Origin of the sequence: Salinivibrio sp. MA427 (assembly GCF_001996115.1) — a bacterium.
Lineage (GTDB): Bacteria > Pseudomonadota > Gammaproteobacteria > Enterobacterales > Vibrionaceae > Salinivibrio > Salinivibrio costicola.
Window position 1 is genome coordinate 1 of record NZ_MUFH01000003.1, and the last position, 45,291, is coordinate 45,291.

Annotated in this window: 46 protein-coding genes and 1 pseudogene; 26 read left to right on the forward strand and 21 right to left on the reverse strand. The window is 50.8% G+C overall.

Annotated features, from left to right (window positions below; translation table 11 throughout):
• Positions 1 to 31: 31 nt before the first annotated feature.
• A complete protein-coding gene (locus tag BZG79_RS00550; protein WP_077459909.1) occupies positions 32 to 919 on the reverse strand; it encodes a LysR family transcriptional regulator in 888 nt (295 codons plus the stop codon).
• Positions 920 to 1,038: 119 nt separating this feature from the next.
• Between BZG79_RS00550 and csrD the strand changes: the two genes are divergently transcribed.
• The 10 genes from csrD (at position 1,039) to tldD (ending at position 14,474) form a co-directional block, all read left to right on the forward strand.
• A complete protein-coding gene (gene csrD / locus BZG79_RS00555; protein ID WP_077773524.1) occupies positions 1,039 to 3,018 on the forward strand; it encodes an RNase E specificity factor CsrD in 1,980 nt (659 codons plus the stop codon).
• On the forward strand, positions 3,015 to 3,524 hold the full coding sequence (locus tag BZG79_RS00560; protein WP_021022701.1) for a hypothetical protein: 510 nt from the start codon (positions 3,015 to 3,017) through the stop codon (positions 3,522 to 3,524). Before csrD ends, BZG79_RS00560 begins: the two co-directional genes overlap by 4 nt.
• A gap of 158 nt (positions 3,525 to 3,682) precedes the next feature.
• Positions 3,683 to 4,726, forward strand: coding sequence for a rod shape-determining protein (locus BZG79_RS00565; RefSeq protein ID WP_077459908.1), 1,044 nt, complete (start codon positions 3,683 to 3,685; stop codon positions 4,724 to 4,726).
• Between the two features lie 33 nt (positions 4,727 to 4,759).
• The gene (gene mreC / locus BZG79_RS00570) at positions 4,760 to 5,692 is read left to right on the forward strand and encodes a rod shape-determining protein MreC (RefSeq protein WP_021022699.1); all 933 of its coding nucleotides are present in this window, start codon (positions 4,760 to 4,762) and stop codon (positions 5,690 to 5,692) included.
• Positions 5,692 to 6,180, forward strand: coding sequence for a rod shape-determining protein MreD (gene mreD, locus BZG79_RS00575; protein WP_021022698.1), 489 nt, complete (start codon positions 5,692 to 5,694; stop codon positions 6,178 to 6,180). The genes mreC and mreD overlap by 1 nt, the downstream gene beginning before the upstream one ends.
• Before the next feature lie 9 nt (positions 6,181 to 6,189).
• On the forward strand, positions 6,190 to 6,756 hold the full coding sequence (locus BZG79_RS00580; RefSeq protein WP_077773525.1) for a Maf family protein: 567 nt from the start codon (positions 6,190 to 6,192) through the stop codon (positions 6,754 to 6,756).
• A 50-nt stretch (positions 6,757 to 6,806) separates the two neighbouring features.
• Complete coding sequence (rng, locus tag BZG79_RS00585; protein WP_077773526.1) at positions 6,807 to 8,276, forward strand: ribonuclease G; 1,470 nt, start codon at positions 6,807 to 6,809, stop codon at positions 8,274 to 8,276.
• 3 nt (positions 8,277 to 8,279) lie between these two features.
• Positions 8,280 to 12,137, forward strand: a complete 3,858-nt coding sequence (locus BZG79_RS00590; RefSeq protein WP_077773527.1) for a YhdP family protein — start codon at positions 8,280 to 8,282, stop codon at positions 12,135 to 12,137.
• A 2-nt stretch (positions 12,138 to 12,139) separates the two neighbouring features.
• Positions 12,140 to 12,958 carry a carbon-nitrogen hydrolase family protein gene (locus BZG79_RS00595; RefSeq protein ID WP_021022694.1) on the forward strand — a complete coding sequence of 273 codons (819 nt, stop codon included), beginning with the start codon at positions 12,140 to 12,142 and terminating at the stop codon, positions 12,956 to 12,958.
• Positions 12,959 to 13,025: 67 nt separating this feature from the next.
• On the forward strand, positions 13,026 to 14,474 hold the full coding sequence (gene tldD, locus BZG79_RS00600; protein WP_021022693.1) for a metalloprotease TldD: 1,449 nt from the start codon (positions 13,026 to 13,028) through the stop codon (positions 14,472 to 14,474).
• A 36-nt stretch (positions 14,475 to 14,510) separates the two neighbouring features.
• Here tldD and yjgA read toward each other — a convergent pair whose 3' ends face one another.
• Positions 14,511 to 15,038: a ribosome biogenesis factor YjgA gene (gene yjgA, locus BZG79_RS00605; RefSeq protein WP_021022692.1), complete on the reverse strand. Its 528-nt coding sequence runs from the start codon at positions 15,036 to 15,038 to the stop codon at positions 14,511 to 14,513.
• Positions 15,039 to 15,166: 128 nt separating this feature from the next.
• Here yjgA and pmbA point away from each other — a divergent pair, with 128 nt between their 5' ends.
• Entirely contained in the window at positions 15,167 to 16,507 is a 1,341-nt protein-coding gene (gene pmbA / locus BZG79_RS00610) for a metalloprotease PmbA (protein ID WP_077773528.1), read from the forward strand.
• Positions 16,508 to 16,670: 163 nt separating this feature from the next.
• On the opposite strand, the gene BZG79_RS00615 is transcribed toward pmbA, so the two are convergent.
• Genes BZG79_RS00615 through folB form a run of 3 tightly spaced genes read right to left on the reverse strand, consistent with a single transcriptional unit; the run spans position 16,671 to position 18,321 of the window.
• Entirely contained in the window at positions 16,671 to 17,468 is a 798-nt protein-coding gene (locus tag BZG79_RS00615) for an undecaprenyl-diphosphate phosphatase (RefSeq protein ID WP_021022690.1), read from the reverse strand.
• Positions 17,465 to 17,971, reverse strand: a complete 507-nt coding sequence (gene folK / locus BZG79_RS00620) for a 2-amino-4-hydroxy-6-hydroxymethyldihydropteridine diphosphokinase (RefSeq protein WP_021022689.1) — start codon at positions 17,969 to 17,971, stop codon at positions 17,465 to 17,467. The genes BZG79_RS00615 and folK overlap by 4 nt, the downstream gene beginning before the upstream one ends.
• Complete coding sequence (gene folB, locus BZG79_RS00625) at positions 17,968 to 18,321, reverse strand: dihydroneopterin aldolase (protein WP_077773529.1); 354 nt, start codon at positions 18,319 to 18,321, stop codon at positions 17,968 to 17,970. The genes folK and folB overlap by 4 nt, the downstream gene beginning before the upstream one ends.
• A 170-nt stretch (positions 18,322 to 18,491) precedes the next feature.
• Between folB and plsY the strand changes: the two genes are divergently transcribed.
• Positions 18,492 to 19,097, forward strand: a complete 606-nt coding sequence (plsY, locus tag BZG79_RS00630; protein WP_021022687.1) for a glycerol-3-phosphate 1-O-acyltransferase PlsY — start codon at positions 18,492 to 18,494, stop codon at positions 19,095 to 19,097.
• A gap of 157 nt (positions 19,098 to 19,254) precedes the next feature.
• On the opposite strand, the gene tsaD is transcribed toward plsY, so the two are convergent.
• Positions 19,255 to 20,289 (reverse strand): tRNA (adenosine(37)-N6)-threonylcarbamoyltransferase complex transferase subunit TsaD, encoded by a 1,035-nt coding sequence (gene tsaD / locus BZG79_RS00635; protein WP_077773530.1) that lies wholly within the window; start codon positions 20,287 to 20,289, stop codon positions 19,255 to 19,257.
• 253 nt (positions 20,290 to 20,542) lie between these two features.
• Between tsaD and rpsU the strand changes: the two genes are divergently transcribed.
• The 4 genes and pseudogenes from rpsU to rpoD all read left to right on the forward strand — a co-directional run.
• A complete protein-coding gene (rpsU, locus tag BZG79_RS00640; RefSeq protein WP_021022685.1) occupies positions 20,543 to 20,758 on the forward strand; it encodes a 30S ribosomal protein S21 in 216 nt (71 codons plus the stop codon).
• Between the two features lie 24 nt (positions 20,759 to 20,782).
• Positions 20,783 to 21,226 carry a GatB/YqeY domain-containing protein gene (locus BZG79_RS00645; RefSeq protein WP_021022684.1) on the forward strand — a complete coding sequence of 148 codons (444 nt, stop codon included), beginning with the start codon at positions 20,783 to 20,785 and terminating at the stop codon, positions 21,224 to 21,226.
• A gap of 82 nt (positions 21,227 to 21,308) precedes the next feature.
• Positions 21,309 to 23,060 carry a DNA primase gene (gene dnaG, locus BZG79_RS00650; RefSeq protein ID WP_021022683.1) on the forward strand — a complete coding sequence of 584 codons (1,752 nt, stop codon included), beginning with the start codon at positions 21,309 to 21,311 and terminating at the stop codon, positions 23,058 to 23,060.
• Between the two features lie 81 nt (positions 23,061 to 23,141).
• A pseudogene (gene rpoD / locus BZG79_RS00655) lies at positions 23,142 to 24,998 on the forward strand (RNA polymerase sigma factor RpoD); the annotation flags it as partial.
• Between the two features lie 170 nt (positions 24,999 to 25,168).
• Here rpoD and mgtE read toward each other — a convergent pair.
• From mgtE to BZG79_RS00715, 12 genes are all read right to left on the reverse strand, one after another.
• Entirely contained in the window at positions 25,169 to 26,536 is a 1,368-nt protein-coding gene (mgtE, locus tag BZG79_RS00660) for a magnesium transporter (RefSeq protein WP_077773531.1), read from the reverse strand.
• A 106-nt stretch (positions 26,537 to 26,642) separates the two neighbouring features.
• Positions 26,643 to 26,939, reverse strand: coding sequence for an HPr family phosphocarrier protein (locus BZG79_RS00665; protein WP_077459902.1), 297 nt, complete (start codon positions 26,937 to 26,939; stop codon positions 26,643 to 26,645).
• Positions 26,936 to 27,787 (reverse strand): RNase adapter RapZ, encoded by an 852-nt coding sequence (rapZ, locus tag BZG79_RS00670; RefSeq protein ID WP_077459901.1) that lies wholly within the window; start codon positions 27,785 to 27,787, stop codon positions 26,936 to 26,938. The genes BZG79_RS00665 and rapZ overlap by 4 nt, the downstream gene beginning before the upstream one ends.
• A gap of 24 nt (positions 27,788 to 27,811) precedes the next feature.
• Positions 27,812 to 28,255 carry a PTS IIA-like nitrogen regulatory protein PtsN gene (gene ptsN, locus BZG79_RS00675; RefSeq protein ID WP_077773532.1) on the reverse strand — a complete coding sequence of 148 codons (444 nt, stop codon included), beginning with the start codon at positions 28,253 to 28,255 and terminating at the stop codon, positions 27,812 to 27,814.
• A gap of 3 nt (positions 28,256 to 28,258) precedes the next feature.
• Complete coding sequence (gene hpf, locus BZG79_RS00680; RefSeq protein WP_021022677.1) at positions 28,259 to 28,546, reverse strand: ribosome hibernation promoting factor; 288 nt, start codon at positions 28,544 to 28,546, stop codon at positions 28,259 to 28,261.
• A 25-nt stretch (positions 28,547 to 28,571) separates the two neighbouring features.
• On the reverse strand, positions 28,572 to 30,041 hold the full coding sequence (locus tag BZG79_RS00685) for an RNA polymerase factor sigma-54 (RefSeq protein WP_077773533.1): 1,470 nt from the start codon (positions 30,039 to 30,041) through the stop codon (positions 28,572 to 28,574).
• Positions 30,042 to 30,162: 121 nt separating this feature from the next.
• Positions 30,163 to 30,888 carry an LPS export ABC transporter ATP-binding protein gene (gene lptB / locus BZG79_RS00690; RefSeq protein WP_021022675.1) on the reverse strand — a complete coding sequence of 242 codons (726 nt, stop codon included), beginning with the start codon at positions 30,886 to 30,888 and terminating at the stop codon, positions 30,163 to 30,165.
• 8 nt (positions 30,889 to 30,896) lie between these two features.
• Positions 30,897 to 31,433 carry a lipopolysaccharide transport periplasmic protein LptA gene (gene lptA, locus BZG79_RS00695; protein WP_077460037.1) on the reverse strand — a complete coding sequence of 179 codons (537 nt, stop codon included), beginning with the start codon at positions 31,431 to 31,433 and terminating at the stop codon, positions 30,897 to 30,899.
• The gene (gene lptC, locus BZG79_RS00700) at positions 31,414 to 31,977 is read right to left on the reverse strand and encodes an LPS export ABC transporter periplasmic protein LptC (RefSeq protein ID WP_077459898.1); all 564 of its coding nucleotides are present in this window, start codon (positions 31,975 to 31,977) and stop codon (positions 31,414 to 31,416) included. Before lptC ends, lptA begins: the two co-directional genes overlap by 20 nt.
• Complete coding sequence (gene kdsC, locus BZG79_RS00705; protein WP_077660146.1) at positions 31,974 to 32,534, reverse strand: 3-deoxy-manno-octulosonate-8-phosphatase KdsC; 561 nt, start codon at positions 32,532 to 32,534, stop codon at positions 31,974 to 31,976. Before kdsC ends, lptC begins: the two co-directional genes overlap by 4 nt.
• Complete coding sequence (locus BZG79_RS00710; protein WP_077459896.1) at positions 32,534 to 33,508, reverse strand: KpsF/GutQ family sugar-phosphate isomerase; 975 nt, start codon at positions 33,506 to 33,508, stop codon at positions 32,534 to 32,536. Before BZG79_RS00710 ends, kdsC begins: the two co-directional genes overlap by 1 nt.
• 14 nt (positions 33,509 to 33,522) lie before the next feature.
• Complete coding sequence (locus BZG79_RS00715; RefSeq protein WP_021022670.1) at positions 33,523 to 34,485, reverse strand: calcium/sodium antiporter; 963 nt, start codon at positions 34,483 to 34,485, stop codon at positions 33,523 to 33,525.
• 492 nt (positions 34,486 to 34,977) lie between these two features.
• On the opposite strand from BZG79_RS00715, the gene mlaF reads away from it, so the two are divergent.
• The 7 genes from mlaF to murA are packed head-to-tail and all read left to right on the forward strand — an operon-like array spanning position 34,978 to position 39,597.
• Positions 34,978 to 35,778: a phospholipid ABC transporter ATP-binding protein MlaF gene (gene mlaF / locus BZG79_RS00720; RefSeq protein WP_021022669.1), complete on the forward strand. Its 801-nt coding sequence runs from the start codon at positions 34,978 to 34,980 to the stop codon at positions 35,776 to 35,778.
• Positions 35,774 to 36,553, forward strand: coding sequence for a lipid asymmetry maintenance ABC transporter permease subunit MlaE (mlaE, locus tag BZG79_RS00725; RefSeq protein WP_269087438.1), 780 nt, complete (start codon positions 35,774 to 35,776; stop codon positions 36,551 to 36,553). Before mlaF ends, mlaE begins: the two co-directional genes overlap by 5 nt.
• A 2-nt stretch (positions 36,554 to 36,555) precedes the next feature.
• Entirely contained in the window at positions 36,556 to 37,035 is a 480-nt protein-coding gene (mlaD, locus tag BZG79_RS00730) for an outer membrane lipid asymmetry maintenance protein MlaD (protein WP_077773534.1), read from the forward strand.
• Between the two features lie 5 nt (positions 37,036 to 37,040).
• Positions 37,041 to 37,715, forward strand: a complete 675-nt coding sequence (mlaC, locus tag BZG79_RS00735) for a phospholipid-binding protein MlaC (RefSeq protein WP_077645744.1) — start codon at positions 37,041 to 37,043, stop codon at positions 37,713 to 37,715.
• A complete protein-coding gene (locus BZG79_RS00740) occupies positions 37,712 to 38,026 on the forward strand; it encodes an STAS domain-containing protein (protein WP_021022665.1) in 315 nt (104 codons plus the stop codon). The genes mlaC and BZG79_RS00740 overlap by 4 nt, the downstream gene beginning before the upstream one ends.
• 2 nt (positions 38,027 to 38,028) lie before the next feature.
• Positions 38,029 to 38,298 (forward strand): BolA family iron metabolism protein IbaG, encoded by a 270-nt coding sequence (gene ibaG, locus BZG79_RS00745; protein ID WP_077773535.1) that lies wholly within the window; start codon positions 38,029 to 38,031, stop codon positions 38,296 to 38,298.
• A gap of 9 nt (positions 38,299 to 38,307) precedes the next feature.
• A complete protein-coding gene (gene murA, locus BZG79_RS00750; protein WP_077660142.1) occupies positions 38,308 to 39,597 on the forward strand; it encodes a UDP-N-acetylglucosamine 1-carboxyvinyltransferase in 1,290 nt (429 codons plus the stop codon).
• A gap of 82 nt (positions 39,598 to 39,679) precedes the next feature.
• On the opposite strand, the gene degS is transcribed toward murA, so the two are convergent.
• The 3 genes from degS to zapG form a co-directional block, all read right to left on the reverse strand.
• On the reverse strand, positions 39,680 to 40,750 hold the full coding sequence (gene degS / locus BZG79_RS00755; RefSeq protein ID WP_077773536.1) for an outer membrane-stress sensor serine endopeptidase DegS: 1,071 nt from the start codon (positions 40,748 to 40,750) through the stop codon (positions 39,680 to 39,682).
• A gap of 163 nt (positions 40,751 to 40,913) precedes the next feature.
• Positions 40,914 to 42,278: a Do family serine endopeptidase gene (locus BZG79_RS00760; RefSeq protein WP_108743207.1), complete on the reverse strand. Its 1,365-nt coding sequence runs from the start codon at positions 42,276 to 42,278 to the stop codon at positions 40,914 to 40,916.
• Positions 42,279 to 42,347: 69 nt separating this feature from the next.
• Positions 42,348 to 42,752: a Z-ring associated protein ZapG gene (gene zapG, locus BZG79_RS00765; protein ID WP_077660139.1), complete on the reverse strand. Its 405-nt coding sequence runs from the start codon at positions 42,750 to 42,752 to the stop codon at positions 42,348 to 42,350.
• A gap of 243 nt (positions 42,753 to 42,995) precedes the next feature.
• On the opposite strand from zapG, the gene zapE reads away from it, so the two are divergent.
• From zapE to rpsI, 3 genes are all read left to right on the forward strand, one after another.
• Positions 42,996 to 44,102, forward strand: a complete 1,107-nt coding sequence (zapE, locus tag BZG79_RS00770) for a cell division protein ZapE (RefSeq protein WP_077660169.1) — start codon at positions 42,996 to 42,998, stop codon at positions 44,100 to 44,102.
• A gap of 230 nt (positions 44,103 to 44,332) precedes the next feature.
• Entirely contained in the window at positions 44,333 to 44,761 is a 429-nt protein-coding gene (gene rplM / locus BZG79_RS00775) for a 50S ribosomal protein L13 (protein ID WP_025674468.1), read from the forward strand.
• A gap of 13 nt (positions 44,762 to 44,774) precedes the next feature.
• Positions 44,775 to 45,164, forward strand: coding sequence for a 30S ribosomal protein S9 (gene rpsI / locus BZG79_RS00780; RefSeq protein ID WP_021022657.1), 390 nt, complete (start codon positions 44,775 to 44,777; stop codon positions 45,162 to 45,164).
• The last annotated feature ends 127 nt before the right edge of the window (positions 45,165 to 45,291 follow it).

Consider the following 45,291-nt stretch of genomic DNA (forward strand, 5'->3'; position numbering starts at 1 on the left):
AACCTAGCCTCCCATAAAAGGGTGGCGCGTGCTAAATGTACAACTGTTTAACTTTTTGTTTAATAAAATCGATAAATAGCTTGGTCTTCGTGTGGTTGTATTCCAACTTGGGGTAATACGCATAAGCCGATGAGCGTGGCTGCTTGAGTGCAGGCAATACGGGAACTAATAAGCCCTGATCAATTTCTTTTTGCACGGTCCCAGCCCCTCCTAAAATAATGCCCATGCCAATGACCGCTGCGCTCACTAAGGCTTCAGGGTTAGGCGAGACAAAGTTTCCCGACAACTGCAAACGTGTGCCATCTTCGAAGACCCGCTCTTGAGGCTGATGGGAGTGACCATAGAGCAAAATATTATGTTGGCTTAGTTGGTCAGGGTGGGTAATCGGCGCGTGCCGAGCAAGATAGGTGGGTGAGGCAAAAAAGCCAGGCTGAAAATCAAACAGCTTTGCCGCAATATAGCTGGCAGAGTTGAAGTACTCGAGCTCGCGGCTGATCACCACATCAAGATTAAGATCAGGGAGCTGTCCTGGGGTCAAGGTGGTGAGCTCAACCTTGATTTTCGGATAAATCTCAAGAAACTCAGCAATAAAGTTGACCAGAAAACGGTTCCCTGTCACCAATGGCGCACCAATACGTAATATGCCGCTGACTTCCCCAAAGGTAGACGTGGTTTCACTGACTAATTGTTGCCAATCGTCGACCCAGGTTTTTGCTCGGTGATAAAAAAGATCACCGGCATCGGTCATCGACAAGCTTCGGGTGGTGCGTTTTAACAGTTGCACGCCAAGCTGGCGCTCAAGCCAACTCAGGCGTTTGGATAAGGCTGAGCTTGAGGTATGTAGTTGCGTGGCAGCTTGTGCTAACGAGCCCTGATCGACCACACAAATAAAGCTTTTGGTACAGGTAATCCAGTCCATGAGTCCTCTTGGGGAAGAAAAGGTAGCCACGGATGGTGGCTAGGCATTCACATTATGATCACTAAGCCTGATAATAGCGGCTACGAGCCCCAAAAGGCGACCTCAGTCAGCAGAGAATCATGGATAGAACAGCTAATGCGATTAAAGTCAGCGGAATGAAGCTGACCAACCGACTCGTTGCATTTGTCACCTTAATCGTGGTGTGCGCCATTTTCGTCTTATTTATTGGTGGCGCTATCAGTTTTCGCCAGCTGGGGATCGACTTTATCTCGCATTACGTCGATGGCATGGTCGAGGTGATTGATCAAGAGATGGCGAGCGAGCAACGAGACAATCAGTATTTTTCACGCTGGTTGCCCAAAATGCTCAAAGCCAGTGACGTGACCTCTTTGACCATCTATTCAGAAACCGGGATCTTGTATCAATACGAACAAATCCAATATCAAACGATCGCCACACAACAAGTTATCACGCGAGATATTCCGCTCGACAGTCATCCTGGTTATGCCGTGAAACTCACATTTGTCCCGCCTTATGCCGAGTTTGCGTATTCGATTGGCCCCCTCTTTTCGTTGTCGGCGGCGATTTTGGTGATTGTCTTTGGTTTAGCGTGGGGGATCGGATGGTTGCGGCGGCAACTGTATGGCAGTGAAGTATTGGAACAGCGTGGCCGATTAGTTTTGGCGGGCCGCCTGGATGAGGCACAGCAAGGCGACCCTCGAGAATGGCCTATTCCCGCGAGTGCTGCGTTGAGTCAGCTCATTGAGGAGCTTAAAGAGGCTCGGCAAGAGCGGAGTCGTTTTGACACCTTTATCCGCACTAATACCTTTCTCGATCAGCTGACGGGAGCCGCGAACCGCGTGATGTTTGATAACCGGCTGCATACACTGGCGACCGATGATGCGAGTCAAGGCAGTGTTATTTTAGTCCGTGTCGCCGACTGGGATGAGTTGGTCGCGCAACATGGTCAAGAGGCCGCGGATCACTTGATTCAAGCTATCGGTAACGTGCTCTCTAATGCGACTCAGCGTTTTCCCGATGCCGTGCTTGCGCGTTACTTTGCGTCTGATTTTGCCATCCTATTGGTCAACCAGGCAGGGGATGAAGTGCACCCTTTCTTGGCGCAAATCACCAACGCTTTAGATAAACTGACGCCGTCAGAGGCGTTGGATAAAGATAACTGGTTTCATTTGGGCATGACTTCTTTTGGCGCGGGGGAGCGGCGTGGCCGATTAATGGATGAAGCTGAGCGAGCGCTAAAAGCGGCGGAGCTAACAGGACAAAATGGCTGGTCACAGTTTGATAAACAACTCAGCCGTTTGGATAAACGCGGCAGTGTACGTTGGCGAACCTTACTCGAGTCGGTAATGGCGGGTGAAGGCCCCATGCTCTACCGCCAACCCGTGTTTGCACGAGATGGCAAAACCCGTCTCCATTATGAACTTTTGGGCCGAATTAAAGACGAAAAAGGTAAAGTGTTAAAAGCATCGCGCTTTTGGCCCGGGGTCGAGTGGGTCGGCATGGATGTTACTTTCGACAAGGCTACCGTAGGACGTGCGTTATGGTGGCTAAAAACGCGTGATTATATTGATAACTATGCAGTGAATGTTAGTGCATACTCACTATGTCAGCGCGAATTTGTGATTTGGCTGCGTGATGCCTTGCTACAAACTCCACGCAGTACATTAAATCGACTGCTGGTGGAAGTCTCGGAGGGCGCTTTAGTCTCGCACTTTGATGCCGCGCGACCTTGCTTACGAATGATTGCCGCGTTAGGGTGCCGACTTGTCGTTGACCAAGCAGGCAGAACGATAGTGAGCACTCACTACGTAAAAGATATTCAACCGGCTTATATCAAGCTGCATCGTAGCCTGGTCCGCAATATTCACCAACGCCCTGAAAACCAGCTGTATTTGCGCAGTGTGTTGGGCGCTTGTGAAGCAACCAGCACGGAGGTGCTTGCCGTCGGTGTGGAAACGAATGAGGAGTGGTCCGTGGTGAAAGATCTTGGTGTGGCAGGTGGGCAAGGGCGTTTGCTGGGTGCCGAAATGTCACCGCATCCTGCCCAGAAAAAGCGGCGCCGTTGGGGGAAACGATGACGCTTAGGGAAAAAAAAGCACTTCAACAGGGACGTGGATGGTTAGAAGCCGTATTATTAGTCAGTATTTTGTCAGTTCTTGTCGTCATTGCGGTACCTAAGTTCTATGATTATGAAGCCGATGCGAATGTGTCAGCGCTGAAAGGGTTAAAAAGTGGTATTGATAGTGCCTCGACACGGACGTATTCCTTGGCGAAAGCTGAGAAAATCACCGATCAGCCTGCTCAATCACTGACCGTCGACGGTATCGACATAGGCGTAACATATGGCTATCCCCAAATCAGTGCGCTGCCTAAGTTAGTGAGCGCGCTGCAGGACACCACACGTTGGCAGATACGACGATACCCTGAACAAAACCGCGTTGACTTTATTTGGTTGTTCCATGAGCAGCCAGCGCCCGCGTGTTATTTGATGTATCAGGAGGCAACGGCTTCACAACAAGCGTCCACGACGTTGGTGATCGGTGAATCATGCCAGTCACCCGCGGCAGAAAAACAAAGGGAATGATGCGTTTTTGATGGAAAAATCATCAAAATGACAGCGCATTGAAAAAAAACACAGATCTCATTCAGGTTTAAAGCACCGTATCTTGCTGCTTACCGTGCGCGTTGATACATTTAGCTCAATTTGTCTGATTTCACAGCTTGCAGGATTAACTGACCATCATGTTTAAGAAACTTCGCGGGATGTTTTCCAACGATCTATCGATTGATTTGGGAACCGCCAATACACTGATTTATGTAAAAGAACAGGGCATTGTTCTGGATGAGCCGTCTGTTGTCGCTATTCGTCAAGACCGCGCGGGTTCTGCTAAGAGTGTGGCTGCTGTGGGTCATGATGCGAAGCAAATGCTGGGTAGAACGCCAGGTAATATTGCCGCGATCCGCCCGATGAAAGACGGCGTCATTGCTGACTTTTATGTCACCGAAAAAATGTTACAGCACTTTATTAAGTCTGTGCATGATCATAGCTACATGCGTCCGAGCCCACGAGTGCTAGTGGCGGTGCCTTGTGGTTCTACCCAAGTTGAACGCCGTGCCATTCGCGAATCAGCCGTGGGCGCGGGTGCGCGTGAAGTTTATCTGATTGACGAACCGATGGCCGCGGCGATTGGCGCTGGCCTGCCGGTTTCCGAGGCGACCGGTTCGATGGTGATTGATATCGGTGGTGGTACCACCGAAGTGGCGGTCATCTCGCTTAATGGTGTGGTTTATTCCTCATCAGTGCGTATTGGTGGTGACCGTTTTGACGAGTCCATTATCAATTATGTTCGCCGTAACTATGGCAGCTTGATTGGTGAAGCGACGGCAGAGCGCATTAAGCACGAGATTGGTTCAGCCTATCCGGGCGATGAAGTGCGCGAAATTGAAGTTCGCGGTCGTAACCTTGCTGAAGGTGTGCCACGTAGCTTTACGCTTAACTCCAACGAAATCTTGGAAGCGCTACAAGAGCCGCTGAGCGGTATCGTTTCGGCAGTGATGGTGGCGTTAGAGCAGTGCCCACCAGAGCTTGCGTCCGATATCTCCGAGCGCGGCATGGTGATTACCGGCGGCGGCGCTCTCCTGCGCGATCTCGATCGTTTACTGACCGAAGAAACGGGGATTCCGGTGGTTGTGGCGGAAGATCCACTGACCTGTGTTGCACGTGGTGGGGGTAAAGCGCTTGAGATGATCGATATGCATGGCGGCGATCTTTTTAGCGAAGATTAACGTGACTGTGCCAACAAACAGGTTGTTTTCATTATGAAACCTATGTTTGGCAGAGGACCGTCTCTGCAATTACGCCTGTTTTTCGCGCTTCTACTATCAGTCAGCCTTATGCTGGCTGATAGTCGTCTTGATGCTTTTGCCGGGGTCCGCTATTTCCTCAACACCTTGGTTGCACCGCTTCAGTATGCATCGAATGTGCCTCGTGACACCCTTGATGAATTAGTGATGCAGTTTCGCGCTCATCAACGTGTAGTGGCTGAAAATCGCGCCTTACGCAAACAAGTGTTGCAGCTCGAAAGTGATCAGCTTCTATTGGCACAGACAGAGCGCGAAAATCAACGCTTACGTGAGCTACTCGGATCGTCGTTTATTCGTGATGAACGAAAAATGGTCGCCGAAGTGATGGCGGTCGATTCTGATCCCTATAAACACCAAGTGATGCTCGATAAAGGACGCACCAATGGTGTGTATGAAGGGCAGCCAGTGATCAATGAACACGGGGTCGTAGGACAGGTTGCTTATGTCGGTGCGCATAATAGCCGTGTCTTGTTACTCACTGATCCTACTCATGCGGTGCCAGTTCAAGTGATGCGCAATGATATTCGCGTGATAGCGTCTGGCCGTGGGACCACCGCCTATATCGGTTTGGATAATATTCCGAGTAGCACGGATATTAAAGTGGGCGATAAATTAGTGACATCCGGGCTTGGCGGCGTCTTTCCTGAAGGCTATCCAGTGGGCACGGTGACAGAATTCTCGTTTGATAATAAACGTCCCTTTGCGCAAGTCACCGCGACAACCGCAGTAAAATTCGATCGGTTACGTTATCTTCTTTTAGTCTGGCCAACCCCAGAAAAAGCCGATAATGCGCCCTCCGATCGGCCTATGAGTCAATCGTCATCTGAGCAAGAAAACCCGCCATCTGACTCTGCGCCGTCGTCAGGTAGCGAGGGAGAATCACCATAATGGCAAATGTGACATTTCGTGGCCAATTGGTTATTTGGCTCTCCTTCATGGTTGCGTTGATTTTGCAGGCCGCTCCGTGGCCCGGTGAACTGGCGCCTTTTCGTCCTTCTTGGGTCTTGCTCGTCGCATTTTACTGGGTTCTGGCGTTGCCACATCGAGTGAATGTCGGGACAGCGTTAGTGGTCGGGTTGTTATGGGATCTGATGTTGGGCTCCACCTTGGGCGTTCGAGGGATGACCATGGCCATTTTGATATATATTGTCGCGCTTAATTTTCAATTACTGCGCAATATGTCCTATTGGCACCAAGCGCTTTTACTGTCTTTACTGACCTTGGCTGGAAAATTGATCGAGTTCTGGGCGGAGTATTTAGTCTCTAACGTACAGTTTAACCCTGAACAGCTTTGGGCGGGTGTGCTTAACTTCATACTGTGGCCCTGGGTGTTCTTACTATTGCGCCGGTTACGCCGTCGGTTTGCCATTCGTTAGCGAGGGACTATGCATTGTGATTTATACCTGGCCTCGGGATCGCCTCGACGCCATGAACTGCTCACCGAAATGGGCGTCAACTTTTCCCGTGTCGTCATCGATGTAGAGGAAAAACAAAACGCGAGCGAATCGCCCTATGCCTATGTCTCACGCTTGTCGCAAGATAAAGCGCGAGCCGGCGTGATACAAACGGGTGGGCACATCCCGGTACTTGGCGCGGATACCATTGTGGTTGATGGTGACCAAGTACTGGAAAAGCCGATAGATCAAGCCGATGCAACCCGGATGCTTAAACAGCTGTCTGGGCGAGAGCATCAAGTGATGACGGCCGTGACAGTGGCAAATGCCATCAAGCAAGTCACCACCGTTGTCACCACCAAAGTCTGGTTTTGTTCACTGACGGATAAGATGATTGATGCTTATTGGCAGTCGGGGGAACCCGCGGATAAAGCCGGTGCATACGCGATTCAAGGATTGGGCGGTAAGTTTGTGATCCGTATCGATGGAAGCTATCACGCCGTCGTTGGTTTGCCACTGTATGAAACCGAGCAACTGCTCAAACAATTTTCGGTCTGAGCGCACCAACGAGTGGCGCTAGGCCCCACTTTTGAGACATCGGGGAAACCATGAGTGCGGAACTGTTAATAAACGTCACACCCAGTGAAACGAGGGTGGCGATGGTAGAGGGGGGCAACCTCCAAGAAATTCACATAGAACGTGAAGCGAAACGCGGAATTGTAGGCAATATCTACAAAGGTAAGGTCAGTCGTGTTTTGCCTGGAATGCAGGCAGCCTTTGTCGATATTGGCTTAGAGAAGGCCGCGTTTTTACACGCCTCTGATATTGTTCCTCATACCGAATGCGTATCAGAAAACGAGAAACAGCAATTTCAAGTTCGCGATATCTCCGAACTTGTCCGTCAAGGGCAAGATATTGTGGTGCAGGTGGTGAAAGATCCGCTAGGCACAAAAGGCGCGCGTTTAACCACTGACATTACCTTGCCCTCGCGCTATCTGGTTTTCATGCCTGGCGCTGCCCATGTGGGCGTATCGCAACGGATCGAGAGCGAATATGAGCGCAAACGCCTAAAAAGCATCGTCAGTGAGTATTGTGACGAGCTGGGTGGCTTTATTATTCGCACGGCCGCTGAGGGCGCAACAGATAATGAAATGGCGCAAGATGCCGCCTTTTTAAAGCGATTATGGAACAAGGTATTAGAGCGACGCGCCCGATATAAAACCAAGTCCATGCTGTATGGCGAGCTTGCGTTGGCGCAGCGCATTGTCCGTGACTTTGTTGGCACTGAGTTAGACTTGATTCGGGTCGATTCCAAACAGGCCTATGAAAAGCTACAAGAGTTTACCGCCGAATTTGTGCCTGAATTAGCCGATAAGTTGGCGTATTACGACGGACAAGCGCCCATCTTTGATATGTATGACACGGAAAACGAAATTCAACGATCGTTAGAGCGTAAAGTACAGCTAAAATCGGGCGGCTACCTGATCATCGACCAAACGGAAGCGATGACCACCATCGACATTAATACCGGCGCCTTTGTTGGACGCCGCAACCTCGATGAAACCATTTTTAATACCAACATTGAAGCCACTCGCGCTATTGCACGTCAGCTTCGGATGAGAAATCTGGGCGGGATCATCATTATCGACTTTATCGATATGAGCACGGATGAGCATCGCCGTCGCGTGCTGCACTCGCTTGAGCAGGCATTGAGCCAAGACAGAGTAAAAACCAACATTAATGGCTTTACTCAGTTAGGCTTGGTCGAAATGACCCGTAAGCGGACACGAGAAAGTATCGAACACGTGCTGTGTGGTGGATGTCCAACGTGTGATGGGCGTGGCTCGGTCAAAACCGTGGAAACCGTCTGTTATGAGGTGTTGCGAGAAATCACTCGGGTCAATCGTACCTATGATGCGGATAAGTTTGTTGTCTATGCCGCGCCGGCAGTCATTGAAGCCCTTGCCGGCGAAGACTCTCACCTTGTGGCTGAATTGGAAATATTTATTAGTAAGCAAGTCAAAGTGAAGTCAGAGCCTTTGTATACACAAGAACAGTTTGACGTAGTAATGATGTAAGCCATGGCTTGGGTGAGAAAAAGTGTCAGCTGGTTAATGACCAGCGTGATCAGCATGATAGTCATCACCGCCTTATTGATAGGCGGTTTGCGCTTTCTATTGCCCAATGTTGAGCTTTTGCAAGCGCCGTTGCGGCAATGGGTGTCTGAGCAGACGGGGTTCAGTGCGCAACTTGAGGGCATTGCCGGGCAGTGGCGTAATWTGACCCCTTCACTGACATTAAAAAATGTCTCTCTAGCGACGAGCGATAATGGTTCGGCGCTTTTGACGGCTCAGCATATTGATTTACAGCTTGATGTCTCCGCGACACTGATGCGTTGGCAACCGGTTTTTTCTCATGTAACACTCGATGGCCTGGTGCTGGATACCGGTCAGTTGCCAGAAAAAGACACGGGTACCAATGTGCGTGCCCGGCTTGAAGATCTCTTCCTTGCCCGTTTGGGCCAATTCTCGATACCGAACGCCAAAGTCATCCTGGTGACCCCATCGCTTGAAACAGAAGTATTAACTATCAAGGATCTCTTTTGGCGTAATCAAGCAGGACAACATCAGGTACAAGCGCGAATTGGGGTGAAAGGCACCCAGCTAGAAGCCGTACGTGTTAAAGCCGCTTTTACTGAAACCCAAGGCGTCGACACCCTGACTGGCGATTTTTATCTTGCCAGTGAAGCGATGGATCTCGCGCCGTGGCTCACGCAAACATTGACGCCCTCAGTGACCATTGATGCGGCGCGTTTAGATGCCCAAGCCTGGGTGCGCGTGGAACGCGGCCAACCCCGTGATGCGTTGTTATCGATTGATGATCTCGCGCTCAAATGGCATGACAGCACGGAAGAGGCAAAAACCTGGGCGGTGAAAGATAGCCAAGTCCAACTGACCGCAGAAGGCAAACGTGCGTGGCGCGTGGATACGGACGGAATATGGGTGAAGCAAAATGCCACCACAGCCCCTGCGATTTCTCGGCTGTCATGGCAAGGAACGAACGAGCGTTGGCGTCTCAATGCGGCCGACCTGGATATTGCCTTATTACAGCCTTTACTCGGCTTGGTCAGTCAGTCGGAACAACAGCACCGTATAGCGGCCGCGCTGGCACCGGCGGGCCAGGTTGAATCCCTCGCATTGAGCAAACAACCGACAACGCCGCTACGCTATCAAGCGACACTGACCGAGGTGTCGGCCGAACGCTGGGGGTATTTTCCGGCGTTTCATGGCTTAAATGCTACCCTATCTGGCGAGGGAGGACGTGGTCAGGCACAGCTTGAACTTGGCGCGCAGTCGCTGCCATATGGCGACTTTTTTCAAGCGCCTTTGCCACTTGAACAAGGTCAGCTCACCCTCAATTGGCAACCGACGAGCCAAGGCGTCTCGATTTGGAGCGAAAAGGCAGCGGTCACCGGTGCAGATGTTCACGGAACCGGCGCCTTTCGTCTTGATATTCCCAAGCAGGGGGCGCCATTTCTTGCGCTTTACGCCCATGCCGATGTGACCGATGCCGGACAAACGTGGCGTTATTTGCCAACGCGCGCCCTGCCTGAATCACTGACCGGATATTTATCACGTGCCATTCAAGGAGGCCAAGCCGAGGGTAGTGAAATCCTTTGGTTTGGTGCCCTGGATAGTTTTCCATACCGTGAGCATGATGGCATTTTTCAAGCCAAAGTGCCGCTGCGCAATGGGGCATTTAGCTTTGATACCGCCTGGCCGACGCTGACAGAGCTTGATGCGACACTCTTGTTCGACAACGCAGGCCTGACGATTGAGGGTGATCATGTTCGCTTAAACGATGCCGTCAGTCGTCAGGTTCAGGCAAACATTGTCGACATGACCGAGGCAGACAGTCGCCTTGAACTCAAGGCCTCGCTCTCGGCGACAGGAGACGCGGTGCACCGCTATATGCTGGCCACCCCATTAGTGGATACGGTCGGTGCCGCCTTAACTCATATCAACGTCGACGGATTAGTCAATGCGCAGTTAGGTTTATCGATCCCGCTTGATGGTGAGCAACCTCATGCAAGCGGCAAGGTGGACTTTGCGGGTAACCAAGTCAGGATTCAAACGCCTGCTATGGCCTTGGACAATGTCTCGGGGGCACTGTCGTTTGACGACGATGGCATCACGGCCCAATCGATGAGTGCTCAGTGGCTGGGGCAAGCTATCAACCTAGATCTTACGGGCGAAGCTGCCTCTGCCGGCTATCAGTTGGATGTAGGTATCGAGGCGGATTGGGATATAGTGCCATTGCTGAACCAGTTATCGCTGCCGCTCAAGCCTTACCTTTCTGGAGGCGCACGTTGGCAGGCTGGGCTCGATCTTACCCTTCATGATACGGGGTTTGACTACCAGCTCGGCATTGATGTCGATACGACACCACTGCAATCAACGCTGCCTGCGCCGCTTCACAAACCGCGCTGGCAAAAAGGGCAGGCGCATATAGAAGCAAGCGGTAACCGTGAAGGGTTAACGGGGCGCGTACAGTTGCCAAATGTGAATTATCAAGCACGAATTAATACCCAAGGTGCGACCCCAGAATTTGTGTCCAGTCAGTGGCAAGTTGGCGATAAACAACCCACACTCCTCGCCACTCGCGGTCATCGCTTTGATCTGGCACTTGCACGCTTGGATGTAGACGCGTGGCACGCAGTGTGGAAACACGTGCGGCAAGCATGGCCGGATCGGCAACATCAATACCCTGGCTTACCGATACCGCAACGTGTGAATGTCAAAGTCGATCAACTCTCGGCCGGGAAGCTCGCTTTTCATGACTTATCAGTGGCCGCGCGTCAAAAAGCGAAGGGATGGCATGTGCTGGTCGGCAGTCAAGAGCTCAGCGGACAAGCAAACTGGCCAATAGAAGGTCGTTTAGCGGTCGATATTGATCACTGGCATATCAATCGACAGCCGTCCGACCAGACCCAACCTACCGACGCACCACTCTTTCAGCCTGTGGATCCCCAAGCCACGGCTGCAGACAAAGCCTTACTGGCCGCCATTCCACCATCACGCCTCACGATTGATGATCTTTGGTTAGAAGGGTATCGACTGGGACGTGTCGAGGCCGTTGTCAATAAACACGATCAGCAGCTAACACTGTCGTCACTGACGGTAAAAAGCGGCAATAACCATGCAGCGGTCAATGGGCATTGGCGGATAGATAAACAAGGGCGCCATCAAACCGCATTGACGTTAGCACTGGGTGGCGAAAGTACTTCGGATCTCATGGGACGATTTGGCGTCAGTGGTGGGATCCAAGATGCAAGCTTTACCACCCAAGCCGCACTGAATTATGCCGGTTTACCTTGGCAAGCTGATATATCCAGCCTCAATGGCGAGGTAAGTGCGGATATCCAAGACGGTTATATCAGTGGTGTTGGTGGCGCGGGTAAATTGTTAGGGTTATTTAGCTTAGATTCTATTTTGCGTAAAATTCAGCTCGATTTCTCGGGCGTGTTTGACGATGGACTGGCGTTTGATGACATCACGGGGCGGGCCGTGATCACAAATGGCGTCTTGGTCACCGATAATATCCGCATGGATGGCATTGCCGGTGATATGGTTATCAAAGGTATTGCCAATTTAGTGGAAAACCAAGTCAATGCGGATGTGCGTTTTACGCCGGATATTACCTCAGGGATCCCGGTATTAAGTGCCTTTGCGGTTACGCCGCAAACCGCGCTGTATGTACTCGCGGTGACGACAGCAATTTCTCCGGTGATGGATGTGTTTACCCAAGTACGCTACCAAGTGACAGGTTCGATTGGCACACCAGATATTCGGGAAGTGTCGCGTAACCAAGAAGCGTTAGCCCTTCCCCCCGAAGCGACTGAACGATTGCGCGAGCAGGCAGAAAAAGCCAAGGAGTGAGCATGATGAAAGCCGGTGTTATCCAAATGACATCCAGTGCCGATCCCGCCCATAACATGAAGACACTGCAAGCCAGTTTGCACCGACTTAGTGATCAAGGCGTGAAACTGGTGCTGACCCCAGAAAATGCGTTAGTGTTTGGCGGGAAACGTGATTATCAACGTCATGCTGAACGATTGGGCCATGGCCCGTTACAGCAACAGCTTGCCAAGTTGGCGCACCAGTACGACCTTTGGTTAGTGGTGGGCGCTTTTCCCATCCAAAATGACAACGGGCTGCTGAGCAGTACCAGTTTAGTGTTCGATAATGCCGGGCATCTTCGGGGCAGCTACGATAAATTACATTTGTTTGATGTCGAGGTGGCTGATGCGCATGGCCGGTATCGAGAGTCAGATTACTTTGCTGCGGGCGACCAACTGTCGACGGTGAATACGCCCTTCGGTTGCCTAGGGTTGAGCATTTGTTACGATCTACGGTTCGCGCCTTTGTACCAAGCGCTACGCGCGCAAGGGGCCGATGTCATCACCGTGCCGGCAGCTTTTACCCGCGTGACCGGTCAAGCGCATTGGGAGCCCCTGCTACGCGCTCGGGCAATTGAAACCCAGTGTTGGATTATTGCCGCAGGCCAGTGTGGCGAGCACAGTAAAGGGCGGCAAACCTGGGGGCACTCGATGATTATTGATCCCTGGGGGCAAGTGGTCACATCCCTGGGGCGTGAACCCGGGGTGACGTGGGCAGAGCTTGATTTTAGTGTCAGTGAATCCATTCGGGGCAAGATGCCCGTACTGTCTCATACCCGGTTGCAAAGCCAACTGAAATAGCGCACCCTCGGCGCGTTATCTTTTTCTTTCGGCTGCCAGCTCGGCGGCCACAACCAAGAGTAAGCGAATGAGTCTGGAACAGGTCGAAGAAACCTTACTGCGCCCGGCGGGCGTGAGTGAGTCGCAGCTTCATGCGACGCTGGCGCACTTAAGCGGTCGCCAGATTGACTATGGCGATATTTTCTTCCAATCCACTTGGCATGAATCGTTAGCGCTGGAAGACAGCATTATTAAAGACGGCTCCTTTAATATCGACCGTGGTGTTGGTGTCAGAGCAATTAGCGGAGAAAAAACCGGCTTCGCGTATTCTGATCAACTTACCATTGATGCGCTGATGCAAAGTGCGACTGCGGCGCGGGGCATTGCACCTGTGGGTGGACACGGTAAGGTCAGCGCCTTTCGTGCCGTCCAAGCGACCCCTTACTATGGGCCCATTGATCCGCTGGGAAGCCTGACGCGTGAGCAGAAAATTGATTTATTAAAAGAAATCGATAGCTATATTCGTGCTAAAGAGCCACGCGTCAAAGAAGTGAATGCCAGTTTAAACGGCTTGTATGAGCAAGTGCTGATTGCAGCGACGGACGGTACCTATGGTGCCGACATTCGTCCTTTGGTGCGCTTATCGGTCTCAGTGTTAGTTGAGCAAGATGGTCGTCGTGAGCGCGGCAGTGCTGGTGGCGGTGGCCGCTATGGTTACGAGGTCTTTTTGCACGAGCAGGCGGGTAAGTCGCGCGCGTTGCAATTTGCTGATGAAGCTATCCGTCTCGCGCTGGTCAATCTTCGTGCAGACGCGGCACCAGCAGGGACGATGCCCGTGGTGTTGGGCGCAGGTTGGCCGGGCGTGTTGCTGCATGAAGCGGTCGGTCACGGGTTAGAAGGGGACTTTAACCGCAAAGAGTCATCGGTATTTACCGGTAGCCTTGGTGAGCAAGTAACCTCTCCTCTGTGTACTATCGTTGATGACGGCACCATGAATGATCGTCGCGGCTCGTTGAGTATCGATGATGAAGGGGTGCCAGGCCAGTACAATGTATTGGTCGAAAATGGCGTACTCAAAGGCTATATGCAAGATAAGCACAATGCCAAACTCATGGGTGTGGCGCCCACCGGGAATGGTCGTCGCGAGTCTTATGCACACTTGCCGATGCCACGCATGACCAATACCTATATGTTAGGTGGAGACAGTACCCCTGAATCGATCATTGCCAGTGTTGAGCGAGGCTTATATGCGCCGAACTTTGGCGGCGGGCAGGTCGATATCACCTCGGGGAAATTTGTATTCTCTACGTCAGAAGCTTACCTGATTGAAAAGGGTGAAATCACTACTCCGGTGAAAGGCGCGACCTTAATTGGTAGTGGTGTTGAAGCCATGCAGCAGGTATCGATGGTGGGCAATGATCTGGCGATTGATCCTGGCGTTGGGGTTTGCGGGAAAGCCGGGCAAAGCGTGCCTGTTGGTGTTGGGCAACCGACATTGAAATTAGATGCGATGACCGTCGGTGGCACCGAATCTTAACCAATCTACGCCAGTGCGAGGCACTGGCGTATTGTTTTATAGGCTTTGGTCGTAAAAGCCTTTGAGATATTGGAAGATCTCGCGATAGGCCTTGGGCGGCTTATTTTGCTGTTGCTCTTTTTGAGCCTGACGTGCCAACTGGCGTAAACGCTGACGGTCAGCATCAGGATACTGTAAGAGCGCATCACTAATCGCACTATCGCCCTGATCGATAATACGATCGCGTAGCTGCTCAATTTTTTGTAGCGCCATGCTATGTTGAGCATGTTTGTTCTGCAACTTATCGAGCGCTGCTTGTATCGGTTCAGGATCGCGCGATCGCATCAATTTGCCCACGTACTGGAGCTGGCGTCGACGGGCTTCGTTTTTTAAACGTTGTGCGTCGAGAATCGCAGAGAGCAAGTTGTCATCAAGCGGGAATTTTTCTAATACCGCGGGTTTGAGTTTAACCAGCGCTTCGCCGAGCGATTGTAAAGCAAGCATATCGCGCTTCATCTCGGACTTGCTAACCCAGATGATTTCTTCCTCTTCCTCCCAGGGAGCGGGTTTATTTTTACGGCCCATGTTCAACCTCAGTGAGAATGTGCAATGACACGTATGTTAACAAGAAACGCGCCCAAACGCGGGCTTTTTTATCATAGCCTCRCTGAGCTCACGATGTCGAACTCGAATGCGAATCAAAAAGGTCAACTATGAGTGTGAAACAACAGGTCGCTGAACAAGAGCAGCAGCTTCGCCAAGCGGTAAGTCGTGCGCTAGATATGGCGTCGGCGCGAAGTGATCAAGCCGAAGTCGCTATCACCAAAAGTACCGGCATCAGTGTAAGCTCGCGAATGGGCGAAGTCGAAAACGTTGAATTTAATCAAGATGGTGCGCTCGGCATCACCGTATATCGCGATCAGCGTAAAGGCAGCGCCTCCACCACCGATTTATCTGAAAAAGCGATAGCTAAAACGGTCGAAGCCGCGTTAGAAATCGCGAGCTATACCTCGCCCGATCCCTTTGGTGGTCCGGCGCCGAAAGACTTGATGGCGTTTGACTACCCGGATTTGGACTTGTTTTATCCGGATGAGCCCGAACCGGATACCGCCGCGGCATTGGCGATTGAAGCTGAGCAAGCAGCCCTGAATCATGACAGCCGGATCAAGTTCAGTGATGGTGCCAGCTATGACAGTCACTATGGGATCCGAGTATATGGCAATAGCCACGGTATGCTCGGGAGCTATCCGTCAAGTCAACAGGCGCTAAGCTGCTCGGTGATTGCGCAAAGCGAGGGCGGCATGGAGCGTGACATGAGCTACACAGTGGCGCGTGACAAAGCCGATTTATGGACCCCTGAATTTGTCGGGGTTGAAGCGGCCAAACATGCGGTTGCCCGTTTGAATCCGCGCAGTGTCTCGACATGCCAAGTGCCCGTGATGTTCGATCGTAGTGTCGCAACGGGGTTGTTTGGTCATTTGGTCATGGCGATTAGCGGATCGGCACTGTACCGCAAATCCTCGTTCTTATTAGACAAAAAGGACGAGCAGATATTTCCGCATTGGCTCACTATCAATGAATTGCCCCATGTGCGTAAAGGGGCCGCCAGTGCGCCGTTTGATAGCGAAGGGGTGATCACACAAGACAGACGCATTATTGAGCAAGGGATCTTGAAAACCTACCTAGCGACCAGTTATGCCGCCCGTAAGCTAGATATGGCACCCACAGGTCATGCCGGCGGGATTCATAACTGGTACGTGAGCCACACAGGCCAAGATACGGATGCCATGCTTAAAACATTAGGAACCGGATTGCTGGTTACCGAACTGATGGGGCAAGGTGTTAACCCAGTCACCGGCGATTACTCACGCGGTGCCGCTGGTTTTTGGGTGGAAAAGGGCGAAATACAGTACCCAGTCAGTGGGATCACCATTGCTGGTAACTTGAATGACATGTTTGCCAATATCGTCGCCATCGGCACTGACATTGAAACCCGCAGTCAGATTCAAACCGGGTCGATCATTATTGATTCAATGAAGGTGGCTGGTGAGTAAGGTGTTTTAGCCACTCGACCACGACCCTCTGCAATCAGGACGTAGCGCTGCAATTAGGACGAGGTAAAAAAGCCGAGGCAAAAAAATAAACCAAGCACGAGCGCTCTCGTGCTTGGTTTTTTTTACTCAGCAGTGCCGCCTATTTTACTCAGCGGTGCCTGTTTTATCCGGCGATAAAAGCGATTAAGACCGCGCCGAGTACCAAACGATAGATAACAAAAGGGAGCATTCCCACGCGCGTGACCAATTTCAAAAACGCGTGGATACAGGCATATGCACTGACAAACGAAACCAACACGCCCACACCGATTGGCGCTAACGCAACCGGCTCAGGACTCGTTGCCAGTTGCAAACCAAGGTAGGAACCCGCCAGAGTGATGATCGGAATCGACATCAAAAACGAGAATCGTGCCGCGGCTTCGCGTGTGTAGCCCAGCATTAAGGCGGCGGTGATGGTCGCGCCAGAGCGAGATGTCCCTGGGATTAATGCCAGCGCTTGTGCGATACCAATCAACCATGCCCGCGACTGGGTGGTTTGGTATTCGTCATTGGCAAGCCGCGCGTGACGATCGGCCCACCACAATAGGGCGCCAAATACCAAGGTAGTGGCTGCGATCACCCATACCGAGCGTAAGTACAATTCTATCAAGTCTTTTAGGAACAGCCCGGCAAGACAAGCTGGGATAGTCGCTAAGACGATCATCCAAGCTAATTGACTATCGCGGCTGTGTTTTCCTGCTAAGGATGCGAAAAACGCGCCGAGCAAATTCCGGACTTCACGGCGAAAATAGCCGATGACTGCCGCCAACGTGCCCACATGCACGGCCACATCAAACGCTAACCCTTGATCGGCCCAACCAAATAACTGGGAAGGGAGGATCAGGTGCGCGGAGCTGGAAATGGGAAGAAACTCAGTCAGTCCCTGAATCAAGGCTAAAAAGAAGGCTTCGAATAGGCTCATGATGATGATTGATCCTTCAAATAGGCCGGCGTATCAATAGGCCATAGTGGTTGGTGCTGGTCAAATGCCTGCCAAAGTTGAGCGAAGGTACGACCATCTCCCGGCACCGCTTGTGTTGGACACAGTTCGGCGAGCGGCCAAAGGGTAAAAGCAAATTTATAGATATCGTTGCGGGGTAGGGTAGGGCCACTGGGTTGACAGTGATCACCAAAGATGAGTAAGTCGATATCCAAGGTACGATCGCGATACTTAATGTCATCACGCTGACGGCCATGCTGCCGTTCGATATCGCGGATGGCCTGCCAAAAGGTCTCTAATGGTTGGGCGGTATGAAGTTCGGCAATGAGATTATAAAAGTTAGGGCCTTCAAACCCGACCGGCTCGGCTTCAAAAATGCGAGAAAATCGACACTGTGGATCGAGTTGACGCAGAGCGTGAACGGCCGCTTCAATATGAAAATCGCGCTCAATGTTCGAGCCGATACTGACTAATGCTTGTGTCACCGTGTGCCTCGCTCTATAACAACGCCTACAGACTGTGCGGGCGCCACAGCGCCGGGTTTGGCGACGCGGATTTTCACCCAAGGCACGCCAAATTGAGATTGGATCAGGCTCGCAACCTCTTCGGCGACGCGCTCGATTAGTGCGCAGCGGCTGGCTTGAACGTGGGCAATAACGGCGTCACTGATGCTAGCATAATCAAGCGCAAGGGTGACGTCATCCTGTTGGGCCGCAGGGCGATTGTCGTGCGCCATTTCAATATCGAACACCAACTTTTGCTGGATGGTTTGTTCCCAATCGTAAACACCGATAGTGGTGTACACGTCGAGTTGTTCTATGAATACGGAATCCATGTTTTTTCACACTCCGTGACAGGTCGGATACCACTGTGGTAAGAAAGTTCGTATCATTGGATGTGTCCATTGACAGATGGATACGTGATACGTTCCGATCCATGATAGGTTTATCGATGAACGTGGGCGCACTATAGCAACGAATGCGGCACAAACTCTAGGGATTTCACATGACTGCACTGGCCATTGCCATCATCATCGCTGCCTACTTACTCGGCTCTGTTTCTAGTGCCGTCCTGGTTTGTCGTGCCTTTGGCTTACCCGATCCCAGAGATCAGGGGTCTAAAAATCCAGGCGCGACCAATGTTTATCGGCTCGGTGGACGGTTTGCGGCGGCACTGGTGCTGTTATGCGACATGCTCAAAGGCACGATCCCGGTGTGGCTTAGTTACTTAATCGGGATCAATCCTTTTTTATTGGGGCTAATCGCGATTGCTGCATGCCTTGGTCATATTTATCCGGTGTTTTTTCATTTTCGAGGCGGGAAAGGGGTTGCTACCGCGCTCGGCGCAATGGCACCGATCGGGTTAAGTCTCACTGGATTGCTGGTCGCCACCTGGGGGCTAGTCTTGGTCTTAACCGGCTATTCGTCATTAAGCGCGATCGTCACCGCGATTGTCGCCCCGCTGTTTACCTGGTGGATTAAGCCGCAATTTACCATGCCCGTAGCCATGCTTTCTTGCCTGATTTTATTTCGCCATTACGACAATATCCGACGGTTATTGGATGGAGAAGAAAAGCCTGTTTTACTTCGTTGGTGGCGGCGAGAGCGATAGAGCGCGATACAAGCGCGATGCACCGAGCGAGATACCACCGTGCCTAAATCAAAAAAGACAGCCGATGGCTGCCTTTTGGGGATGATTGCACTATTTTCGCGATGGTGCGACTTATTAGGGTGCGACGTATTGATACGCCACGGGTTATCGCGTCATGTCATGAGTCTGTCTGTTTACTATCAACAGCCGCGAGTGTGTCTAGTGGCCAACGAGGCTGAGCTTTAACTCCGAGTCCCATATGCTCACCGTTTTTAAGTCGTTGCATGCCCGCGTAGGCGATCATCGCGCCATTATCGGTGCAAAATTCAGGGCGAGGATAGAATACATCGCCGCCACGTTTTTTGGTCAGCACATCGAGCTTTTCACGTAGATAACGATTAGCACTGACTCCACCGGCAACCACCAAACGATTCAGGCCACATTGGTCTAAGGCGCGTTTACACTTAATTGCCAGCGTATCGACGACTGCATCTTGGAATGCATAGGCAATGTCTGCTCGTGTTTGATCATCGGTGTCGTTGGCGGCAATGGTGTTGGCCGCGAAGGTCTTCAGGCCAGAAAAGCTGAAATCTAACCCTGGGCGGTCAGTCATCGGACGCGGAAAGGTAAAGCGGCCATGGGTGCCTTTTTCGGCGAGTTTAGACAGTAATGGGCCACCCGGGTAATCGAGATTCATCAGTTTCGCGGTTTTATCAAACGCCTCACCGGCAGCATCATCAATCGATTCACCTAAAATACGGTATTGGCCAATGCCTTTCACCTCTACTAATAAGGTGTGGCCGCCTGACACCAGCAAGGCGACAAAAGGAAAAGCGGGCGGATTGTCTTCAAGCATGGGCGCGAGTAAATGACCTTCCATATGGTGGACACCCACGGCGGGCACTTGCCATGCATACGCAAGACTGCGGCCAATGGTGGATCCTACCAGTAACGCACCCACTAAACCTGGGCCGGCAGTATAGGCGATGCCATCGAGTTGGTCGGGCGTAAGGTTCGCTTGCGCCATGGCCGCTTTAATTAAGGGCAAGGTCTTGTTGACATGATCGCGTGAGGCCAGCTCGGGAACAACGCCGCCATAATCGGCATGCAGTTTTACCTGACTGTAAAGTTGGTGTGACAAAAGCCCTGCCTGATCGTCGTAGATCGCAACGCCGGTTTCGTCACAAGATGTCTCTATGCCTAAAATGCGCATCATAACCTCAGGTTAACAGCCGATAGATTGTGTATTTAAGATCATTGCCCACATGATATAATGTGATGATCGAAGCGGAGAAGAGAGGGTCAGAATAGACTGACCGTGCGCGCAATCTTACATGGCTTAGAAGTAATTCGCTAGATGCGCTTTACATTCACCCCTTCTTCGGATTAGAATTTCGCACCATTTTTAATCAAGGCTGGCCAATTGTTCGCCAGCAGTAACTGACAACCCCCGAGGTGAAAGGCACATGCCAGTAGTTAAAGTACGTGAAAACGAACCATTTGACGTAGCACTGCGTCGCTTTAAGCGCTCTTGTGAAAAAGCAGGTATTCTTTCTGAAGTTCGCCGTCGTGAGAACTATGAAAAGCCAACTACCGTTCGCAAACGCGCTAAAGCCGCTGCTCAAAAACGTCACCTGAAAAAGTTGGCACGCGAAAACCAACGCCGCGTACGTATGTACTAATAACGATAGATTCAGGAAAATGCTATGGAATTGCTTGAACGTCTAAAAGACGCGCAAAAAACGGCGATGAAACAAAAAGACAAAGCGCGCCTCGGTACGCTTCGTCTGGTAATGGCAGCAATCAAGCAGCAAGAAGTGGATACGCGTCAGTCGCTAAGCGATGATGAAATCCTGGCTGTGTTGACCAAAAATGTAAAGCAGCGCCGTGATTCCGTAGCCCAGTACCAAGCAGCCGGTCGTGACGACCTTGCCGATGTAGAGCTTGCTGAGATCGCGGTGATAGAAGAATTTCTACCCCAGCCTCTGAGCGATGACGACGTCGACGCATTGGTGAAAGCAGCCGTTGAAACAACGGGTGCCTCGTCAATGCAAGACATGGGCAACGTCATGGGGGTATTAAAACCCCAAGTACAGGGCCGTGCTGATATGGGGAAAGTAAGCCAGCGTGTCAAAGCACACCTAGGCTAGATGTTCCTCACTTTATAACAAGCCGTGCTTTCCATTATGGACGGCGCGGCTTGTTTGCTTCTCTCCTTATAAATTTCAGGTTATGGCAGGCAGAATCCCGCGCGCATTCATTGATGACTTGCTTTCACGTCTCGACATCGTTGAGATCATAGATGCACGGGTCAAGCTCAAGAAAAAAGGCAAAAACTATAGTGCCTGTTGCCCGTTCCATAACGAGAAAACCCCCTCATTCAGTGTGAGCCAGGATAAGCAGTTTTATCACTGCTTCGGATGTGGTGTGCACGGCAATGCGATTGACTTTATGATGGAATTCGAACGGCTCGAATTTCCGGAAGCGATCGAAGAGCTAGCCAGTGGTCTGGGTTTAGAGGTACCTCGCGAGCAGTCGTCGGGGGGTTCCGCACGGCCCAGCATGCCAAGTGATGATAAGCGCCAAATCTACGAGATGATGGAAGCCATTGCGCGTACCTACAGCGGTGAATTACGCACCGATGCTGGGCAAGTGGCCATCGATTATCTCAAACAGCGCGGATTATCCGGAGAAGTGGTAAAACAGTTTGGTGTCGGGTTCGTTCCTGACCAATGGGATACGATTAAGCGACGTTTTGGGCGCAGCCAAGCCGATCAGCAGCAACTGTTAACGGCAGGGATGCTGATTGAAAATGACAATGGCCATACTTATGACCGTTTTCGTGGCCGCATTATGTTCCCGATTCGCGATCGACGTGGTCGTGTGATTGGTTTTGGTGGCCGGGTATTGGGAGATGGCACGCCTAAATACCTTAACTCACCTGAAACCCCGATCTTTCATAAAGGTCGTGAGTTGTATGGTTTGTATGAGGTGATGCAGTCTTACCGCCACCCCGAACGTATTTTGGTGGTTGAAGGCTACATGGATGTGGTGGCGTTGGCGCAATTTGGCGTTGACTATGCGGTTGCCTCATTGGGGACCTCTACCACAGGTGAACATATTCAAACCCTGTTCCGGCAAACCAGTACTATACTGTGTTGCTACGATGGTGATCGTGCCGGTCGTGATGCGGCATGGCGTGCGATGGAGCAAGCCCTGCCTTATATTCATGATGGTCGGCAGCTGAAGTTTATGTTTTTGCCCGATGGCGATGATCCTGACTCCATGATCCGCCAAGAAGGGAAAGAAGGTTTTGAGCAGCGCTTAAGCGAGGCACAAAGCTTATCGACCTTTATGTTTAATACCTTGCTCAAGCAGGTGGATACCAGTAGCCGAGAGGGCAAAGCCAAGCTAGCTAACTTAGCTGTGCCACTGATTGAGAAAGTGCCGGGTGATACGTTACGTCTTTATTTACGTAATACGTTAGGGCAAAAGCTCGGTATTATGGATGATCACCAGTTGGATACGCTAATCAGCCGGCAAGGACAACCTGTTAAGGTCCATGGTCAGCCTGACATTAAGCGTACACCCATGCGTGAGGTGATTGCCTTATTGGTGCAGTACCCCATGCTTGGTCAAGAAGTGCCGCCGTTACCCTCGGCAGACACCATTGATTTACCCGGGTTAGCGTTGTTAAACCCGATCCTTGAGATCTGTCGACAGCGCCCCCATATCACTACCGGTCAGTTGCTAGAGCACTGGCGGGGAACCAAACAAGAAGCCTTGTTAGCCCGTTTGGCTGGCTGGGACCTACATGTTGACGATGAAAATGCGTCAGAACTTTTTTGCGATTCACTGGATAGAATACTCGCCCAGTGTGTCGAACAACAAATAGCCAAGTTGCAAGCGAAGTCAAATACCGTCGGCTTATCAGTCGAAGAGAAGCGGGAACTGATGCTCCTTATACAGAGCCAGTCCGTTTAGAAAGTAGCCAGCAAAGGTGACATTTGTTAAAATTGGCGGTTTGCGTTTCCGCATACTAAATTCTTCACTCAGACCCGAAGTTGGATATCGTCTATGGATCAAAATCCGCAGTCACAGCTAAAGTTGCTTGTCGCAAAAGGCAAGGAGCAAGGCTATCTGACCTATGCCGAAGTTAATGACCACCTCCCGGAAGACATTGTCGATTCCGACCAAATAGAAGACATCATTCAGATGATTAATGACATGGGCATTCAAGTGGTGGAAGCCGCGCCAGATGCCGATGAGTTAATGATGTCAGAAACCGTGGCCGACGAAGATGCAGCAGAAGCCGCGGCGGCAGCTCTATCGAGTGTGGAGAGCGAGATTGGTCGCACCACGGATCCCGTTCGCATGTACATGCGTGAAATGGGGACGGTCGAGCTGTTGACCCGTGAGGGCGAGATCGATATTGCCAAGCGTATCGAAGATGGCATCAATCAGGTGCAGTGTTCGGTGGCGGAATATCCGGCCTCGATTGCTTCACTGCTTGATCAATTCGACAAAGTTGAAGCCGAAGAGCTTCGCTTAACCGACATCATTTCGGGATTTATCGATCCCGAACAGGACAGTGTCGCCCCGACCGCGACCCATATCGGCTCCGAGCTCAGTGAAAAAGAGCTGGATGACGAAGATGAAGACGACGACAAAGACGATAGCGACGAAGACGATGAGAGTGAGGAAGATGTCGGTATCGATCCTGAGCTCGCACGTGAAAAGTTCAGCGAATTGCGTCGTACTTATTCGGCAATGGAAACCGCGATTCAGAAGTACGGGCGTTATGACGACCGCACTAAATCATCGATCGAAGAATTGTCTGAGACATTTAAACAGTTCCGTCTGATCCCCAAACAGTTTGATCGTTTGGTAAAAGACATGCGTCAGACCATGGACAAGGTTCGCACCCAAGAGCGTTTGGTGATGCGTCTTTGTGTCGATCAGGCGAAAATGCCGAAGAAAACCTTTGTGCAACTGTTTGGCGGTAACGAGTCATCAGATGCATGGATTGACCAAGCACTTAATTCAGGCAAGCCTTACGCAGAGCGTGTCGCACGTTACGAAGAAGATCTACGCCGTTGTGTGCAGAAGCTAAAAATTATCGAAGACGAAACTGGCCTGTCGGTCGAGCGTATCAAAGATATTAGCCGTCGCATGTCCATTGGTGAAGCGAAAGCACGCCGTGCCAAGAAAGAAATGGTTGAGGCGAACTTGCGTTTGGTGATTTCGATTGCGAAAAAATACACCAACCGTGGCTTACAATTCTTGGATCTGATTCAAGAAGGTAACATTGGCTTGATGAAAGCGGTGGATAAGTTCGAATACCGCCGTGGTTATAAATTCTCAACCTATGCTACTTGGTGGATTCGTCAGGCGATCACACGCTCGATTGCAGACCAAGCACGGACCATTCGTATTCCGGTGCATATGATTGAGACCATCAACAAGCTCAACCGTATTTCGCGCCAAATGCTGCAGGAAATGGGCCGCGAGCCGTTACCGGAAGAATTGGCAGAGCGGATGCTGATGCCAGAAGATAAAATCCGCAAAGTGCTGAAAATTGCCAAAGAGCCGATCTCGATGGAAACACCGATTGGTGATGATGAAGATTCACACTTAGGTGATTTTATCGAAGACACCACGTTGGAACTGCCTATGGATTCGGCGACGTCGAACAACCTTAAGATGGCAACCAATGATGTCTTAGCCGGTCTTACGCCACGCGAAGCGAAAGTACTGCGTATGCGCTTTGGTATTGAAATGAATACTGACCATACGCTGGAAGAAGTGGGTAAACAGTTTGATGTGACTCGTGAGCGTATTCGTCAGATTGAGGCGAAAGCGCTACGTAAACTTCGTCATCCAAGCCGCTCAGAAACACTGCGCAGCTTCTTGGACGAATAAAGTGATACCTGTTTAGCGGACAGCGGTTAAGCGTAACAGCTGTTTAGCACAGCAGCGGTTTAGTGTAATAACAAAAAGGCGAGCCAGTGGCTCGCCTTTTTTTGGGTTTATTGTCGTGATTTTTCTCGTGGACCAACCCCACACATCGTGGCCGATTAACCTTATCTGCGTTAAGTAATAAACAGCGTCGCCAAGCCTAAAAAGGCAAGCAAGCCGACCACATCGGTGATGGTGGTGAGCGCCATGCCGCCCGCTAACGCCGGATCGATATTGTATTTTTTCAGCAATGTCGGTATTGCGACCCCAGCAATGCCCGCGATAAATAGGTTGACCAGCATTGCACCGGAAATAATTAACCCTAACTCAATACTGCCTTTCCAAATCACCACAATGCCACCAATAATAGCGGACCAAATCAGCCCGTTCATCAACCCCACGGTGGCTTCTTTGGCCAGTAACCAGCGGGTGTTGGAATCACCGATATGGCCGACGGCAAGCCCTCGGATCACCAGTGCGACCGTTTGGTTACCCGCTACACCACCCATAGAAGGGACGATGGTCATTAAAACGGCGATTGCCGCCATTTTATCCAGGGTGCCTTCAAACATATTAGAGACGGACGCCGCGGTTAGGGCGGCGAGCACATTGATCCCAAGCCAAATGCTACGACGACGTGCACTTTTAAAAGCCGGTGCAAAGGTGTCTTCCTCGTCATCCAAGCCTGCCATACTCATCATCGAATGCTCGGCATCTTCACGAATAATATCGACGACATCATCAATGGTAATCCGACCGACGAGGTGATTACGTTCGTCGACAACAGGGGCGGAAACCCAGTTACGACGCTCAAACAAATGGGCGACATCGCCATCATCCATGGTGACGCTGATCGCTTCATCAGGATCCTCCATGATGTCAGCAATGGCGACATCCGGCTGATTCACCAAGAGGGCACTGATAGGCAAATTACCGATTAATCGGCCATTGGGATCAATCACGTACAAGGTATCGGTGGTATCGGGTAACTCACCGCGCATGCGCAAATAGCGTAAGACCACGTCCACGGTGACATCATCACGAATAGTGACGACGTCGGTGTTCATGATCCCGCCTGCAGACTCCTCAGGATAGGAAAGGGCTTGTTGCACCCGCGTCCTATCTTGGGCATCCATTTGCGCTAGCACATCTTGAGAAACGTCCTGAGGCAAGCTACGCAGCAAGTAGGCGACATCATCGGTCTCCATGCCCTCGGTGGCTGCCGCAAGCTGATCGGGCGCCATCCGCACCATGATGCCGTCTTTAACGTCCTCCGAGAGCTCATCAAGGATTTCCCCCTGATCCTCTGGATCGGTTAATTGCCACAGAACAAGACGCCCTTTTGGCGGCGATGCTTCTAGCAGGTGGGCGGTATCTTCCGGCTCCATGTCCTCAAGCATGCGACGTACGCGTACGAACATCCCTTGCTCAAGGAGTTGAGTGACTTCTTGGAGACGTTGGTGGGTTTGGTTACTTTGTTCTTGTTCTGTTGACTCTGCCATCGGTCACTCCCCCAAATGCAATGACTAAAATTCTAACCCAATCAGGGGTGTCTGTCTCATGACAAATCGGTTGAAGGCGGGAATTGTGGGCAATGAACGCACAGGCTTACGTCGTGGCGTGAGAGGTGACCGTGTCTTCGTCAAATCCCGCATCAAATAACGCTTTGACTGCATCTAGGGCTAACGCTGACTGAGGGCCATCGGCCGACACTGTGATCGTTTCGCCTTGTGCTGATTCGAGCATCAGCATCGCCATCACACTGTCTGCATTAGCGGACTTAGTGTCGGTTTGTAGGGTGACTTGCGCATCATAGTCTTGCACTAACTCAACCAGCTTTATCGCGGCGCGGGCATGGAGGCCAAGGCGATTACGGACACAGACCTGTGCTGACAAGGCGGTCATCCTTGTTGCTCCAACGTGCGATGACGGATTTGCACCTGTTCGCCTAACTCATGAAAATAATCAGATAAGTACTGGGCAACATAGACAGAGCGATGTTTACCACCGGTACAGCCGATTGCTACGGTCACATAACTGCGGTTGTTATTTTTAAGCGCCGGGAGCCAAGACTCTAAAAAGCCCTTAATTTGCGCGATCACCATTGCGACATCTGGCTGAGCGGCAAGAAACATGCGGACGGGTTTTTCTAAGCCAGTATGGGGTCGTAACGTGGGCTCCCAATGCGGGTTGGGTAAAAAGCGAACATCAAACACATAATCGGCATCGGCGGGCAAGCCATGCTTGAAGCCGAACGATTCAAATACCATGACAAGATCGCTGCTGGTGCGGCCAAGCACCAAGGCACGCACAGATTCACTCAAATCGTGGATAGAGAGCCCGGATGTGTTGATAACGCGATCGGCATGAGCTTTTATCGGTGCCATCTGTTGCTTTTCGGCTTGGATCGCTTGCTCAAGTGACAAATTATGTCGCGATAACGGATGCAAACGCCGTGTTTCACTGAATCGTTTGATCAGATCCTTGTCATCCGCATCCAAATAATAAAGTGTCACATCGCAGACTTGTCGTAATGCCTCTAAGGTATCCGCGATCGGCTCTTTCGCATTCGGAAGGTTACGAATATCTAAACTCACCGCGATTTTGGCGTCGGCGTCATCTTGTGACACGACAAAGTCACGCAGTAAGTTAACGGGTAAATTGTCGACGCAATAGTAGCCAAGATCCTCGAGTACCCTTAGCGCCACTGACTTGCCTGAGCCAGAGCGGCCACTGACAATTTTTAGCATCATAATGTTCCCCGTTAGCCTGATGGCTTATTGCGTAATAATGTTGTAGAGCTCTTGGTCTGAGTCAGCACTGCGAAGTTGACGACATAGCTGTTTATTGTTCAGCTTCTCCGCAATACTCGAAAGGGTTTGTAAGTGCACCTTACATTGCTCATCGGGTACCAGTAACGCGAATAGCAAATCCACCGGACGTTTATCGACTGCATCAAACTCGATAGGTTCCGCACATTGCAACAACACCCCGATAGCCTGTTGGCTCTCAAGTGTTCGCCCATGTGGGATAGCAATCCCCGCGCCAATGCCTGTGGTGCCGAGTTTTTCACGGCTTAGCATGCATTCAAACAATTTTTGCGCGTTAGTGCCCAGTTTATCCGCAGCAACCTGACTAATAATTTCCAGGGCGCGTTTTTTGCTGGAGCAGTGGACAGCACTACGCGTGCAGTCCACTGAAAGTACATCTTTAAGTTCCATAGCCTAATGCTGTTTGAGCTTTTCTTTGTGTTTACTCAGTTGTTTAACCAGTTTATCGGTCAACCCGTCAATGGCCGCATACATGTCTTGCGACTGTGCTTTCGCATGGAGCTCGCCGTTATTTACATGGAGCGTTGCCTCTGCGATTTGGTCAAGCTTTTGAACATTCAGTACAACATGGACATTGTTAATGTGCTCGAAAAAGCGCTCGAGTTTAGCAAATTTGGTTTCCACATACTCGCGCAATGGTGGCGTGATGTCGACAGACTGTCCAGTCAGGTTGATTTGCATACACATTTTCCTTCTGTTGAGGCGTCTACAATAGACGCTTGCGCTGGTTTGACGGCGCAATGCCAAGTGACTCTCGGTATTTGGCAATGGTCCGTCTTGCAACTTTAATGCCTTGCTCGGCCAGCAATGCGGCAATCTTGCTATCACTGAGTGGCTTGTTTGCCGGCTCGTCAGCGACCATTTTTTTTATGAAGGCGCGAATCGCCGTCGATGAGCATTCACCGCCATTGTCGGTGCTCACATGGCTGGAGAAAAAGTATTTCAGCTCGAAAATACCGCGAGGCGTATGCATATACTTTTGTGTGGTGACACGGGAAATGGTCGACTCATGCATATCCACATCAAGGGCAATATCATTCAAGACCATGGGCTTCATGGCCTCCTCGCCGTATTCAAAAAAGTCATGTTGGTGCTCAACGATACAGCGCGTCACCTTAAGTAAGGTGTCATTGCGGCTTTCCAAGCTCTTAATCAGCCATTTTGCTTCTTGTAAGTGTGAACGAATAAATTGGCCATCAGATGCACTGCAGCCATTGCGTCCGTAAGCGGCATATTGCTCGTTCACTTTCAGTTTAGGCACACTATCTGGGTTTATTTGTACCACCCATTGGCCTTGGTGTTTAAACACGGATACATCAGGGACCACGTACTCAGCTTCGTTGGTGACAATTAAGTTACCCGGGCGAGGCTCTAAACTGTGGATGAGCTGCATCACCGCTTTAAGCTCCGGCTCTTTTAGACGGGTTTCTCGCATGAGTTGGCGATAATCGCGATTGGCAAGTAAGTCCATATGCTCGGTCAAGACCTTGCGCGCGTCTGCCAGCCAGGGTGTATTGTCATCATAGGTGGCCAGTTGCAGCATTAAACATTCTTGCAGTGAACGCGCCGCAATCCCCAGAGGATCAAAGTGCTGGACGCGTTTAAGCACCGCTTCAACTTCATCCAGTTCAATATCATCACTGCCGAGGCTATCTAAAATATCCTCGGTACTGACTGAGAGATAGCCTTGGTCATCCACCGCATCAATGATAGCCATGGCAATCACGTGATCGTTTTCGGAAAATGGCGTGAGCTCAAGCTGCCATTTTAAATAGTCATATAGCGTCTGCGTGGTTTCGCCTTGATAAACGGGCTGATCATCATATCCACCCACACCGGTACTGCCGGTGCCAGCAGAGTATAAGTGATCCCACGTCGTATCGACTGGGAGATCATCCGGCATTTCGTTTTTTTCGAACGCATCGGATGTTTCCATGGTATCTGCACTGGCGGTTGCCGTTTCTTGTGAGGCCGCATGCTGATCGTGCTGACTATCACTTTGATCCGTGTCTTGCTCTTGGCCTTCGTCATGTTCCAATAGAGGGTTGGATTCCAACGCTTCTTGGATCTCTTGTTGCAAATCCAACGTCGACAGCTGCAACAGACGAATCGCCTGTTGCAGTTGTGGTGTCATTGCGAGTTGTTGTCCAAGCTTAAGCTGAAGCGTGGGTTTCATAGAGGCTTTACACCTTTCCTTTTTCAACGACCAAAGAGGTTAAAAACGCTTGCTCTGGTCGACAGAGCAAGCGCTTTATTTAACTATAGCCTTGATTGGCATTTTTTAGCGTGAGCCGATCCTACAATTTGAACTGATCGCCCAAGTAAACCCGTTTAACGTGATCATCATTGAGCACCTCATCAGGCGTGCCGTGTGCAATCAAGTGACCTTGGCTGACAATGTAAGCGTGCTCACAGACACTGAGCGTCTCGCGTACATTGTGATCAGTGATGAGCACACCGAGACCACGGTCACGTAAGTGTTCAATGATTTTTTTTATATCGATAACCGAAATCGGATCAACCCCAGCGAAGGGCTCATCAAGCAAAATAAATTTAGGGTTCGCGGCGAGGGCGCGCGCAATTTCAACCCGTCGGCGTTCGCCCCCAGAAAGCGCCATGCCTAAGCTGTCACGAATATGTTGGATATTAAACTCGTCTAACAAGTCTTCGGCTTTGTCCTGACGCTCTTCTTTAGTCAAGGATTTACGCGTTTGTAGCACCGCCATGAGATTATCGTAGACGCTGAGTTTACGAAATATCGACGCTTCTTGCGGTAAGTAACCAATCCCCAAGCGAGAGCGATTGTGCATGGGTTGAATGCTGATGTCTTTATCATCGATATAAATCGCCCCCTCATCACGGGCCACTAAACCCACAATCATATAAAATGAGGTGGTTTTTCCCGCACCATTCGGGCCAAGCAGACCGACGATTTCACCGGATTTCACTTCCAAGCTTACATCGGCGACGACCTTTCGCCCTTTATAACTCTTTGCCAAGTTGGCCGCTGTCAGTGTTGCCATGTGGCCTCTTATTCCGCGTCTGACTCAGATGAATCGTTATTGGATGAATTTTTTTTACTTGTCGGCTGTAAAATCGTGGTGACCCGTTTGTTGCTATCACTCTCGGCAACCAATTGTTGTTTGTCGATTTCGTAGGTGATCACATTGCCCTCTACCTGGTTGCCACTTTGCTCGAGCATCGCATTGGTCGACATTTTGAGATATTCATTACCGACTTCATAACGCAGTTTGTTCGCTTCGCCATGAATCTGTTTGCCGTCATCCATGGTTTGCTCAAAGGTTGCCGGTTTACCATAGGCTTCGATGGTTTCACTGCCATCTTTCCCCTCCGGGCGGATAACGATCAGTTTATCGGCCAAGATTTTAATGCTGCCTTGGGTGAGCACGACATCTTGTGTGAAGGTCACCGTATTGGTGGCCATGTCCAAATGCTGACTTTCAGATTGAATGTGAATAGGTTGCTCGGTGTCGCTACTCAGCGCTAGTGAGTAGTGCGAAAATAGCAACATCGCACCTGCTAGTGCTTTAACGAGGGGTCGTTTCATATCGGCCTTTAACATCGTCTAACAATTCCATCTGGTGGCTACCGAAGTTGCCCTTCACGCGTTTTCCTGTGGTTTGAAAACGGGTGCCCGTGATGGTGGTAGGACTATCGGACCAAAAATCTCGTGTTGTGAGGTTTAAGGTCACAGAGTCGGTGGTTACCGAATCAATTTGTGCATTCGGCAGTAAATTAAAAATACGGACATTGCCCGTCATAGTGAGCAGGTGCTCGTCCGATAAAACGGCGTAGTTTGCGCTCACACGCCACTCTTCATCTTGGCCGTCTTGATAGGTCCAAAGTACAGGCTCATTAAAATGGGTCTCATCGATTTTGGCGTAGTGCTCAAGATGCTTGGCTTCAACGGTATAACTACGCACACCGTCAGCAGTATACTGCACCGTTTCAATGTCTTCGCCGGTAAACAAAGGCTTTTCTGCATCAGGGGTGACCTGTTGCACCTTTTGCCAACGGTGCTGGGCCAATAGGTAATAGCCGCTGAGTGCACAAAGCACGATCAGTAAAAGCAGGCCTAGCCGCCGAGTCATACACTCAAACCTTTGTGTTGATCGAGCTCGCCACGGGCTTCTAGCAGCAAATCACAGACCTCTCTCACCGCGCCAAACCCACCACCAATGTGGGTGACATGATCAGCACGCGATTTTAGCAGTGGGTGGCCATCTGCGACGCAACAAGACAGCCCCACTTTTTCCATCACTGGCCAGTCAATCAAATCGTCACCAATATAAGCTGTGTGTGCGGGAAGTACATCACAGTGCGAACACAAATCTTGGTACGCGGCTAACTTGTCGCTTTGGCCTTGATACACATGTTTGACACCCAGTGCGCGCATTCGGTTCTCAACGATCTGAGATTGGCGGCCTGTAATGACAGCAACTTCAATCCCGGCGTTCATCAATGATTTTATGCCGTAGCCGTCGCGGGTATGGAATGCTTTGAGCTCTTCGCCTTGATTGCCCATATAGACGCGACCATCAGAAAAAACCCCATCAATATCACAGATGAGTAATTGAATGGCAGCGGCACGCTGGAATACGTCGGTGGCGATAGGGCCGTACAGCGTTTCAATTACGGTAGAGGCCATTAGATCACTCCGGCTTTTAAAAGATCATGCATGTTAAGGGCGCCAAGCAGCTGGCCGTCTTTGGCAACCAACAACCCGTTAATTTTTCGCTCTTCCATGAGTTTAAGTCCTTCTGCCGCGAGCAACTCCGGCTCAATCGTCACCGGGCCTTTTGACATCACCGAGCCAATGGTGGTGGTATGCAAATCAATTCGCATATCTAACAAGCGGCGTAAGTCACCGTCGGTAAAAACGCCGGTCAGCTGTTGATCAGCATCGACGATAGCGGTCATCCCCAAGCCCTTTTCAGACACTTCTAATAAAGCATCGCGCACGGTGGCTGTTTCGGGCACCACGGGTAAACGCGTGCCTTGATGCATCAAATCACTAATGCGCAGTAACAGCTTGCGTCCTAATGCACCGCCCGGGTGCGAAAGCGCAAAGTCATTCGCGGTAAAGCCCCTTGCTTGCATCAAGGCCATGGCAAGGGCATCGCCCATTACTAAGGTGGCAGTGGTGCTCGAGGTAGGAGCTAATGCCAGTGGGCAGGCTTCTTGCGGGACATGAATGTTGAGATTCACTTTTGCTAACTGCCCCATGCTAGATTGCGCATTGCCCGTCATACAGACCAAYGGAATGCCCAAGCGTTTAATCACGGGTAGCAAGGTTAATATCTCACCGGCCTCGCCGGAATTAGAGATCGCGAGCACCACATCGCCTTGGTTGATCATACCTAAATCACCATGGCTTGCTTCGCCAGGATGGACAAAAAACGCAGGCGTTCCAGTGCTGGCGAGGGTGGCGGCAATTTTTTTGCCAATATGGCCTGACTTACCCATTCCCATCACCACCACTTTGCCGGTGGCGTTCAGCATCAGCTGGCAAGCCGCCTCAAAACGATCATCAATGGCGGCTTTTAATTGTGCAATCGCGTCTTGCTCAATGTTAAGGACATCCAGCCCGGCGCGGCGAAAGTCAAAACTGTATTCACTCATTGTACTGTGTCCGTTTAGGCGGCAGCGTTAATAAATAGGTAACTTTGGTAACCGATATAACAAAGTAAGAAAACGGCGCCTTCGATGCGATTAATACTGCGTGATTTGCCCAACGCAAACACCAGCAACATAATAGACAGCACCAGCATAATATAATAATCACGACTCATGGCATATTCGCTGATCGCTGAGGGGTTGAGTAACCCAGGAATGGCCATGACCGCGAGAATATTAAACACATTCGAGCCGATGATATTACCCACCGCCAAATCATCTTCACCCTTCATGACGCCGGCAATCGAAGCGGCAAGCTCAGGAAGGCTGGTGCCAATGGCGATAATGGTCAAGCCAATCACCAGATCACTCATGCCAAAATACTGAGCGATGGTAACCGCGGAGTCGACCACTTGATCCGATGACAGCAACAGTAAAGGCAAGCCGATAATAATCCATATCGCCGCTTTCAGGTTGCTAACATCATTAGGAATGTCAGACTGCTGATCGGCCAATATTGGGTCGGAATCACCTGAATCTTTACCAATTTTAATCATCATTAAAATAAAGATCACAAACAGTGTGATCAGTCCCACCCCTTCGAAAAACCCTAGATGATTATTCCAAAGCAAGGCCCCCGCGAGGACGGTGACCCCAAGCATCAGTGGCAGTTCACGGCGAATAATGGTCGACCCAATCGACAGCGGCTTGATCAGCGCGGTAAAACCAATAATAAGCGCTATGTTGGCGATATTTGAGCCTAAAACGTTCCCCACTGCGGTATCGGTTTTATCGGCGAGGGCAGCGTTGGCAGATACCATCATTTCCGGTGCCGACGATCCCATGGCGAGAATCGTCATGCCGATGATTAAAGGCGAAACGCCGTAGTTTTTCGCGATTGCAGCCGCGCCAAAGACCAGTCGATCGGCACTCCATACCAGCACGATGAGTCCAACAATGAGTATGGCAACCGCTATAACCATGACACCTATCCTTTGCGTTGTGAATTTGGTTCAAATGAGGGGCAATTCTGACGGTTAAAGGGGGAAATGTGAAGCAAAAAGCCCCCATGTGAGTTATCAATTCCGGCATTTTCCACCCACTGACTTACGGATACGATAAAGATGGTTCACCATGAAGCGGGTTGCTGTGACAGGATCATCTTGATGTTGCCGCCGTGGAACGGCCACCGATAAACGGCCGCCTGCTCGCGATTAACGATTGCGCCACGGTTAAGGTTTGTATTGCAGCTAAGGCTGGTATCGTCGCCAAGGCTTATATCGCGGCTAAGGCGCGTCACAGGGCAAGGGGCGCACATTGACCTCGTCTTGACATATAAACCGTTTCTTGGCTGCTATTATCAGGGGTGGGTCACGTCCTGCTTGGCCCGATACGCAGGCTGGCTTGTGTTAGGCGGGGTGACACCTTATTATCAGCCACTTCATTTTGTTCCTTTCCAACCATGAGATGCGGCCATGGCAGCAAAGAGCCTGATAGATATCAATGGGATGACATTCTCACGGGGTGACCGATGCATTTTTGATCATGTCGACTTGCAGGTACCACGTGGGCAAATCACCGCGATTATGGGGCCCTCAGGTATCGGTAAAACCACGTTACTACGCTTGATCGCCGGCCAGCTAAAGCCAGACGCCGGTGATATTATTTTTGATGGCCACTCCATTCCCTCGCTAGGGCGTCGCCAATTATTCGATGTCCGCCAGCGCATGAGTATGCTCTTCCAATCAGGCGCCCTGTTTACCGATATGTCGGTATTCGATAATGTTGCCTTCCCGCTGCGCGAACACACAGACTTGGATGAATCCATGATTCATACCATTGTAATGCTAAAGCTTGAGGCGGTGGGATTAAGAGGGGCTGCCGCATTAATGCCCAGCGATCTCTCAGGCGGTATGGCCCGTCGAGCGGCTCTGGCCCGTTCAATTGCCCTTGATCCTGAGCTCATTTTGTTTGATGAACCCTTTGTAGGACAAGATCCCATTACCATGGGCGTGCTGGTGACCTTGATTCGTCAACTCAACCAAGCACTAGGACTAACGTGTGTGGTCGTTTCACATGACGTGCCTGAAGTGATGAGCATTGCCGATAAAGTGTATCTTTTGGCCGATAGCCGTATTATCGCCAGTGGATCGCCGCAATCGTTGCGAGATAATCCAGACCCTTGGGTGCAGCAGTTTTTAGAAGGGCATGCCGATGGACCCGTGCCATTTCGTTATCCCGCGGGTGAGTTAAAGCAGGAGATTTTCGGTGATTAAAACACAAATCGCGGACATGGGTCGTCGAACCATGCGTGTGGCTGAGTCAATGGGCCGCGCCACCTTTGTGATGACCGGTGCGCTGGTGGGGCGTCCTCAACCGAGTAAAACCTTCCCACTGCTTATTCAACAACTCTATTCTGTCGGAGTACGCTCACTCGCGATCATTATTGTCTCCGGGTTATTTATCGGCATGGTATTAAGCCTGCAAGGGTATTTAGTCTTGTCGGACTTTGGTGCCGAGACCAGCCTTGGGCAAATGGTTGCTTTATCGTTACTGCGCGAGCTTGGCCCTGTGGTCACAGCGCTGCTATTTGCTGGGCGGGCGGGATCCGCGCTGACCGCTGAAATTGGCTTGATGAAAGCCACCGAGCAGCTATCGAGTTTAGAAATGATGGCGGTTGATCCGCTGCGTCGTGTTATTGCGCCCCGGTTTTGGGCCGGCGTCATCGCCATGCCCTTACTGGCGGTGATCTTTATGCTGGTCGGGATTTGGGGCGGCGAGCTGGTCGGGGTAGACTGGAAAGGCATTGATCATGGCAGCTTTTGGTCGGTGATGCAGGCATCGGTCGACCTTGGCTACGATGTGGGTAACGCGCTGATCAAAAGCCTCGTTTTTGCTATCGCCGTGACCTGGATTGCACTTTTTAACGGTTATGATGCCACGCCAACCTCGGAAGGGATCAGCCGCGCGACCACACGTACTGTGGTACATTCATCGCTGGCCGTACTCGGCCTAGACTTTGTCCTTACTGCACTCATGTTTGGGAATTAATCATGCAACAGAGTCGTAAAACAGAATTTTGGGTAGGCTGCTTTGTGATCGTAGGGATTGCAGCGCTATTAGCCCTTGCGTTTCAAGTCGCCGATGTTCAGCGTTGGGGGCGGGCAGACACCTACACCCTCACCGCTGAGTTTGACAATATTGGTGGGTTAAAAGTGCGCTCCCCTGTCAAAGTGGGGGGCGTTACTGTTGGCCAGGTAACGGATATTTCGCTCAATCCAGACACCTATGTCCCACAAGTGACACTGCAAATCAGTGAAGAAGCGGGACGTTTCCCGGAATCGAGCTCGGCGTCGATCTACACTGCAGGGCTGCTGGGCGAGCAATATATCGGTATTACCCCAGGGTTTGTCGATGAAGCGCTCGGCATTGGCTATTTAGAGGCGGGAGAAAAAATCCAAGACACCAAGTCGGCCCTTGTCTTAGAAGATTTAATTGGTCAGTTCCTCTACAGCATGGGTGACAAGGAGTAAATGGCATGAGAAAGACACTTATCGCATTAGGCTCGGCGCTGAGCTTGATGTTAGTCAGCCTTGGACAGACGGTACAGGCCAGTGAGCCGGTCGACCAATCCAACCCATATCAGCTGATTGAACAAGTCGCAGAGAATACGTTTTCGCGCATACGCAAAGATCGCACCCTGCTCCGTGCTGATCCCGATTTATTACGTGATGTCGTCAAAGACGAACTCCTACCTTATATCCATACGCGCTATGCGGCGTCGCTGATATTAGGCGCCCAGTATTATCGCAAGGCAACGCCTGAACAGCGCGATGCATTTACCGAGGCCTTCACCGAGTACATGATTGCCTCCTATGCACAGATTTTACTCGAATATGACGACCAAACCATTGAGGTTCAAAAGGATAAACCGATTGATCCGAATGATAAAATTGTCAAAGTTCGCGTCGATATGACTGACGCATCACGTCCGCCTATTCGTCTGGATTTTAGCTTACGTAAAAATACGCGGACAGGAAATTGGCAAGCGTATGACGTGACGGCTGAAGGGGTCAGTATGATCCAATCGAAGCAGTCTGAATGGAAGACACCACTGCGTCGTGATGGTATTGATGCCGTGGTCGAACAATTAAAAGAGATCGCCAAGCGGCCCATCCGTCGTGAAGATAAGCAAAAACAGGATGCATCATGAGCGTCAACTTGACGGCTGGCAGCGAGCAGCACTATCACTTGTCAGGACGGCTTGATCGTGACACAGTGCCTGCCTTTTGGCGTCAGCGTCACCAATGGATCCCAACCGATAACGCCTTAACGTTAGACTTAAGTGCGTTATCACGTGTGGATTCAGCAGGAATGGCGATGTTGCTCCACCTTGATCGTACGCTGCGTCATCAAGGACAGCAGGTACGGTATCAAGGGATGCCTGAACAGCTAAAACTATTGTTAACGCTGAGTAATTTAGACACATTTTTTGACGATGCGGAGCATCAACAAGGAGTTTAAACGTGGAAGCAAGCGACGTTAAAGCCATTTTAGAGGCCGCTTTTTCAGAAAAGGCTCAGTCAGTGGACGAGCTGCATGTGAAAGGTGATGGCAGCCACTTTGAGGTCATCGCTGTTGCAGAGATGTTTGACGGTATGTCACGCGTAAAAAAGCAACAAACGATCTATGGTCCGTTAACGGATCACATTGCGCGTAATGATATTCATGCGGTCAGCATTAAAGCGATGACACCGGCTGAGTGGGCACGCGATAAAAAGCTGATGCAGTTGTAAGAGGATATGATGCAAAAGTTTCGAGTGACGGGCAATGGCCCGCTTAAAGGTGATGTGGCCATTTCTGGCGCAAAAAATGCCGCCCTCCCGATTTTATTTGCTTCATTACTGGCTGAAGAGCCAGTCGAAGTCGCGAATGTCCCTAAGTTACGCGATATTGACACAACGATGGCCCTGTTATCACGCTTAGGGGCCAAGGTGAGTCGCAACGGGTCAGTGCATGTTGATGCCAGTGAGATTACTGAGCTCTGTGCGCCTTATGATCTCGTGAAAACCATGCGTGCGTCTATTTGGGCACTTGGGCCGTTAGTCGCTCGCTTCGGTAAAGGCGAAGTGTCTTTGCCTGGCGGTTGTGCGATTGGCGCGCGGCCCGTGGATTTGCACATTAACGGCCTTGAACAGCTCGGTGCTACCATCACGTTGGATGAGGGCTATGTGCGTGCAACTGTCGATGGTCGCTTGCAAGGCGCGCATATCGTGATGGACAAAGTCAGCGTCGGCGCAACAGTCACCATCATGAGTGCGGCGACGTTAGCGCAAGGCACCACGGTGATTGAAAACGCGGCGCGTGAGCCAGAAATTGTCGATACGGCCAAGTTCCTCAACATGTTGGGGGCAAACGTCACGGGGGCAGGCACCGATCGCATTGAGATTGAAGGCGTAGAGCGTCTTGGCGGCGGTAAGCACACCGTGGTGGCAGATCGCATTGAAACCGGCACCTTCTTAGTCGCGGCCGCGGTGTCTGGCGGGCATATTGTGTGTCGCCATACCTCGCCAGAGTTACTCGAAGCGGTTCTTCATAAGTTGGAAGAAGCCGGTGCCAAGGTGGTAACGGGTGATGACTTTATCGAATTAGACATGACAGACCGCGAGCTCAAAGCCGTGAACGTGCGTACCGCGCCACATCCGGGCTTTCCAACCGATATGCAAGCTCAGTTTAGCTTGCTGAACTTGGTGGCCAAAGGCACTGGAATAATCACCGAAACCATCTTTGAAAACCGCTTTATGCATGTGCCGGAATTACAACGTATGGGCGCTCATGCAGAGATTGAAGGCAATACCGTGATCTGTGGTGACACCGATAGCCTAAGCGGGGCACAAGTGATGGCGACGGATCTGCGCGCCTCTGCCAGCTTGGTGATTGCCGGCTGTATTGCAAAGGGCGAAACCTTGGTGGATCGTATTTATCATATCGATAGAGGCTATGAGCGTATCGAAGATAAACTGCAGGCCTTAGGAGCTAAAATCGAGCGCATTGACGCCGATGAAGTGAACGAGTCCAGTGATATCGCAGGCTAATTGGCCTTCATGCTTAACACAAAAAACGCCAGCCCTCACAGGCTGGCGTTTTTTATGGGCGCGCATTTTCGCTATGCGTTGATTAACGCTGCTGGCGTTCATCGCCCACTTTGACCGGCAAGGTCAGGGTTTCACCGTCTCTGATCAGCGTAATGTTAAGCGTTGAGCCAGGACGTGTATCGGTCACCATATCCATCGCACCGCGTGCACCGCGCACGGGCTTGTCGTTAATTTGAATAATCAAATCTTGAGGCTGAATCCCCGCTTTTTCTGCAGGTCCGTCTTTATCAAGCCCAGCGACCATGACCCCACGTTGCTGCTCGGCATCTAATAATCGGGCCATCACCGGGTTTACATCACGACCATCAATACCAATATAGCCGCGGATCACTCGGCCATCGGCAATCAGTTTATTCATGATTTTTGCGGTTAAACGGTAAGGGATCGCGAAGGAAATGCCATAGGTTTCAAGGTCGGTTGCTTGTTGAAAAGAGGCGGTATTGATGCCGACGAGCTCACCGCGACTGTTTACCAGCGCCCCGCCAGAGTTTCCTCTGTTAATGGCCGCGTCGGTTTGGAGAAAATCCTGGCGACCATAAAAGCTCATTCCGGTCCGGCCGGTAGCGGAAATGATGCCATAGGTGGTGGTTTGCCCTAAATTATACGGATTGCCGATGGCGAGTACGGTATCGCCCACCGTGGGTTGATAATTTTGATTGACCGGGATCACGGGGAGATTGTCTGCTTGAATTTTAAGCACGGCTAAATCCGTACGCTGATCTTTACCCACCATCTGTGCCGTGAAAATGCGTCCATCTTGCAAGGCGACGATCACTTGGTCGGCTTCGGCGACAACATGATAGTTGGTGACGATATAGCCTTTAGCGCTCATGAGTACCCCTGAGCCTAATCCTTGGGTATTAAGCTCTAATTTATCGTTACCGGTATAATTACGGGTGTAGATATTGACGACCGCCGGTGAGGCGCGCTTGACCGCATAGCTAAATGACACCAGTTCTGCCGTGTCTTGGCCGTCGCTTTCAATAAAAGACAGTTCGGATAACACGCCCGAGCGCAAATCAGGCACCGCGACTAATAGCAAGGCAGCCGTGACTAGGCCAATAACCACGGAACGAACAAGTAAAGCCAGCATAAACAATGCCATCCTCAAGCAAAACAAAGCGAGGCTAGAGAATAGCATTGTGAGGTCGGGTTGTGGAAATCATCACCGTCCTGGGCGGATAAAAAACCATGAGCCAATAAAAATGCCTGCCGACGTGGCAGGCATCAATATTAAGGTGTGAATAGACGCCGGTTTATCGAATCACGAGATAAAGCGAGCTGTTATCACGCACAATATTAAGGGCGAGCACACCCGGTTTATCCTCGAGCAGCTTGCGCAGATCGCCCAAGCTCTCTACTTTGTGTCGATTGACGCCAATAATAACATCGCCCGCGCGTAGTCCATATCGAGCGGCAAGCGAGCCTTCTTCAATCGTGGCAACTTCGACACCTGCTGGTTTCGCATCATGGTTTTTCAACTCTGCGCCAGCCAAAGCTTTGTGGAGGTTATCCGCTTTGGTTTGCGTTTGAGCTGCTTCTTTAAGGGTTGTTTCCATCTCGAGACTTTCACCGTCACGAATCACGCCGAGCGCAACGGTTTTACCTGCCCCTAACGTCGCAATTTTGGCGCGTAACTCACTAAAGCTGCGAATACTCTTACCGTTGACAGAGACAATAATGTCACCGGCTTTGAGCCCGGCATCGTCAGCGGCAGATTCAGGCATTACCTGACTAACAAAGGCGCCGTGCTGGGTGGCGAGCCCAAAGGCATCGGCTAACTCGGCGGTCAATTCCCGGCCAGTCACGCCAAGCATGCCGCGTCGTACCGAGCCATATTCGATGATTTGGTCGACCAAGCTTTTCGCCATATTCACCGGTATCGCAAAGCCAATCCCGACATTGCCGCCGTTCGGGCCCAAAATCGCGGTGTTGATCCCCATCAGTTCACCATTGAGATTGACCAGCGCGCCGCCGGAGTTGCCACTGTTGATCGCCGCATCGGTTTGAATAAAGTTCTCGAAGTTTTCTAGGTTCAAACCACTGCGCCCCAGTGCTGAGATGATCCCCGAGGTGACAGTTTGTCCGAGCCCGAATGGGTTACCAATCGCAACGGCAAAGTCACCAACACGTAAACGATCCGAATCAGCGAGTGGAATTTGCGTCAGATCTTTCGCATCTTCATCGAGCTGCAACAAGGCAATATCAGACATTTCGTCGCTGCCGATCAGGGTCGCATCGTATTCGCGGCCATCTTTGAGTTGGACACGGATCTCATCCGCATCATCAATCACATGATGGTTGGTCACGATATAACCTTTATCGGCATCAATAATCACCCCTGATCCCAAACCACGAAAAGGGCGCTCTTGGACTTGCTCAGAGGGGGCATTGGGACCAAAGAAAAACCGAAATGCATCAGGAATACGTTGCTTAGACACCTTGTTGCCTTCCACCGCAATACTGACCACGGCTGGTGAGACTTTTTCCAACATTGGCGCCAAACTGGGCATGGCTTCACCGCTAACCGCTTGAGGCAAGGCGGCATAGCTCGGTAGAGGAGAAAAGGCCGCGCCAAGAGTCAGCGCGGCGACGCTAATTGCGAGTAAAGACTTTTTCATCATGGGTTAACTCCAATTGTCGACGTACCAATTGAGAGTGGGGGCAATCTGAAAAAGTTCAATCCTCGATCAGCTGGCGCGCGAGCCTTCGTCGCTTTTTAACAAGCCCGAGGCGCTGCCAGAATAGTCACGAGGTGGATGACTGGCGGTGTCTACTTCCAGGTTGGTGATTTTCCCTAGACGCTTGGCAAAGGGATTATCTTGGTCGGGCAAGTCAGGCATCAGATCCGACGATGTCTTGGCCATATGTTGATAGAGCTTATTGTAGTCTTTCGATAAGGTATCAAGCAGTTCAGCACTTTGCGCAAAGTGATCCACCAACTCTTGGCGGTATTGCTCGAGCTCGTAACGTGACTTTTCTAGCTCCCTTTTCATATTTTTTTGTTGTTTGAGATCGCGCGTGGTCAGACGGGCAATAAAAAAGCCCACCGCGATACCGATGACGAGAAAGATCAGGCTATTAATCCAGGCCATAACTGCTCCTTGTGCTCTCACATTGACTGAACACCCTGGGTATCCGGGAGTCAGTCAGGGCAAGCGGAATCACTTGCCTACGTATAATAATATCGTACATCTGCTGGTGGCTTAGCAAGATGAAACGTGTGTTCACTATACATGCCAGATCGCGAACGTGGTACTCCTATACGCGCGTATTTCTCTTTCTCGCTCGCGTGTTACTATGAAAACGATGGCGATAACCAACGAGGCTTTCAAGGAATGACGCCCTTAGAACATTATAATAACGATCTGACCCACCACCATTTTATCGAAGACCCCGCGCAACGTATGGCGGTCGAGAAACTCGATGAGCTCTACCACCGTTTACTCGCTCATCCCATCACCTCCACTACGCCGGAAAAGCGCAGCTGGTTGCCTTGGCGAAAGCGCGAACCGGCCTCTGTAACCCCAGTAAAAGGCCTATACTTTTGGGGCGGTGTGGGACGCGGGAAAACCTATTTAATGGATACGTTTTTTCATGCACTCCCTTTTGATAACAAAATGCGCATGCACTTTCATCGCTTTATGCATCGGGTACATCAAGAGCTAAGAATACTGGATGGCGAAGCGGATCCATTGCCGCAAATCGCCGATAAGTTTGCACAAGAAACCCGCGTGCTGTGTTTTGACGAATTCTTTGTCTCGGACATTACCGATGCCATGATCTTAGGGACCCTGATGGAAGCGCTATTTGCCCGCGGGATCACCTTGGTCGCGACCTCAAATATCGTGCCTGATGAACTGTATTGGAACGGGTTACAGCGCGCACGCTTTATGCCCGCCATTGATTTAATCAACCAGCACTGTGAGGTAGTCAATGTTGACTCAGGCGTTGATTATCGCCTGCGTACTCTGACCCAAGCGGCTATTTTTTATCACCCGCTTGGCGATACCGCTACCGAGACGATGCAGGCGTATTTCAAAAAACTCAATGGGGAAGGGGGGCAGCGCGACCAAGTGATAGACGTAAATAACCGCCCGCTACATACCATTGAAAATGGCGATGGCGTGGCGCATTTTAGTTTTGCTGAGCTGTGTCAGTCCGCTCGCAGTCAAACCGACTACATGGAAATTGCGCGGCTTTATCACACGGTATTAGTCGCTGACATGCCGCAATTACACAGTACACAAGACGATGCTGCGCGTCGGTTTATTGCGCTGGTAGACGAGTTTTATGAGCGTAGCGTCAAACTCATTATTTCAGCGGCGGTGCCACTCGATAGCCTCTATGATGGCGACCGTTTAGCGTTTGAGTTTAAGCGTTGCCAGTCACGCCTGATTGAAATGCAAAGCCATGACTATCTCGCATTGCCTCATTTGCCCTAAGGCTGTCTGCTGGCGAACAGTCAAACAATAACCAACTGAGAAAAACGGCGGAATTTTTTTGCGAAAAGGAGGTGATTTTTTCTCCACTCTTCCCTATAATCTCGCGACCCACCGTTACTGTTGAAAGGCTTTGGCCGGGTGTACCACCACTCGAAGGGGTGATGTATGGACGCTTAACAGTGGGAGCTTAGGCTCCTGAAGTGAAACTTATTAATCGGGTAATTATTAGCATGAAAACTTTCGTTGCTAAACCAGAAACTGTAAAACGCGACTGGTTCGTTGTAGACGCTGAAGGCAAAACGCTAGGCCGTCTGGCCACTGAAATTGCAACGCGTCTGCGTGGCAAGCACAAGCCAGAGTACACGCCTCACGTTGACACTGGTGACTACATTGTTGTTATCAACGCTGAAAAAGTGGCTGTAACTGGCCGCAAAAAATCTGACAAGATGTACTACAGCCACACTGGCTACATTGGTGGCATCAAGTCAATCAGCTTTGAAAAACTGATCGCGCAAAAACCTGAGCTGGTGATTGAAAAAGCCGTTAAAGGTATGTTGCCACGCGGTCCTCTAGGTCGTGCTATGTACCGTAAACTGAAAGTTTACGCAGGTTCTGAGCACAAGCACGCGGCACAACAACCGCAAGTACTAGACATCTAAGAGGAATAAAGCAATGGCAGAACAATACTACGGCACCGGCCGTCGCAAAAGCTCCGCAGCTCGTGTCTTCATCAAGCCGGGTAGCGGCAACATCGAGATCAACAAGCGTTCTCTCGACACTTACTTCGGTCGTGAAACCGCTCGCATGGTTGTTCGTCAGCCACTTGAGCTGGTAGAAATGACTGAGAAGCTTGACCTGTACATCACCGTTTCTGGTGGTGGTATCTCTGGTCAAGCAGGCGCAATCCGTCACGGCATTACTCGTGCCTTGATGGAGTATGACGAGTCACTACGTCCTGCACTACGTGCAGCTGGCTTTGTGACGCGTGATGCGCGTAAAGTTGAGCGTAAGAAAGTGGGTCTTCGTAAAGCACGTCGTAGCCCGCAGTTCTCGAAGCGTTAATCGACGTTATCGTCAGATTTGCTACAAAAAGCCTGGTGTTCACGCCAGGCTTTTTTTATGCAATTTTTTCTGATGTAAAAAGGTAGGGCATTACCTCTTTATTCCCTTTTAAAACAGTGTATAAGCG

Bases quoted from the DNA above. Each gene is read 5' to 3' on its own strand.
- BZG79_RS00550 (WP_077459909.1), bottom strand. From the start codon at position 919: ATGGACTGGATTACCTGTACCAAAAGCTTTATTTGTGTGGTCGATCAG.
- csrD (WP_077773524.1), top strand. From the start codon at position 1,039: ATGGATAGAACAGCTAATGCGATTAAAGTCAGCGGAATGAAGCTGACC.
- BZG79_RS00560 (WP_021022701.1), top strand. From the start codon at position 3,015: ATGACGCTTAGGGAAAAAAAAGCACTTCAACAGGGACGTGGATGGTTA.
- BZG79_RS00565 (WP_077459908.1), top strand. From the start codon at position 3,683: ATGTTTAAGAAACTTCGCGGGATGTTTTCCAACGATCTATCGATTGAT.
- mreC (WP_021022699.1), top strand. From the start codon at position 4,760: ATGAAACCTATGTTTGGCAGAGGACCGTCTCTGCAATTACGCCTGTTT.
- mreD (WP_021022698.1), top strand. From the start codon at position 5,692: ATGGCAAATGTGACATTTCGTGGCCAATTGGTTATTTGGCTCTCCTTC.
- BZG79_RS00580 (WP_077773525.1), top strand. From the start codon at position 6,190: ATGCATTGTGATTTATACCTGGCCTCGGGATCGCCTCGACGCCATGAA.
- rng (WP_077773526.1), top strand. From the start codon at position 6,807: ATGAGTGCGGAACTGTTAATAAACGTCACACCCAGTGAAACGAGGGTG.
- BZG79_RS00595 (WP_021022694.1), top strand. From the start codon at position 12,140: ATGATGAAAGCCGGTGTTATCCAAATGACATCCAGTGCCGATCCCGCC.
- tldD (WP_021022693.1), top strand. From the start codon at position 13,026: ATGAGTCTGGAACAGGTCGAAGAAACCTTACTGCGCCCGGCGGGCGTG.
- yjgA (WP_021022692.1), bottom strand. From the start codon at position 15,038: ATGGGCCGTAAAAATAAACCCGCTCCCTGGGAGGAAGAGGAAGAAATC.
- pmbA (WP_077773528.1), top strand. From the start codon at position 15,167: ATGAGTGTGAAACAACAGGTCGCTGAACAAGAGCAGCAGCTTCGCCAA.
- BZG79_RS00615 (WP_021022690.1), bottom strand. From the start codon at position 17,468: ATGAGCCTATTCGAAGCCTTCTTTTTAGCCTTGATTCAGGGACTGACT.
- folB (WP_077773529.1), bottom strand. From the start codon at position 18,321: ATGGATTCCGTATTCATAGAACAACTCGACGTGTACACCACTATCGGT.
- plsY (WP_021022687.1), top strand. From the start codon at position 18,492: ATGACTGCACTGGCCATTGCCATCATCATCGCTGCCTACTTACTCGGC.
- tsaD (WP_077773530.1), bottom strand. From the start codon at position 20,289: ATGCGCATTTTAGGCATAGAGACATCTTGTGACGAAACCGGCGTTGCG.
- rpsU (WP_021022685.1), top strand. From the start codon at position 20,543: ATGCCAGTAGTTAAAGTACGTGAAAACGAACCATTTGACGTAGCACTG.
- BZG79_RS00645 (WP_021022684.1), top strand. From the start codon at position 20,783: ATGGAATTGCTTGAACGTCTAAAAGACGCGCAAAAAACGGCGATGAAA.
- dnaG (WP_021022683.1), top strand. From the start codon at position 21,309: ATGGCAGGCAGAATCCCGCGCGCATTCATTGATGACTTGCTTTCACGT.
- mgtE (WP_077773531.1), bottom strand. From the start codon at position 26,536: ATGGCAGAGTCAACAGAACAAGAACAAAGTAACCAAACCCACCAACGT.
- BZG79_RS00665 (WP_077459902.1), bottom strand. From the start codon at position 26,939: ATGACCGCCTTGTCAGCACAGGTCTGTGTCCGTAATCGCCTTGGCCTC.
- rapZ (WP_077459901.1), bottom strand. From the start codon at position 27,787: ATGATGCTAAAAATTGTCAGTGGCCGCTCTGGCTCAGGCAAGTCAGTG.
- ptsN (WP_077773532.1), bottom strand. From the start codon at position 28,255: ATGGAACTTAAAGATGTACTTTCAGTGGACTGCACGCGTAGTGCTGTC.
- hpf (WP_021022677.1), bottom strand. From the start codon at position 28,546: ATGCAAATCAACCTGACTGGACAGTCTGTCGACATCACGCCACCATTG.
- BZG79_RS00685 (WP_077773533.1), bottom strand. From the start codon at position 30,041: ATGAAACCCACGCTTCAGCTTAAGCTTGGACAACAACTCGCAATGACA.
- lptB (WP_021022675.1), bottom strand. From the start codon at position 30,888: ATGGCAACACTGACAGCGGCCAACTTGGCAAAGAGTTATAAAGGGCGA.
- lptA (WP_077460037.1), bottom strand. From the start codon at position 31,433: ATGAAACGACCCCTCGTTAAAGCACTAGCAGGTGCGATGTTGCTATTT.
- lptC (WP_077459898.1), bottom strand. From the start codon at position 31,977: ATGACTCGGCGGCTAGGCCTGCTTTTACTGATCGTGCTTTGTGCACTC.
- kdsC (WP_077660146.1), bottom strand. From the start codon at position 32,534: ATGGCCTCTACCGTAATTGAAACGCTGTACGGCCCTATCGCCACCGAC.
- BZG79_RS00715 (WP_021022670.1), bottom strand. From the start codon at position 34,485: ATGGTTATAGCGGTTGCCATACTCATTGTTGGACTCATCGTGCTGGTA.
- mlaF (WP_021022669.1), top strand. From the start codon at position 34,978: ATGGCAGCAAAGAGCCTGATAGATATCAATGGGATGACATTCTCACGG.
- mlaD (WP_077773534.1), top strand. From the start codon at position 36,556: ATGCAACAGAGTCGTAAAACAGAATTTTGGGTAGGCTGCTTTGTGATC.
- mlaC (WP_077645744.1), top strand. From the start codon at position 37,041: ATGAGAAAGACACTTATCGCATTAGGCTCGGCGCTGAGCTTGATGTTA.
- BZG79_RS00740 (WP_021022665.1), top strand. From the start codon at position 37,712: ATGAGCGTCAACTTGACGGCTGGCAGCGAGCAGCACTATCACTTGTCA.
- murA (WP_077660142.1), top strand. From the start codon at position 38,308: ATGCAAAAGTTTCGAGTGACGGGCAATGGCCCGCTTAAAGGTGATGTG.
- degS (WP_077773536.1), bottom strand. From the start codon at position 40,750: ATGCTGGCTTTACTTGTTCGTTCCGTGGTTATTGGCCTAGTCACGGCT.
- BZG79_RS00760 (WP_108743207.1), bottom strand. From the start codon at position 42,278: ATGAAAAAGTCTTTACTCGCAATTAGCGTCGCCGCGCTGACTCTTGGC.
- zapG (WP_077660139.1), bottom strand. From the start codon at position 42,752: ATGGCCTGGATTAATAGCCTGATCTTTCTCGTCATCGGTATCGCGGTG.
- zapE (WP_077660169.1), top strand. From the start codon at position 42,996: ATGACGCCCTTAGAACATTATAATAACGATCTGACCCACCACCATTTT.
- rplM (WP_025674468.1), top strand. From the start codon at position 44,333: ATGAAAACTTTCGTTGCTAAACCAGAAACTGTAAAACGCGACTGGTTC.
- rpsI (WP_021022657.1), top strand. From the start codon at position 44,775: ATGGCAGAACAATACTACGGCACCGGCCGTCGCAAAAGCTCCGCAGCT.